Genomic DNA, 57,671 nt, shown 5'->3' with positions numbered 1-57,671 from the left:
GGAGGGGCTCGGCCTGGAGGTCGTGGGGAGCTGAGCGCCGCGCGGGCGGCGGGAGTGCGGCTCAGAATTCGGTCAGCACCCGCATCACGTCGTCCGCGGCCTCCGGTGCGAGGTCGCGCATCTCCTGCCGCACCTGATCCTTCAGCTCCTGCCGGAGGGCGAACGTCTCGTCGCGGGCGTCGGCCCCGGCCTCCTCGACGCGGAGGCAGAGCAGGGCGATCGAGCCGAGCACGTCCGAGAGCGACCCGGCCATCGGCACCGCCCGCTCGATCGGAACACCGGGCAGCTGGAAGTACATCGACCGGCTATCCGCATCGTGGATGGTCGTAGATGTACGCATCCACGCCCTCGCTCATCACCGCGATCCACGCCGCGGGCCAGTCCTCGATCGGCTCGCCGGTGGTGCCGGTCCAGCGGTGGCCGGCCTGCTGCTCCCACAGCCGCGCCGGCGGGAACAGCAGGATGTCGTTCCCGCGACCGGTCAGCTCGATCCCGCTGTAGCCCCGCACGTATCTGTTCGAGATCCACTCGCCTGCGGCCCGACCTCGGCGTAGAAGCGGGCGATCTCCTCCGGCAGGGGGATCGTCGCGGTCCAGTCGGAGGCCGGGTGGGGCGCGCAGTCGCCGAAACGGCGCAGGATCGCGAGGGTGTCCATCGCGGAGACCCTACCGAGGGGCGGCGTGCTCAGCCGAGCTGGGCCAGGGCGAAGGGCAGCACGGCTCCCGCCCCGGCACGGCGCAGCGTCCGGCCCGCCACCGTCATCGTCCAGCGGGAGTCGATCTCGTCGTCCACCAGCAGTACGGGGGCGCCGCGGAGGGCGTCCAGCCGCTCCTGCAGTTCGGGTCCGACGCTGAAGCGGTCCCAGAGGGCGGCGACGCGGAAGGCGCTGTTGCCGCCGCTGCGGAGCGGCCCGGCCTCGGGGTCCAGCGTGAGGGTGCCGAGGTCTTCGAGCCGTCCCACCCGGGCGATGCCCTCGGCGAGGCCTCGCACCAAGCGCGGGCGGGTGGCGCTGGGCACCGCGACCACCGCGGCGGGGCGCAGCGCCCAGTCCCAGGCGCTCAGCACCTCCACCACGCGGCCGGCGATCGCGGGGGAGAGCTCGGTGTCGATCCGGTGGCCCTCCTCGTCGTGGGCCAGCAGCTCCCGCAGCGGCTGCGCCCAGCCCAGGTCGGAGATGCGGGCCAGCACCCGCCCCTCCTCGACCTGCTCGGCCGGGGGGATGTTTCCCTTCGGGGCGCCGTCCGGGCCGCCGACCCGCAACCGGTCCAGGCCCTGCGGCCAGCGCTTGCGGGGCGCGACCGGCACGCCGACGCGGTCCAGAAGCTGGGCCACCTCGTCCTGGCCGCCCGCCTCGGCCGTGGTCCGGTCGGGCGTGCCGGGCTCCGGGTACCAGGGGCCGGCGCAGACGTCGCAGCGGCCGCAGGGCACCGCGGAGGGGTCGTCGAGCTGCCGGGCCAGGAACACCATCCGGCACTGCTCGGGCCGCTCGGCGACCACGTCGGGCCCGGTGCCGTGCTCTCCCAGGCGCTCGTAGGCCAGCATCGCGTCCTGCTCCTCGCGGCGGGCGCGGGCCACCCGGCCGTAGCGCTCGGCGTCGTAATGCCAAGGAGCGCCGGTGGCGACCCAGCCGCCCTTGATCGCCTCCACCGCGCCGTCCACCGCGAGCACCTTCAGCAGCAGCTCCAGCGAGCTGCGCCGCACATCGACCCGCGCCTCCAGCGCCGTGGTGGACAGCGGACCGCTCGCCCCGGACAGCGCCGCGAGGATCTGGTCGGCGGACTCCTGCGAGGGCATCGAGCTGGTCGCGAAGTACTCCCAGATCGCACGGTCCTCGCGGCCCGGCAGCAGCAGCACCTCGGCGCTGTCGGTGGCGCGGCCCGCGCGGCCCACCTGCTGGTAATAGGCGACGGGGGACGAGGGCGCCCCCAGGTGGATCACGAAGCCCAGGTCCGGCTTGTCGAAGCCCATGCCCAGGGCGCTGGTCGCCGCCAGGGCCTTCACCCGGTTGTGCTGCAGGGCCGCCTCCAGCTCGGCGCGGTCCTCGGCGTCGGTGCGGCCGGTGTACGCCTTCACCGGGCGGTCGGGCCGGTCCAGCAGCTCGGCGAGGTCCTCCGCGGCGGAGACGGTGAGGGTGTAGATGATGCCGGAGCCGGGCAGCTCGTCCAGGTGGGCGGCCAGGTACTCCAGGCGGGCGCGGTCGTCCGGCAGGTCCAGGGAGCCCAGCCGCAGCGAGTCCCGGGTGAGCTCCCCGCGCAGGGTCAGCACGCCCTCTCCGGTGCCCTCCCCGGTCGAGGTGTCGAGCTGTGCGGCGACGTCCTCCACCACCCGCGAGTTCGCGGTCGCGGTGGTGGCGAGCACCGGCACCTGCGGGCCGAGCCGCGCCACCAGGTCCCGCAGCCGGCGGTAGTCGGGGCGGAAGTCGTGCCCCCAGTCGGAGATGCAATGCGCCTCGTCGATCACCAGCAGGCCGCAGCGTTCGATCAGCCGCGGCAGCTGCTCGTCGCGGAAGCCCGGGTTCACCAGGCGCTCCGGGGAGACCAGCAGCACGTCGACCGTGTCCTCGGCGAGCGCCTGCTCGATGTCGGACCAGTCCAGGGCGTTGGCGGAGCTGATCGCCTCGGCGCGCACCCCGGCGCGGCGGGCCGCGGCCACCTGGTCGCGCATCAGTGCGATCAGCGGGGAGATGATCAGCGCGGGACCGGCGCCGCGGCGTCGCTGCAGCAGTGCCGCCAGGAAGTACACGGCGGACTTGCCCCAGCCGGTGCGCTGCACCACCAGCACCCGACGCTGCTCCCGCACCAGTGCGGCGATCGCCTCGAACTGGCCGGGGTGGAAGTCGGCCGCGGGGTTCCCGGTGAGCTGCTGCAGGATCTCCCGCGCCTCGGCGTACAGCGGATCATCGCGCCCGTCGTCGGGGGCGGCGGCATCGGCGGGGCGGGGCTGCGAGGTCATGGGGCCAGTCTCGCAAGCCGCCCCGACAGACGGGCGGAGCGAACCGGGTGGGGGACCACCACGGCCGAGGACGCCTGGGGAGGGCCGGCGCCGTCACAGACGCCGGGGCAGCCCTCAGATGTCGAAGGTCTCCTCGCGGTTGCGCTCGGCCTCCTCGGCCTCGGCGGCCTGGCGACGCAGCCGCTCCACCGTCGACTCGTCGTCGCGCATCGGGTCGTCCTTGGTGGCCAGCGCCCGACGCATCCGCTCCTCCAGCTCCTGGGCCTCCCGGATCGCCGGGTTGTCGGAGGGGGTCTCCCGGTCGTGCGGGTCGTGGGAGCCGTAATCGATGTGAGGATCCACGGACATGGGGATCACCTTCTCTGTGGCGCGGCGTCGTGCTCGGTGGCCGGCCATTCTAGTCCGACCCGGCGCGCCCGTCCCCGGTCGGACGCGCCTACGATCGGGGCATGGCCGCCCGCTCCTCCCGCTCCCGCCGCTCCGCCCCCGCCCGCTCCGCGCTCCCCGAGGGAACCGCCCTGGTGGAGACGCTGCTCGGAGCCTGGAGGGCACCGGCCCGGATCGACGTGGACGGGGTGGCGCTGCTGCGCTCCCGCGGCGTCACCCGGCGCGCCCACAGCGCCGTGCCCCTGGACCCGCCGAGCGACCCCGAGGACCTGGACGCCCTGATCGACCGGGTCCACGCCCTCACCGCCGCCGACGGCCGCGCCCTGTGGCGGATCTTCGAGCTGCCGGGCCTGCCGCCCGCCCACACCGCCCTCGATCAGGCTCTGGACGCGCGCGGCCTGGTCACCGAGGCGCCCTGCGAGATCCTCGGCCGCGACCTCGCCTCCCCGCCCCGCGGGGACGCCGCCGTGCGGTTCGAGGTCGGCCTGCCGCCCGCGGACTGGTCCGAGGCCCACTGGCGCCTCGCCCCGCGCGCCGGCGAGGAGGCGCGGACGACCCTGCACGACATCATGGCCGGCACCCCCGCGATCTACGCCACCCTGCCGCGGCCCGGCACCGACGGCGCCCGCCCGGAGGACGTCGTCGCCGTCGGCCGCGCCGCCCTGGTGCCCGTCCGCAAGACCCTGGTCACCGTGGTCGACGCCCTCGCCGTTGACCCGGACCACCGCCGCCAGGGCCACGGCCGCACCGTGCTGGACGCCCTGCTCGGCGCCGCCCACCAGCAGGACGCCCGCGCCGCGCTGCTCGAGGTCGAGAGCGACAACGCCGCCGCCCGCGCCCTCTACCGCCGCGCCGGATTCACCCGCCTCGGCGGCTGCCACTACCGCGTGGGCGCCTGACCCCTGCCGCCTCCGGGTCCTCAGGGTGAGGACGCGATCAGTCCCTCCATGTCCTCCCGGAGCCGCCGCGCCCGCTCCCGGTCATAGCTGATCCGCGCCGAGCGCGTCGCCGTCAGCGTCCCGACGTTCGCCTGCACGTACGCCCCCGCGTATCCCACGAAATCCGGATCGACCGCCAGTCGTGCCAGCGAGACCCCCGAGAAGTCGACGTCGGAGACCACCCCGCCCAGCCGCCGTGACAGGCCGGTGGTGATCGGCGAGCCCGCGATGGCCTGCACCGGCCGCGGCAGGTCCCGCACGAAGCCCGTGCCCGGCACCAGGCCCGGGTCGTAGGCGATCACCTCCACCGAGCTGCCCTGCGCGCGCAGCCGCCGGTCCCGCTCGTAGGAGTCCATCACCAGGCACAGTTTCGAGCTCGCGTAGCGCACCCCGGCGCCGAGGGACGGGTGCCCGTCCCGGCCGGCCCGGGCGAGCGGGGCCGCGGCGGGCTCGACCGTGCGGCCCACCATCCGCCCGTCGGTGGAGTCCCGGTCATGGGTGCCGCTGGCGGTCAGCACGATCCGGCCGCGCGGCGCCATCACCGGCAGCAGCAGCGAGACCAGCAGGTGGTTGGCCAGCACATTCGTGGTGAAAGTGGTCTCGAAGCCCTCGGGGCCGTAGGTCAGCGGCCCGTCGTGGCGCCCGCCCGCGTTGGCCAGCAGGGCGTCCAGGGGCGCCAGCGTGCCGTCCTCGACCATCGCCAGGACCCGCCCCGCGGCCTTCCGCGTCGAGGCCAGGGAGGACAGGTCCACCTCGATCCGGGTGACGTCCACGTCGTGGCGCGACCGCAGCTCCTCGGCGACCGTCCGCATCCGCTCGGGGCTGCGTCCCAGCAGCACGAGGTCCGCGCCGCGCGCGGCCAGCTCCTCGACGGCGACGCGGCCGATCCCCGAGTGGCCTCCGGTGATGAGCACGGTGGGCATGGCGGCCTCCTGGTCGCGGGTCCGGTCGGGCGGCCCACGCTACGCCGCCCATCGTGAGCCGCGGCACCGTGGCGACGTCCAGGCTCCGCCGCGACCCCGCCTAGGATGGGGCCATGCCTTCGATCGGACGAGACGACGTCGCACGCCTCGCCGACCTCGCACGGATCCAGCTGACCGATGAGGAGGTCGATCGCCTCTCCGGCGAGTTCGACGCCATCATGGACGCTGTCGCCTCCGTCTCCGAGGTCGCCACCGCGGACGTGCCCGCCACCAGCCACCCCATCCCCATGACCAACGTGTTCCGGGAGGACACGGTCACCGACACCCTCACGCAGGAGCAGGCGCTCGCCGCCGCCCCGCACCCCGAGGACGGCCGCTTCGGGGTCCCGCAGATCCTGGGGGAGGAGTGATCCCATGAGCATCGACATCACCGCCTCCGCGGCCGCCCAGGCCGCGGCCCTGCGGGCCGGGGAGATCACCTCCGCCGAGCTGACCGCCGCCCACCTGGACCGCATCGACGCCGTCGACGGCGACCTCAACGCCTTCCTGCACGTCTCCCGGGACGAGGCCCTGGCCACCGCCGCCGACGTCGACGCCCGTCGCGCCGCCGGCGAGGAGCTGCACCCCCTGGCCGGCGTGCCCATCGCCGTCAAGGACGTCGTGGTCACCGAGGGCATGCCCACCACGGCCGCCTCCACAATCCTCGAGGGCTGGATCCCGCCGTACGACGCCACCCTGGTCACGAAGCTGCGTGCGGCCGGCCTGCCGATCCTCGGCAAGACCAACATGGACGAGTTCGCGATGGGCTCCTCCACCGAGTCCAGCGCCTTCGGCCCCACCCGCAACCCCTGGGACCGCGACCGCATCCCCGGCGGCTCCGGCGGCGGCAGCGCCGCGGCCGTGGGCGCCTTCGAGGCCCCGCTGGCCATCGGCACCGACACCGGCGGCTCCATCCGCCAGCCCGCCTCCGTGACCGGCACCGTCGGGGTGAAGCCCACCTACGGCTCCGTCTCCCGCTACGGCCTGATCGCGATGGCCAGCTCCCTGGACCAGGCAGGGCCCGTCACCCGCAGCGTCGAGGACGCCGCCCTGCTGCACGAGCTGATCGGTGGGCACGACCCGCGCGACTCCACCTCCCTGACCGACCCGGTGGCCGCCTACGCCGCCGCGGCCGGCCGGAAGGACGTCAAGGGCCTGCGCATCGGCGTCATCGAGCAGCTCGAGGGCGAGGCCTTCGCCCCCGAGGTCACCGCGCGCTTCACCGAGTCCCTGTCCCTGCTGGAGCAGGCCGGCGCCGAGATCGTCCGGGTCTCCTGCCCGAACTTCGCCTACGCGCTGGGCGCCTACTACCTGATCATGCCCTCGGAGGCCTCCAGCAACCTCGCCAAGTTCGACGGCATGCGCTTCGGCCTGCGCGTCGTGCCGGAGGAGAGCCCCACCGCCGAGGCCGTCATGAAGGCCACCCGCGGCGCCGGCTTCGGCGCCGAGGTCAAGCGGCGCATCCTGCTGGGCACCTACGCCCTCTCCGCCGGCTACTACGACGCCTACTACGGCAGCGCCCAGAAGGTCCGCACCCTGGTGCAGCAGGACTTCGCCGCCGCCTTCGAGCAGGCCGACGTGCTGGCCTCCCCGACCTCCCCGACCGTGGCCTTCCGCCTCGGCGAGAAGGTCGACGACCCGCTGGCGATGTACGCCAACGACATCGCCACCATCCCCGCGAACCTGGCCGGGTTGCCCGGGATCTCCCTTCCCTCGGGCCTGGCGGAGGACGGCCTGCCGGCCGGCATCCAGTTCCTCGCCCCCGCCCGCGGGGACGAGCGGCTGTACCGCGTGGGCGGCGCCCTGGAGGCGCTGCTCGAGGACACCTGGGGTGGCCCCCTACTGGCGAAGGCCCCCGAGCTGACGGGAGAGAGCCGATGAGCACCGACACCCTGATCGACTACGACGAGGCCGTGGAGCGCTACGACCCGGTGCTCGGCATCGAGGTCCACGTGGAGCTCGGCACCGCCACCAAGATGTTCGACGGCGCGCCCAACATCTTCGCCGCCGAGCCGAACACGGCCATCACCCCGGTCTCCCTCGGTCTGCCCGGCACCCTGCCGGTGGTCAACGAGAAGGCCGTGGAGTACGCGATCCGGATCGGCCTGGCGCTGAACTGCTCCATCGCCGAGTCCTGCCGCTTCGCCCGCAAGCAGTACTTCTACCCGGACCTCACGAAGAACTTCCAGACCTCCCAGTACGACGAGCCGATCGCCTTCGACGGCTGGGTGGACGTGGAGCTCGAGGACGGCGAGGTCGTGCGCGTCGAGATCGAGCGCGCCCACATGGAGGAGGACGCCGGCAAGAACACCCACGTCGGCGGCGCCACCGGGCGTATCCAGGGCGCCACCCACTCGCAGGTGGACTACAACCGCGCCGGCGTGCCGCTGGTCGAGATCGTCACCCGCCCCATCGAGGGCACCGGCGCGCGGGCCCCCGAGGTCGCCGCGGCCTACGTGCGGACCCTGCGCGACATCTTCCGCACCCTGGACGTCTCCGAGGCGCGGATGGAGCGCGGGAACGTCCGCGCCGACGTCAACGTCTCCCTGCGCCCCACCGCGGACTCGCCGCTGGGCACCCGCACGGAGACCAAGAACGTCAACTCCTTCCGCTCGATCGACCGCACCGTGCACTACGAGATCTCCCGCCAGGCCGGGATCCTCGACGAGGGCGGCACGATCATCCAGGAGACCCGGCACTTCCACGAGGACACCGGCTCGACCTCCTCGGGCCGCGTGAAGTCCGACGCGGAGGACTACCGCTACTTCCCCGAGCCCGACCTGGTGCCCGTGGCGCCGAGCCGCGAGTGGGTCGAGGAGATCCGCGCCGGCCTGCCCGAGCTGCCCGCCGCCCGTCGGCGCCGGCTGCTGGGGGAGTGGGGCTTCTCCGAGCTGGAGATGCGCGACGTCATCAACGCCGGCGCGCTGGATCCCATCGAGCAGACCGTCGTGGCCGGCGCCTCCGCCCAGGCCGCCCGCAAGTGGTGGATGGGCGAGCTGGCCCGCACCGCCCGCGAGCAGGAGGTGGAGCTGGACGCCCTGGCGGTCACCCCCGCCCAGGTCGCGGAGCTGCAGGGCCTCATCGACGCGAAGAAGATCAACGACAAGATCGCCCGCCAGGTGCTCGGCAAGGTGCTGGCGGGCGAGGGCGACCCGGCCGCGATCGTCGAGGCCGAGGGCCTGGCCGTGGTCTCGGACGACTCGGTGCTCACCGGCGCCGTCGACCAGGCCATCGCCGACAACCCCGACGTGGTCGAGAAGATCCGCGGCGGCAAGGTGCAGGCCATCGGCGCGCTGATCGGCCCGATCATGAAGGCCACCCGCGGCCAGGCCGACGCCGGCCGCGCGCGCGAGCTGATCATGGAGCGGCTCGGCGTCGACGGCTGAGCAGCCGAGGGCGGACCCCTCGCTCCCGCGTCACCCTGGACGCCCCGACCCCGCCGGGTCGGGGCGTCCTGCATGTCCGGACCCGACCTCGAGCGCATCAATGCTGGTCATGGAGGCACGCCACCAAGAAGTGAACGAGGTCACGTCAAATGTGAATGACCTGTGAAGATGGCCGCCGCGGATTCGGCGCGGCGATGCGCGCCGGATCCGCGGAACCTCCCCGCTGACCAGTGACGTCGCAGGTCAGTGGCCTGCGGCGTGACCGGCTCGTGACCTGAGCGGTCTCCGTACGGTGGTGGGGCCCGGCCGCCCCCGGGATTTTTCGTGCCCCGGGGGATCGACGGCGGAGAGCGCCCCTCGCCTCCCCGTCGGACCGGCCGGCCCTCCCGTCCCCGACCCAGGAGCGCCCGCCCGTGAACGGAATCGACGCCGCCATCGAGAGCATCCTCGGCCCGCTGGCCTCACGGCTCAGCGCCGTGGTCTTCTTCGAGATCCCGATCTTCGGAGGGGTCCCGGTCATCGTGCTGTGGCTGATGGCCGCCGCCGTCTTCCTCACCGTCTGGCTGCGCTTCCAGCCGATCACCGGCATCAAGCACTCCTTCCAGGTGATCCGCGGCAAGTACTCCTCCAAGACCGACCCCGGGCAGGTCTCCAGCTTCCAGGCGCTGGCCACCGAGCTCTCCGGCACCGTGGGCCTCGGCAACATCGCCGGCGTGGCGGTCGCGATCAGCATCGGCGGCCCCGGCGCCGCCGTCTGGATCGCCGTGTTCGGTCTGCTGGCGATGAGCCTGAAGATGTCCGAGGCGACCCTCGGCGTCATGTACCGCAAGGTCGACGAGGACGGCACCACCCACGGCGGCCCCATGTACTACCTGCGCGACGGCCTCGCCCAGATCGGCTGGAAGCGCACCGGCGCCGTGCTCGGCGTGCTGTACGCGATCTTCGCCCTGATCGGCGTGTTCGGCGCCGGCAACGTCTTCCAGGCCAACCAGGTCGCCGCCATCGTCGGCGACTTCTCCGGCGAGGGCAGCTTCCTCGCCCAGAACGGCTGGGTGGTCGGCGTGGCCCTGGCCGTGCTCACCGCCGTCGTCGTCCTCGGCGGCGTCACCTCCATCGCCCGCTGGACCTCCAAGATCACCCCCGCCATGGCCGTGCTGTACGTGCTCTCGGCACTCGCGATCATCCTGGTGAACATCCAGCAGCTGCCCGCCGCGATCTCCGCGATCATCTCCGGCGCCATCACCCCCTCCGGTGTGGCAGGCGGCGTGATCGGCGTGGCCATCGTCGGCATCCAGCGCGCCCTGTTCTCCAACGGCGGCGGCATCGGCACCGCCGGCATGTCCCACTCGGCCTCCAAGACCAAGGAGCCCGCCACCGAGGGCTTCACCGCCATGTGGGAGCCGCTGATCGACTCCGTGGTGGTCTGCTCGCTGACCGCCATCGCCATCACCATCACCGGCGTCTACGAGGGCGCCGGGGCCGACGCCGAGGGCGTCGCCCTGACCGCCTCCGCCTTCGCGACCGTCAGCTCCTGGTTCCCCTACCTGCTGCTGGTGGTCGTGATCCTGTTCGGCTTCTCCACCCTGCTGGCCTACCAGTACTACTGCGAGCTCTCGGCGACCTACCTGTTCGGAAACCGCCGCGGCGTGCGCATCACCTTCCGCGTGATCTGGGTGCTGGCCATCGTGATCGGCTCCGCGATGTCCCTGGACGCCGTGGTCGCCTTCTCCGACTCGATGTTCTTCCTGATGGCGGTGCCGAACCTGCTGGGCATCTACTTCCTGGCCCGCGTGCTGCGCCTGGAGATCCTGCGCCACAAGCGCCGCGTGGACACCGGGGCGCTCACCGCGGTGGAGGGCGACCTCGCCGTGGGCATGGGCAGCCACGACCCCACCGAGGAGCAGGTGGCCGCGGCCGCCGAGATGACCCGCACCGAGGAGATGCGCCTGAAGGCGCTGCACAAGAAGCTCAGCGAGGACCCGGACTTCCCGGTGCGTGCCGCCCACCACGACGACGCCCTCGCCTCCCCGATGGGCGCCCCCGAGAACCCCTTCTGGAAGCAGGACCCCGACCCCGACACGGAGCCGGCGGGCAGCTCCCGCAGCTGATCGCGCTGAGCCCGGACACGAACCCGCTCCCCAGCGACAGGACCCTGCGCAGGCGTAGGCAGGTGCCGCGGGGGAGCGGGTTCGTGCACGCCCCGACGGGTCGACGGCTCAGTCGGGCAGCGGCAGGTAGCTCACCAGCCGCAGCTCGGGCACGTCCTGGGGGAGCAGGTTCACCTGTTCCACCTCGATGGGGCCGCGGGTGGGGTGGTGGAAGCAGCGGCGGCGGGAGGCGAAGCGCTCGATGGTGTGCTCCTCCCAGGCCGCCGCGAACTCGGGGCTGGTCCCGCGCAGGTGCCGGAGCAGCCGCACGTGCTGCGGGCCGGTGATGCGCCCGCCCACCTCGGCGCGGTACTCGGCGAGGAACTGGCGGCTGGTGCGCTCCCAGTCCGGCAGCAACTCCCGCACCCGTGGGTCGGTGAAGATCAGCACCAGCAGGTTCCGCTCCGCCGGGGCGGCGTCCAGCACCCCGGGGAAAAGCTCCGCGTAGGCGTCGTTCCAGGCGGCCAGGTCCCAGTGCGGGGTGAGGGCGAAGGCGGGGGCCGGGTCCAGGGCGTCCAGCAGGTGCTGCACGTGCGCGGGCACCGGGGCGGGCTCGTCCAGCTCGGGGCGCGGGGCGGGGGAGAAGCCGGCCAGGCCCAGCACGTAGTCGTGCTCCGCCTCGGTGAGCCGCAGCCGCAGCGCGATCGCGTCGATCACCTGCCGGGAGGGGTTGATGTCCCGACCCTGCTCCAGCCAGGTGTACCAGGTCAGGGACACCCCGGAGAGGAAGGCCACCTCCTCGCGTCGCAGCCCCGTGGTGCGCCCGCGGCCCACCGGCGGCAGGTCGTGGTCGGCACGCACGGCGGCGGTGCGCTTGGTGCGCAGGAAGGTGCCCAGCTCCTGGCGGGCTGCGTCGGAGCGGGCGGCATCGGACATGGTCGCGAAACTATCACTGTCACTACTAGTGCTCGTGGCGTCTTGGTGCGGGCCGCGCGCGCGTGGCCTAATGGTCATATGCCAGCTCTCCGCTCCCGAACCTCCACCCACGGCCGCAACATGACCGGCGCCCGCGCCCTCTGGCGCGCCACCGGCATGGAGACCTCCGACTTCGGCAAGCCGATCGTCGCGATCGCCAACTCGTACACCCAGTTCGTGCCCGGCCACGTGCACCTCAAGAACATGGGCGACCTGGTGGCGGGGGCCGTGAAGGAGGCCGGCGGCGTCGCCAAGGAGTTCAACACCATCGCCGTGGACGACGGCATCGCGATGGGCCACGGCGGCATGCTCTACTCCCTGCCCAGCCGGGACGTCATCGCCGACAGCGTCGAGTACATGGCCAACGCCCACTGCGCCGACGCCCTGGTGTGCATCTCCAACTGCGACAAGATCACCCCCGGCATGCTGATCGCCGCGATGCGGCTGAACATCCCCGTCGTCTTCGTCTCCGGCGGCCCGATGGAGTCCGGCGAGCCCGTCGAGGGCGTCGTCGAGCACCGGCTGGACCTGGTGGACGCCATCGCGCTGTCCGCCGACGACAACGTCACCGACGCGCAGCTCGCCGAGATCGAGGACAACGCCTGCCCCACCTGCGGCTCCTGCTCCGGCATGTTCACCGCGAACTCGATGAACTGCCTCACCGAGGCCCTCGGCCTCTCCCTGCCCGGCAACGGCACCACGCTCGCCACCCACGCCTTCCGCAAGGAGCTGTTCCTGCGCGCCGGCCGCACCGTGGTGGAGCTGTGCAAGCGCCGGTACGGCGAGGACGACGACTCGGTGCTGCCCCGCAACATCGCCACCAAGGCCGCCTTCACCAACGCGATGAGCCTGGACGTGGCGATGGGCGGCTCCACCAACACGGTGCTGCACATCCTCGCCGCCGCCATCGAGGGCGAGATCGACTTCGGCCTGGACGACATCGACCGGCTCTCCCGCTCCGTGCCCTGCCTGTCCAAGGTCGCCCCCAACGGCACCGCCCACATCGAGGACGTCCACCGCGCCGGCGGCATCCCCGCCATCCTCGGCGAGCTGGACCGGGCCGGGCTGCTGGACCACACCGTCCACTCCGTGCACTCCCCGGACCTCACCACCTGGCTGGACGCCTGGGACATCCGCAGCGGCAAGACCAGCCAGGAGGCCGAGGCCTTCTTCCACGCCGCCCCGGGCGGGGTCCGCACCACCCAGGCCTTCTCCCAGACCACCATGTGGAAGGAGCTGGACCGCGACGCCGAGGGCGGCGTGATCCGCGCCGTCCCGCACGCCTTCACCAAGGACGGCGGCCTCTGCGTCCTCAAGGGCAACCTCGCCACCGACGGCGCCGTCATCAAGACCGCCGGCATCACCGAGGACCTCTTCCACTTCGAAGGCACCGCCGTGGTCTGCGACTCCCAGGAGGAGGCGGTGCAGAAGATCCTCGACAAGACCGTCAAGGCCGGGGACATCGTCGTGATCCGCTACGAGGGCCCCCAGGGCGGCCCCGGCATGCAGGAGATGCTCTACCCCACCTCCTTCCTCAAGGGGCGGGGCCTCGGCAAGGACTGCGCGCTGATCACCGACGGCCGCTTCTCCGGCGGCACCAGCGGCGTCTCCATCGGCCACATCTCCCCGGAGGCCGCCGAGGGCGGGCTGATCGGCCTGGTCGAGGACGGCGACCGCATCGTGCTGGACGTCGACAAGCGCCTGCTGCAGCTCGAGGTGCCCGAGGAGGAGATCGCCCGCCGCCGCGAGGCCAAGGGCCCGCTGCCGTGGCGCCCGGAGTCCCGCGACCGGCAGGTCACCCAGGCGCTCAAGGTCTACGCGCACCTGGTGCGCTCGGCCACCTACGGCGCCACCCGCCGCCCGCTGGACTGACGCCAGCTCCGACGCAGAGCGCCCGCCCCGGAACGATCCGGGGCGGGCGCTCCGCTGTGAGAGGACCGGGCGCGGGTCTCAGGCGCCGGTGACGGAGCGGAAGCGGTCCACGACCACCTCGGCCACCAGCGGGTGATCGCCCAGCGGCTCCGCGATGAGGTCCGCGCCGGCATGGGCGAGCATGTCGCCGAAGTAGCCGGGGGCCAGCAGGTAGCTGGCGACGGCGACCCGCTCGGCGCCGCGCTCCCGCAGGGCGGCGACGGAGCTCGGCACGTCGGGCTGGGCGGCGGAGACGAAGGCGACGGTGACCTCCCGGCCGAGCTCCGCGGCGAGCAGAGAGCCCATCTCGTGGCCCATCGCCTGCCCGGCGGCGTCGCGGGTGCCGGCCACGGCCATCACCACGGCGTCCTCCGCGGTGGCGCCCGCTTCGGTGAGGCGCTCGGCCATCACGGTGGCGAGACGAGGATCGGGGCCGAGCGGCCCGGCGGACTCGGCGCGGTGCCCGGCCACGGCCTCGGCGATGTCCTCGCCGACGTGCATCCCGGTGGACAGCAGCAGCGGCACCACCACGGCCTGCAGGTGCTCCTCGGGGCCGGTGCGGGCCAGGTCGCCCACGGGGTCCGCCCACTCCCGCACCACCTGGGACACCTCGGGGGCCTGCACGTCCACGTAGGCCTCGCGCACCTCCACCTGCGGCAGCAGGATCCGCACCCGCATCAGCAGGTCGCGCACCACGTCCCGGCCCGCCCGGCCGCGGGTGCCGTGGGCGCAGCCGATCAGCACCGGCCCGGCCACCTCGGGCCGCTCCTCCTGCTGGGTGGCGGGGTAACGGTTCGAGGGCAGCGCCTCCCGGCCCGAGCCGCGCGGATGCGGCGCAGCCTCCGGGTCCTCGGGCTCCAGGAAGCCGTCGGTGGTGGTCTGCCCGGCGACGATGACCGCGGGATGGCCGATGCCGGCCTCGGCGACGACCTCCTCGATGGTGGACAGGGTGCCGCGGACGACCCGCTGGCCCGGCAGGGTCGCCTCCTGCACGACGGCCATCGGCAGCTCCGGGTCGATGCCGTTCAGCAGGGCGCGGGAGACGATGCGCGGCAGCCAGCCCACGCCCATCATCAGCACGGTGGTGGTGCCCGGGTCGGCGAGGGCCGCGAGGTCCGCGGGCCCGAGGTCACCGTGGGCGTTGACCACGTGGGTGGCGACGACGACGCCGCGGTGGGTGACGGGCACGTCCCCGGCGGCGGGCCCGGCCAGCGCCGAGGTCACGCCCGGCACCACCTGCACGGGGATCCCGGCGGCGCGGCAGGCCAGCACCTCCTCGCCGCCGCGGCCCAGCAGGAAGGGGTCCCCGCCCTTCAGCCGGGCCACGCGGTGGCCGGCGCGGGCCTGCTCCACGAGCACCTGCTCGATCTCGCCCTGGCGCATGGAGGGCTTCCCGGGGGACTTGCCGACGCCGATCACCTCGACGTCCTCGTCCAGCAGCTCCACCAGGCCGACGGGGCCCAGCCGGTCCACGACCACCACGTCGGCCTGCCGCAGCAGGCTCAGGCCCCGCACGGTGATGAGGTCCAGCGCGCCGGGGCCGCCGCCGATCAGCGCGACGCTGCCGGGCTCCAGGCGCGCCCCGCCGAGGGCGCCGAGCTGCTCCGTGGTGGGCAGCGAGGACGTGGGGGCGGGGGAGGACGTGTCGGAGGGGGAGTTCTCGGGCATGCTCTGCTCCTGGGGACGACGAGGGCGGGGGCGGACGGCGCGACGGGGAGCGCCCCGCCCCGATCATGACGGGTGCGGGGCGCTCGTCCGGGCTCAGGTCCGATCCGTGGCGTGTTCGTGACGGGCGACGAGGCGGCGCCACCGGGGCGACGTTCTCCCCGGCGACGGGAACGTCACACGGCGATGGCCCGGGCGAGCTCGGGCTCAGGCGGGCTCGGGCACCCCGGCCGCGCGCGGCTGGGGCGAGACCAGCACGCGGCCCTCGCGCACCTCGGCCTCGTGCACGGCCAGGGGGAAGTCCTCCTTGCCGGCCGCGTCCAGGACCGCGCCGGTGTCCAGGTCCCACACCTGCTTGTACATCGGCGAGGTGAGGGTGGGGATCGTGCGCACGGTGCCGTCCTCGTCGGTGACGTCGTGACTGCCCACGATGCCGCGGGAGATCACGTTGGCCCCGCAGTACGGGTCCAGCTGCTGCACGGCCCGCACGCTCGCATCGGCCAGGCGGAACACCGCCACCGGGCGCTCGCCCACCAGGGCGCCGGCGCCGCGCTCCGGCATCAGCTGCTCCAGGGAACAGACGTCGATCAGGCCGTCGCTCATGGGGGTCTCCTCGGGGGTGCCGGCGGTGTCCGGGGTGCTCTGCGGGGCGGTCGGGGAGGTGCTCATCGGTCCTGCCCGCCCTGCATCGTGGGGACGGGCTCGCCCATCGGGTTCACCGCGGCCAGCGCCAGGCGGCGGGCCTCGCGCGGGTCGTTCTCGGCGATCTCGTCGTCCTCGGTGGCGGGGCGCATCTGCCCGCGCTCGGGGGCGAAGGCCAGCGCCGGGTCGGGGGCCTCGGGGGCGTTGATGAAGGTGACGAAGCGGCCAAGGCGCGCCGGGTCCTCCAGCACCTCGGCCCATTCGTCCACGTAGGTCTCCACGTGGCGGGCCATCGCCGCCTCCAGCTCCTCGCCGATGCCGAGGGTGTCGTCCACGATCACGCGGCGCAGCTCCTCGATGCCGCCGGGACGCTCCTCCAGCCAGCGCGCCGAGCGCTGCAGCCGGTCGGCCTCCTGGATGTACAGCATCAGGTAGCGGTCGATGCACTTGACCAGGGCGTCGGAGTCCAGGTCCTCGACCAGCAGCTGGGCGTGCGCGGGCTGGGCGCCGCCGTTGCCGCCGACGTACAGGTTCCAGCCGCGGTTGGTGGCGATCACGCCGACGTCCTTGCCGCGGGCCTCGGCGCACTCGCGGGCGCAGCCGGAGACGCCCACCTTGATCTTGTGCGGGGAGCGCAGGCCGCGGTAGCGCTTCTCCAGCGCCACGGCCATGCCGGTGGAGTCCTGCACGCCGAAGCGGCACCAGGTGGATCCCACGCAGGACTTCACCATCCGCAAGGACTTGCCGTAGGCGTGGCCGGACTCGAAGCCGGCGTCCACGAGGCGCCGCCAGATCTCGGGCAGCTGGTCCAGCCGCGCCCCGAACATGCCGATCCGCTGGGCTCCGTTGAGCTTCACGTACAGTCCGAAGTCCTTGGCGACCTGCGCGAACACGAGCAGCTGCTCGGGGGTGACCTCCCCGGCGGGCATCCGCGGGATCACCGAGTAGGTGCCGTTGCGCTGGATGTTTGCCATCACGTGGTCGTTGGTGTCCTGCAGGGAGCCGAGCTGCTCGCCGACGGGGCTGTGCAGCTGCCCGGAGGTGGAGCCCAGGGTGGACAGGATCGAGGCGACCGTCGGGCGGCACACCGCGCAGCCGCGGCCGGCGCCGAAGGCGGAGACGACCTCGGAGAAGGTGGTCTGCCCGCCCTCCTTGATCGCCTGGTACAGCTCGGCGCGGGAGAGCTCGAAGTGCTCGCACAGGGCGTGGGAGACGGCGATGCCCTCCTCCTCGAGCTGCTGGTGCAGCAGCGAGGTCAGGGTCGGCACGCAGGAGCCGCAGACGGTGCCGGCGCTGGTGCAGGTCTTGATCTCGCCGACGGTGCGGCACTCGTGCTCGGAGACGGCCTCGCGGATGGTGCCGGCGGAGACGTTGTTGCAGGAGCAGACGACGGCGTCGTCGGGCAGGGCGGTGTCCGAGAGGGCCGCGCCGCCCTCGGGGGCGATCACGGCGGAGGGGTCGGCGCCGAGCTCGCGGCCCACCAGCGGCCGCAGCCGCGAGTACAGCGCGATGTCGCCGACGAAGACGCCGCCCAGCAGCGTGGTCGCGTCGTCGCTCATCACCAGCTTGATGTAGCGGCGGTGCACCGGGTCCACGGAGGAGACCTCGAGCGCCCCGGGGCTGACGGCGTTCACGTCGCCGAAGGCGGCGGCGTCGACGCCGACGCTCTTGAGCTTGGTGCCGTCCTCGCCGCGGTGGTGGGTGCGCTCCCCGCCCAGCAGCCGGTCCACCACCACGTCGGCCATGTCGTTGCCGGGCGCGATGAGTCCCGCGCAGACGCCCTGGTAGGAGGCGCACTCGCCGACGGCCCAGATGTCGGGGTCGGAGGTCTGGCAGGTCTCGCCGACCACCACGCCGCCGCGCTCGCCGATGGCGAGGCCGGCCTCGCGGGCCAGGCGGTCGCGGGGGCGGATGCCGGTGGAGAAGATGACCACGTCGGCGTCGATCTCGCTGCCGTCGGAGAGTTCGGCGACGCCCACTGCGCCGTCCTCGGCGGGCCGGAAGGCGCTGGCGCCGACGCCGGTGCGCACGGACATGCCGAGGTCGCCGGCGAGCAGGCGCAGCATCTCGCCGCCGCCCTGGTCGAGCTGCACGGCCATCAGCCGGTCGGCGAACTCGACGACGGTGGCCTCGGCGCCGAGCTTCTGCAGCGCCGCGGCGGCCTCCAGCCCGAGCACGCCACCCCCGACGACGACGCCGCGTGGCGCGCGGCCGAGCTGCTCGGCGCGGCCCGCGGTCCAGGTGGCCAGGGCCTCCATGTCGCCCACGGTGCGGTAGGAGAAGATGCCGGGCAGTTCCTTGCCCTCGGCGCGGGGCGCCCAGGCCCAGGAGCCGGTGGCCAGCACCAGCCGGTCGTAGCCGATCACGCGGCCGGAGTCGGTGGTGACGGTGTGCTCAGGGCGGTCCAGGGTGGCGACGTGGTCGCCGGTGACCAGGGTGATGCGGGGGTCGTCCCAGACGGCGGTGTCCAGTGACAGCAGCTCGGCGTCGCGGCCGGAGAACCAGTTGGTGAGGTGGACCCGGTCGTAGGGCCGCTCGGGCTCCTCACCGATCACGGTGAGGGTCCATTCGCCCTCGGGGTCCTGGGCGCGGAGCCGGGCGGCGACGCGGTGGCCGGTCATGCCGCCGCCGACGACGACCACGTGGGCGCCGGTCAGCGGGGCGCCCGCGGGCACCGGGGTCAGGGGGGAGGAGCCGGGGTCGGACATCGTCGATCACGCATCCTGTCGGGAGTCAAAGGGGTGACTCCGCCACTCTAGGAGCGGATTCTCGGAAGTAAGGGGACCTTCGGCCGATGTCGCAGGTCAGCGAGGTGCGGGGATCGGTGGCGCGGCGGGGAGGAGACGTTCAGGCCTTCGCGGGGACCGGCCCGTCGGCGTCCTCGGCCCGGACCGTGTCCTCGAGCGGGACCTCCACATGGGTGCGGCCCCCCTGTCGGCGGTGGCGCACCACGGCCACGGCCAGCAGGCCCAGCAGCGTGGCGCTGACGACGGCCTGCACCACCAGGGTGAGGGTGGAGCCGGCGCCGAGGGCGCTGAGGGCGGGGGAGATGTTCAGGGTGATGATGAGCCCGCCCACGGCGATGCCGAGGATCCGCGCGGGCAGCCGCCCGGCCAGCCGCGCCGCGATCGGGGCGGCCAGCACCCCACCCAGCATCAGCGCGGCGATCAGCAGGATGGGGAAGCCGCCCAGGCCCAGCCCCAGCAGGAAGCCGACGCTCGCGCAGACGGTCACCACGAACTCGGAGGCGCTCACGGAGCCGATCACGGTGCGCGGGGCGGTGCGTCCGGTGGAGAGCAGGGTGGAGGTGACCACGGGTCCCCAGCCTCCCCCGCCGGTGGCGGAGACGAATCCGCCCACCAGGCCCAGCGGCCCCAGCACCCGGCTGCGCGGGGCGGGGGTGGTGCCCTCGGGGGCCCCGATGCGTCGGGTGAGGAAGCGGATCAGCACCACGGTGCCGAGGGTGACCAGCAGCAACGACATCACGGGGCGCGCCGCGGAGGTGGACAGCGCCGAGAGCACGGTCGCGCCGGTCAGCGCTCCGATGCCGCCAGGGATCGCCAGGCGCGGCACGAAGCGCCGGTCCACGTTCCCGGCCCGCCAGTGGCTGGCCCCGGAGGCCAGCGTGGTGCCCAGCTGCGCGAAGTTCACCGAGGCGCTGACCACGGCGGGCGCGGCCCCGGTGGCCAGCAGCAGGCTGGCGCTGGTGATGCCGTAGCCCATCCCGAGGGCCCCGTCGACCATCTGCGCGAGGAAGCCGGTGATGCCGGCGAGGATCGCATCCATGCCCGGGGGCTCCTTCAGCGTGAGGGGACGAGGGGGCCGCCGGGCGGCCGGGGATCAGGCGCGCAGGCGCGCCCCGACCATGCCGGCCGCCAGGGTGGTGGCGTCCTGCGGGTCGACCAGGATGAAGGAGCCGCCCTCGCGGGTGGCCTCGTAGTCCTCCAGCGGCAGCGCCTGCGAGAGCAGCAGGTCCACGCGCACCAGGTCGTTCAGCTCGCCGGTCTCGGCGGGCACGCGCTCCAGGCTGGCGATGTCGAGCTTCTCGTGGATCTCGCCGATACGGGCCTGCACGGTGCGGGTGCCGTGCTTGAGCAGCACCCTGGCGCCCGGGCGCAGCGGCATCTCGGCCAGCCAGCACAGCACCGCGGAGCTGCGGTCGGTGGGTTCGGGTCCGGGGGCGGCGCACAGCAGGTCCCCGCGGGAGACGTCCAGCTCGTCGGCCAGGCGCAGGGTGACGGACAGGCCCGCCTCGGCGGTCTGGACGGAGCGGTCGGCGCGGTCGATGCCCTCGACGGTGGTGGTGCGGCCCGAGGGGGAGACCTGGACCTCGTCGCCCACGGAGATCTCGCCGGAGGTGATCAGGCCCGCGTAGCCGCGGTAGTCCACCTGGGCGGGGTCCACGGCGCCCTGCTGGGGTCGGATGACCAGCTGGACAGGCATCCGGAAGGGGCCGGAGCGGAGGTCCTGCCCGGGAGGCAGGGTCTCCAGTAGCTGCAGCAGGGTGGGGCCCGCGTACCAGGGGGTGTCGCCCGAGGGCTCCACCACGTTGTCGCCGTTCAGGGCGGACAGCGGCACCACGTGCACGTCGCGCAGGCCGAGGGCCCCGGCGATGGTGCCGATCTCGGCGCGCACGTCGGTGTAGACCTTCTCGGGGTCCTCGACCAGGTCGATCTTGTTCAGCGCGACCACCAGGTGCGGCACCCGCAGCAGGGACATCACCGCGAGATGGCGGCGGGTCTGCTCGACCACGCCGTTGCGGGCGTCCACCAGCACCACGACCACGTCGGCCGTGGAGGCGCCGGTGACGGTGTTGCGGGTGTACTGCACGTGGCCGGGGGTGTCGGCCAGCACGTAGGAGCGGTCGGCGGTGGCGAAGTAGCGGTAGGCCACGTCGATCGTGATGCCCTGCTCCCGCTCGGCCCGCAGGCCGTCGGTGAGCAGCGCCAGGTCCGCGAGTTCGCCCTTCCAGCCGCGTTGCTTGCTGGCTGCTTCGACGGCGGCCAGCTGGTCGGCCAGCACCGACTTGGTGTCGTGCAGCAGCCGCCCGATCAGGGTGGACTTGCCGTCGTCGACGCCGCCGGCGGTGGCCAGGCGCAGCAGGGTGGGGGAGCCCTCCGTGAGCGCGGTGATGTCCGCCAATTCAGGGAGACCCGCGTCGGTCGTCATCGTGGGCTCGGGCGTGGTGTCGAGCGTGCTCATCAGAAGTACCCCTCCTTCTTGCGGTCCTCCATGGCGGCCTCGGAGAGGCGGTCGTCGGCGCGGGTGGCGCCGCGCTCGGTGACGGTGGTCGCGGCGACCTCGGCGACGACGTCCTCGGCGCTGTGCGCCTCGGAGAGCACGGCCCCGGTGCAGGACATGTCGCCCACGGTGCGGTAGCGCACCAGGCGGGTCTCGGGCACCTCGCCCTCGCGCAGGGCGCCCCACTCGCCGGGGGAGAGCCACATGCCGTCCCGCTCGAAGACGGGGCGCTCGTGCGCGTAGTACAGGGACGGCAGCTCGATGCCCTCGCGGGCGATGTAGCGCCACACGTCCAGCTCGGTCCAGTTCGACAGCGGGAACACCCGCAGGTTCTCCCCGGCGCGGTGGCGCGTGTTGTACAGGTGCCACAGCTCGGGGCGCTGGTTCTTGGGGTCCCACTGGCCGAAGGCGTTGCGCAGGGAGAACACGCGCTCCTTGGCGCGGGCCTTGTCCTCGTCACGGCGGCCGCCGCCGAAGACCGCGTCGAAGCGGTGCTCCTCGATGGCGTCCAGCAGCGGCATGGTCTGCAGCGGATTGCGGGTCCCGTCGGGGCGCTCCTGCAGACGGCCGTCGGCCAGGTACTCCTCGACGGACGCGACGACCAGGTCCAGGCCGTGGCGCTCGACGGTGCGGTCGCGGAACTCGAGTACCTCGGGGAAGTTGTGGCCGGTGTCCACGTGCATCACGGGGAAGGGCACCGGGGCGGGCCACAGGGCCTTGGCGGCCAGGTGCAGCATCACCACGGAGTCCTTGCCGCCGGAGAACAGCATCACCGGGCGCTCCAGCTCGGCCACCACCTCACGGATGATGTGGATGGCCTCGGCCTCCAGGGCGTCGAGCAGGGTGGGGCCCTCCTCCGCCGGCGGGGCGGGGCGGGTCTCGGGGGCGAGCGCGGTCATCGGTCCTCCTGGTCGCGGTCGTCACGGGGGGTGGTGCTGAGCAGGTTCAGCGCTGTCACAGCAGGTCCTGCCGACGCCGCCGAGGAGCCGGTGGACCCGGCCTCGGTGCCGCCGTCGCCCGGGTGCAGGCCGCACTCGGTCTTCTGGGTGCCCGACCAGCGGCCGGCCCGGGGGTCCTCCCCGGGAGCCACGGCGCGGGTGCAGGGCAGGCAGCCGATCGAGGGGTAGCCCTGGTGCAGCAGCGGGTTCTCCGGCAGCGCGTGATCGGCCGAGTAGCCCATCAGCCGCTCGAAGGACCAGGTGGCCAGCGGGTTGATCTTCACCAGGTCGAAGGACTCGTCGTAGGTGACCAGCGGGGTGTTCGCCCGGGTGGGGCCCTCCTCGCGGCGCACGCCGGTGACCCAGGCGTCGTAGCCGGTGAGGACCTTCTTCAGCGGCTCCACCTTGCGCATCCCGCAGCAGGAGGCGGGGTCGCGGTCGTGCAGCTTCGCGCCGAACTCGGCGTCCTGCTGGGCGACGGTGCGCTCGGGCAGCACGTCCACGATGGTCACGTCGAGCTCCCGCTCCACCCGGTCGCGGGTGGCGAGGGTCTCGGGGAAGTGGTAGCCGGTCTCCAGGAACAGCACGTCCACGCCGGGACGCTGCTCGGCGACCACGTGCGGCAGCACGGCGTCGGCCATGGAGCAGGCCACGGCGAGGTCGGCGCCGAACTGCTCGGCGGCCCAGGCGGAGACGGCGGCGGCCAGCTGCTGCGGGTCGAGCTCCTGCTCGAGCGCCGCGAAGCGGGCGTTGGCCTCCTCCGCCAGGGCGCGCAGCCGGGCGGTGCGCTCGGCGGCGGGCAGCTCGGAGGTGGCGGTGGATCGGTGGATGCGGGTCTCCTGGGAGACGGTGGTCATCGCAGCTCCTCGTCCTCGGCGCGATGGGACCAGGCGGCGAAGCTCTCGCCGCTGGTGCGGTGCTGTATGTACTGTCGCACGACGCGCTCCACGTAGTCCGCGAGCTCGCTCGCGGGCACCTTGTGCTGGCGCAGCGTACGGCCGAGCTGGGCCCCCTCCACCCCGGTGGAGGAGAGGGACCCGCCCAGGTGCACCTGGAAGCCGGGCACCTGCTCGCCCTCCTCGGTGGTGACGATCTGGCCCTTGAGACCGATGTCGGCGGTCTGGATGCGGGCGCAGGAGTTGGGGCAGCCGTTCACGTGCAGGGTCAGCGAGCCGCCGATCTCGGGCTCGACGTCCTCGAGGCGGTCCTCGAGCTCGTCGATGGCGGCGGCCGCGGTGTCCTTGGTGTCCACGATCGCGAGCTTGCAGAACTCGATGCCGGTGCAGGCGATCGTGGAGCGGCGGAACAGGCTGGGCCGGGTGCTGAGCCCCAGCTCGTCCAGACCGGCCACCAGCTCCTCGACCTTCTCCTTCGGCACGTCGAGCACCACCAGCTTCTGGAAGGAGGTCAGGCGCACCGCGTCGGCCCCGACCTGCTCGACGAGGTCGGCGAGGCGGGTGAGGGTGTCCCCGCCGACGCGGCCCACGGTGGGGGTCGCGCCGACGTAGGCGCGGCCGTCCTTCTGCTCGAAGACGCCGACGTGGTCGCCGCTGCGGGTGGGCTCACCGGGGGCGGGGCCGTCGGCCAGGGCGTAGCCGAGGTACTCGGTCTCCAGCACCTGGCGGAACTTCTCGGTGCCCCAGTCGGCCAACAGGAACTTCAGGCGTGCCTTGTTGCGCAGGCGGCGGAAGCCGTAGTCGCGGAAGATGCGGCACACGCCGTACCAGACGTCGGCGGCCTGCTCGGCGGTGACGAAGGCGCCCAGGCGCTCGCCGAGGCGGGGCGCGGTGGAGAGCGCGCCGCCCACCCAGAGGTCGTAGCCGGGGCCCAGCTCGGGGTGCTCGACGCCCACCAGGGCGATGTCGTTGATCTCGTGGACGACGTCCTGGCTGGGGTGGCCCGTGATGGCGGTCTTGAACTTGCGGGGCAGGTTCGCCAGCTCCGGGTCGCCGATGTAGAGGCGCTTGATCTCCTGGATCACCGGGGTGGGGTCGATGATCTCGTCGGCGGCGATGCCGGCGACGGGGCTGCCGAGGAAGCCGCGCGGGGTGTCGCCGCAGGCGGTGGTGGTCTCCAGACCGACGGTGTCCAGACGGCGCCAGATCTCCGGCACCGCCTCGACCTCGATCCAGTGGTACTGGATGTTCTGGCGGTCGGTGATGTCGGCCTCGCCGCGGGCGAAGTCGGTGGAGATGCCGCCGAGCACGCGCAGGGCGGCCGGGGTGAGGGCCTGGCCGTCGGAGCGCACCCGCAGCATGAAGTAGCGGTCCTCGAGCTCGTGCGGCTCGAGCTGGGCGGTGCGGCCGCCGTCGATGCCGGGCTTGCGCTGGGTGTACAGGCCCCACCAGCGGAAGCGGCCGTGCAGGTCATCACCGGTGATGGCGTCGAAGCCCTCGCGGGCGTAGACGCCCTCGATGCGCTCGCGGACATTCAGGCCGTTGTCCTCGGCCTTGAACTCCTCGTTGTGGTTCAGCGGGGTCGTCCCGTCGATCTTCCACTGCCCCTGCGGCTTGGACGAGCGTGAGGGGCGGACGCGGGCGGGGGCGCCGGCGGAGGAGGCCGACGGACGCGCGGCGGTGTCGGTGCGATCCATGCCGTTCATAATGCTCGCCGATGGCCGCCGAAACAAACGCTTGGGTGTCGTATGACAACATGTGTCGCCGTCCTCGTGCCTGGGGCGTGATGAGCGTCGCGGGGCGGGGGAGCGGGGAATAGCCGGGACGGGCACAGCGGACATCTCGGGTGCGTCTCGGCATCCGGACCCCTGGGGTGTTCGACCCCGGAGCGGCTATGGTGTGGATCATGCAGACGAACCTTCTCGTAATCCTCGAGCGCGGCTGACGCCCGTTCGTCGATACGAGACGTCTCCGCGCCCCTCCAGAGCCCCAGGCCGAGGGGCTTTTCCGTGTCCGGGAGGGCGCGGACCAGGGGAGCGACCCCGGGCACGGCCGCCCATCCAGGTCGGGACCATGAAGGAGCGACGATGACCCCCCAGCAGATGACCGGTGCGCAGGCACTGGTCGAGTCCCTCGAACATGCCGGGGCCGAGGTGGTCTTCGGCCTGCCCGGCGGGGCGATCCTGCCCACCTACGATCCGCTGATGGACGCCAAGAAGCTCCGCCACGTGCTCGTCCGCCACGAGCAGGGCGCCGGCCACGCGGCCAGCGGCTACGCCCACGCCACCGGCAGGGTCGGCGTGTGCATGGCGACCTCCGGCCCGGGCGCCACCAACCTCATCACCGCGATCGCGGACGCCCAGATGGACTCGATCCCGATGGTCGTGATCACCGGGCAGGTCGGCTCCAGCTTCATCGGCACCGACGCCTTCCAGGAGGCCGACATCGTCGGCATGACCATGCCGGTCACCAAGCACAACTTCCTGGTCAAGGACGCCGCGGAGATCCCCCGCACCATCAAGCAGGCCTTCCACATCGCCTCCACCGGCCGCCCGGGCGTGGTGCTGGTGGACGTCACCAAGGACGCCCAGCAGGCCACGATGGACTTCGTCTGGCCCGAGACCCTGGAGCTGCCCGGCTACCGGCCGGACGCCCGCCCCCACCTCAAGCAGATCCGCGAGGCGGCCTCCCTGCTGCTGCAGGCCAAGCGCCCCGTGTTCCTGCTGGGCGGCGGCGTTCTGCGAGGCAGCGCCTCGGCCGAGGTCACCGAGCTGGTGGACCTCACCGGCGCGCCCTTCGTGACCACCCTGATGGGGCGCGGCGCCCTGCCGGACTCCCACCCCAGCCACCTCGGCATGCCCGGCATGCACGGCACCGTGGCCGCGGTCTCCGCCCTGCAGCGCAGCGACCTCATCGTCGCCATCGGCGCCCGCTTCGACGACCGCGTCACCGGGCGCCTGGACTCCTTCGCCCCCGGCGCGAAGATCGTCCACGCCGACATCGACGCCGCCGAGATCTCCAAGAACCGCGAGGCGGACGTGCCGATCGTCGGGCAGGCGGCGGACGTCGCCCGCTCGCTGATCGCCGAGCTGCGCACGCGCCTGGAGCAGGACGACCCGCGCGACTATTCCGCCTGGTGGTCCACCCTGTCGATGCTGCGGGACACCTACCCGCTGGGCTGGACGGCCACCGCCGACGGCTTCACCGCCCCGCAGCACGTGATCTCCCGGATCGGCGAGATCTCCGGCCCCGACTCGATCTTCGTGGCGGGCGTGGGCCAGCACCAGATGTGGTCCAGCCAGTTCATCCGCTACGAGCGGCCGCTGAGCTGGATCAACTCCGGGGGCCTGGGCACCATGGGCTACTCGGTGCCCGCGGCGATGGGCGCCAAGGTGGGCCGGCCCGACCTGCCGGTGTGGGCGATCGACGGCGACGGCTGCTTCCAGATGACCAATCAGGAGCTGGCCACCTGCGTCATCAACGACATCCCGATCAAGGCCGCGATCATCAACAACTCGAGCCTCGGCATGGTGCGGCAGTGGCAGAACCTCTTCTACGAGAAGCGGTATTCCCACACCGACCTGAACACCGGTCACGGCACCCGGCGGATCCCGGACTTCGTGAAGCTGGCCGATGCCTACGGTGCGGTGGGCCTGCGCTGCGAGCGCGACGAGGACATCGACGCCACCATCCAGCAGGCGATGGAGATCAACGACCGGCCCGTGGTCGTCGACTTCACCGTCAGCGCCGACGCGATGGTGTGGCCGATGGTGCCCGCCGGCGTCTCCAACGACGAGATCCAGATCGCCCAGGGCATGAGCCCGGAGTGGGAGAGGGACATCTGATGAGCACTGCACAGGGATCCAAGCCCGCGGCCGCCGCGATGCCGGCCAACACCCAGACCCTCTCGGTGCTGGTGGAGAACAAGCCCGGCGTGCTCACCCGTGTCTCCGCGCTGTTCGCCCGCCGCGGCTACAACATCGCCTCCCTCGCGGTGGGGCCGACCGAGCACCCGGAGATCTCCCGCATCACCGTCGTGGTGAACGTCGACCAGCACTCCTTGGAGCAGATCACCAAGCAGCTCAACAAGCTGGTCAACGTGCTGAAGATCGTCCAGCTCGACCAGCGCCAGACGGTGCAGCGCGAGCTGATCCTGATCAAGGTGGGCGCCGACAACGCCTCCCGCACCTCGGTGCTGGAGATCGTGCAGATGTTCCGCGCCAAGGTGGTCGACGCGGCCGCCGACGCGGTGACCATCGAGGCCACCGGCACCCAGGACAAGCTGACCGCGCTGCTGGGGATGCTCGAGGAGTTCGGCATCCGCGAGATCGTGAAGTCCGGCGAGGTCGCCATCAGCCGCGGCGGCAAGGCCATCACGGACCGCTCGATTCTCGGGTAACTCGGGTAGGCGACTGGTCAGCCGTCGGCGTCTCGGCAGGAAAGACGTCCTCTCACAACGTAAGACGCGGGGCGATAGGATCGACCCATCGCCCGCACCCCGGAACGAAGGAGCCACCCGTGGCAGAGATGTACTACGACGACAACGCCGACCTGTCCCTGATCCAGGGCAAGAAGGTCGCCATCATCGGCTTCGGCTCGCAGGGCCACGCCCACGCGCTGAACCTCCGCGACAGCGGCGTCGACGTCCGCGTGGGCCTCCGCGAGGGCTCGAAGTCCCAGGCCAAGGCCGAGGAGGAGGGCCTGACCACCGGCACCGTGGCCGAGGTCTCCGAGTGGGCCGACCTGATCATGATCCTCACCCCGGACCAGGACCAGCGGAAGGTCTACGCCGAGTCGATCGAGCCGCACCTGTCCGAGGGCAAGGCCATCGCCTTCGCGCACGGCTTCAACATCCGCTTCGGCTACATCGAGAACCCCGCGGGCGTCGACGTGCTGCTGATCGCCCCCAAGGCCCCCGGCCACACCGTGCGCCGCGAGTACGTGGCCGGCCGCGGCATCCCGGACATCGTCGCCGTCGAGCAGGATGCCACCGGCAACGCCTGGGAGCTGGCCCTGTCCTACGCCAAGGGCATCGGCGGCACCCGCGCCGGGGTCATCAAGACCACCTTCACCGAGGAGACCGAGACCGACCTGTTCGGCGAGCAGGCCGTGCTGTGCGGCGGCATGAGCCACCTGGTGCAGGCCGGCTTCGAGACCCTGCAGGACGCCGGCTACCAGCCGGAGATCGCCTACTTCGAGGTGCTCCACGAGATGAAGCTGATCGTGGACCTCATGTGGGAGGGCGGCATCGCCAAGCAGCGCTGGTCGATCTCCGACACCGCCGAGTTCGGCGACTACGTCTCCGGCCCCCGCGTCATCACCGACGACACCAAGGCCGCGATGAAGGACATCCTCGCCGACATCCAGTCCGGCGCCTTCGCCAAGCGCTTCATCGACGACCAGGACAACGGCGCGACCGAGTTCAAGCAGCTCCGCGAGAAGGAGGCCTCCCACCCCATCGAGGTCGTGGGCAAGGACCTGCGCAAGATGTTCTCGTGGTCCTCGCAGTCCGTGGACTCCGACTACACCGAGGGCAGCGCCGCGCGCTGACCCCGCCTAACACCGCAAAGGGCGGGCGTCCGATCCACGGATCGGGCGCCCGCCCTTCGATTCCAGCTTCGGCTGACTTGACTACCCGAAGAGCCAGTCGAGATGCACTGCCCAGCCTGATCTATCCACCTTCTTGGTGGGCCGTCGTGCGACCGGCTACACCTCGATGGCGGTCGCAGCGACCTGTTGCGCCACCGGCGTCCAGAGATCCACGTCGACTTCTGGCGACTCGATACTGACCACAAGGGAGTAGTCCACCCCGCGGTCGCTCTGATCCATCTGGGGACGGTTTTTCCACCACCCTAGGACCGGGTATACGGCGACAGCTTCCTTGCTCGCGAGATCGACTGCCGAGCCGGTCCAGATGTCGGTATGGATCGATCCGGCTGATCTCTGCTGGCCACTGCCGAACAACCACCCCTTCTCGGTTGCCAGTGACAGCGGCTTCCGCCCGTCTACCCGCGCCTGCTTATTGATGCGCTTACGGAACGAGTCGACACTCTCCTCCGGGCGCCTAGTCGCGAATCGGAGCCCATGCGATGGATACGCGTAGCGCCCGGACCAGCCGCGGCTCGACGGGTTGGGCTCCACGAAATAGGACAGCGTGACACGCAACTTCACCTGAGTCTCGCCGAGCTCGGTGAGCTGCTCGATCGGCCACGGCATCTCGTGCAGATTCATCTCACGCGCTTTCCCATTGCTCGACTGCCCGTCGCGTTCGTAAGGGTGGATGCTCGACTCAGCGACCAGCGTAAGTGCGTTCATCGCGCTGCGAGTCGCACGTTTGAGACTCGGCACGCCCATCCCGTAACGGCGTAGTAGGTTGACGGCATCCGCCTTATTCCGAGCGTCGTCCACTCGGGATCGCATGGCCTCGGTCCACTCTGCCGAGTGCACGATCAATGCACGTACCGTCTCCGGCCGCATTTGCGGATAGGTTGCGTATATGTCGGCAGCGATCGACGCGACCTGAGCAGTGGCCGCTGATGTGTCTCGAGTGGTGGTGAAGTAGCCCTCGCCGGGTCGTTGGAGTCTCGTCGTAAGAATCGCGAGATTCCCCGGGCTGTCAACGCCTGTTCCATCTGGGGTGCGAGCAAGATTGCCACCCGCTGCCACGACATCGGGCTTGAAAGGCCATCGCTTCTGTTCGAATGAAACGGAGGTACGGCTAGACGGCGACAGTTCGCCCCGGGGAGCCATCGGCACGTAGCCCTTGAAAGCTTCGAGCGCGTGGTCCATTGCGTCATGCTCTGCGTAAGCGCCAACGGTAAGGGCATTCCATGACTGTGCGGGGTCTTCAACTGCTTCAGCATCGCTGCGGTCAAGATGGTCGTCCTCCGCACGGATGTCGCGAATATTCCCGGCCGAAACGATGAACAGACGCGGTCGGCGAGTTTCACCCCGGTCCAGATAAGTGAAGTTTGGCGTCGTATCGTCGATCGCGCGCCCATAGGTGAGCGCGTCGACCGTCGCTGACCAGGCCGTCGGACGGCCCGATTCTTGCTTCGGACCGGCGGCAGAGGCACCGTCGGTAGCCCCTCCCGACCCGGCAGTTGCTGTTACGGCGAGCATGAAGACTCGTCTTCGATCGGCGGCGGAGATCTCAGGCTGGTCTACCGCCCGTGCGGTGATTGCTCCATACACATCGGGCTCATTGTGTCCGGCGTCGGGGAGAAGCTTGACCGATTCGAGGCGGTGCTGTAGCCGCACGTTGTGTGGGTCTAGGATCGCCGCTTGGAGATCCCCATAGAGCGCAAGACCTGCCATCTCGGTGCCGTGAGCATGTACCGCAACATCCCTTCGCCATGTCAGGTCTGCTGCATGCAGGTCTTCATGCGACAGGGAGTCGTTGAGCAACAGGTGGTCTGCTTGGACACCGCGATCCAAGATGCACACTACCGGCGATCCGTTAGCGGCTGGGGATGCCCTATGTAGAAGGTCCTGCACCCATTCCTTCTGCTCGAAAGCGTAGAGCTCGGGCAGGAAGCTCGAGACCTCGTGCGGGCGCCTGAGCTCGGCAATATCATCCACTGCGCGGAACGTTAATGCGAGCTGCGCCGCAGTTGCCTGCAGAAGAATCACTGTTCGGTCACCAAATCCGAGGTAGTGATCACTCGTCTTCAAGTCGCGTTGGCGAGCGTACTCACTGAGCCGTAGGCGTTCGTTCCCATCTGATTTACGAAGCCAGACCTCCCACCAGCAGAGCTTGTTTTCGTCACTCGGGAACTGATCGTCGGGGTCTGTCCAGAGTTCACGTATCGTCGCGCGGCGTATCGAAGCAATCCCTTCGATAAGCGTGGCGTTCTCCGGCTTGCCTATTCCTTTGGTCGCCGTATCGACATACTTCTCGAGTTTGCTGAGAAAATACTCCTTCTTGCCCTCTGGGATAAATACAGTTGCTTCGAGCATATTGCCGTCGGGGTGCGCGACTTCTCGAACGGCAATGAGCTCAGGCTGTATGCCTTTTCGTTGGGAGTCCAGACTCTCGATTGCGAGTTCAAGCCCGGGGAAAGACGCGAACGTGATAAATGTGCCCTTTGGCTCTAAAGTCTCGTCACTGGGTAGCTCGTAGGCTATCTTGAACTCTGAGGTCAACCTTTTGCCGTGGGACTCGCGGTCACCTCCGAAGGTGGGCTTGTCGCTGCTGCCGCCTTGTCCTGCGAGTGTGAACGGCTCGGTCGAGGGTGGCGTTGGCACGACAATGTGCGGGCGGTCTCGTTCGGCCATGCTTACGAACGAGTGTCTTCGGACGAACGGCCTTGGCGGGGACGCTCCTCAAGAGCAATGATGAGGTCGTCTGTGCGTACTCGGGTGCGGTTGCTCAGTACGGTCCGCTTCGCCGCGTTCTCTGCCGCTGTTGAGATCTCGGCGTGGCTCAGCCCTAGGGCAGCAGGGAAGATCCGCGGCCAGCTGAGGTTGCTGACCTGGAAGGACGATAATTGATTTTTGATCACAGATTTCACGGATGTGTCGTCCGGAAGTGCGAAGTTCATCATGGTGTCGAAGCGACGGAACAGCGCATTATCTAGCAGTTCCGGATAATTTGTAGCCGCGATGATGATGCTTTCAGAGGTGTCTTCCTCGAGGAACTGGAGGAATGAGTTCAGAACTCGACGGATCTCTCCCACATCGTTCTGCACCGCCCGGTCTCCACCGAGCGCATCGACTTCGTCGAAGAGATAGACTCCGCGAGTCTCCGCGAGCGCATCGAACACGAGGCGCAATTTTGCTGCGGTCTCACCCATGAACTTCGTTAGAACCGTGTCAAGTCGGATCGAAAACAACGGCAGCCCGAGTTCACCCGCGATGACTCTGGCAGTCGAGGTCTTGCCGGTCCCCGGAGGTCCGATGAGAAGCACCCTGCGCGCTGGGGTCAGGCCGTGCTTCGCTAGCGCGTCACGCTGGCGCTGTTCCAGAAGGACGTGCTGCAGTCGCTCGGCAAGCTTGTCAGCAAGCACGAGATCCCCGAGGCGCGAGTCAGGGTATGACACGTTGAGAAGAGCGCCGAGCTCGCCCCTGGGCTTTGTTAACGGCAAGATCGACGCGACCTGAGCCTTGTTGTCGGCGCTCTCACGCAAGTCGTTAACAAGGTCCCGAAGCTCTTGCGCGAACTTTTCCTGCCCGGTCCGCGCGGCCTTGGCTGCAACCTGCATTGCAACGGCGTAGAACTGAGGGTCATCGCCGTCCGCGTGGCTCTTCACAAGAGCTTTCATCTGGTCCTTGGTCGCCATGCGGGGCCTCCTCTCAGTGAGCGAGCTGCGTCCGACAGGTGCACGCGGACAGGTTCATCCTAGCCGGGGGCCGACTGGGTCAAGGCGTGGAGGTGCGTCGGGTTCACCGGGGCTCATGCTTGCGTCTCATCTTGCTTCCCCAGCAGGTGCTGGCAGGCGCCGGGATCAGCGTGTCCACGAACAGGGTGTGTGCCCGGCCGTGGGGTGTAATCAACGCCCGCATCGTGAGCACAGAGCCCGCATGGCGGACACGGTCGTATCCTTGAGCGGGGCTCGGTGAGCCCTCGTCTGATCGCCCTGTGAACAGCGCTCCTGTGGAGGTAGCCCCCGTGACCCGTCCTGTCGTCCTGCTGGCCGAAGAGCTCTCGCCCGCCACCGTCGAGGTGCTGGGATCCGGCGTCGAGGTCCGCCAGGTGGACGGCACCGACCGTGCCGCCCTGCTCGCCGCGGTGGCCGAGGCCGACGCACTGCTGGTGCGCTCCGCCACCCAGGTGGACGCCGAGGTGTTCGCCGCCGGGAACCTCAAGGTCGTCGCCCGCGCCGGCGTGGGTCTGGACAACGTCGACGTGCAGGCCGCCACCGTGGCCGGCGCGATGGTGATCAACGCCCCCACCTCGAACATCGTCTCCGCCGCCGAGCTGGCCGTGGCCCTGATCCTGGCCTCGCTGCGCAACCTCGGTCGCGCCGACACCTCCGTGAAGGCCGGCCGCTGGGAGCGCAAGCAGCTCACCGGCGTGGAGCTGCTGGGCAAGACCGTCGGCATCGTCGGCTTCGGCCGCATCGGCCAGCTCGTCGCCGAGCGCCTCGCCCCCTTCGGCGTGCACCTGCTGGCCTACGACCCCTACGTCAACCACACCCGCGCCGCCGAGCTCGGCGCCCGGGTGGTCGAGCTGGACGAGCTGATGCGCGAGTCCGACGTGGTCACCGTGCACATGCCCAAGACCCCCGAGACCACCGGCATCATCGGCGCCGAGGAGTTCGCGGTCGCCAAGCCCTCCCTGCACGTCGTCAACGCCGCGCGCGGTGGTCTCATCGACGAGGAGGCGCTCTACCAGGCGCTGGTCAGCAAGCAGATCGCCGGCGCCGCCCTGGACGTGTACACCTCGGAGCCGCCCGCGTCCTCCGAGACCGCCGCGAAGCTGCTGGAGCTGGACTCCGTCACCCTCACCCCGCACCTGGGCGCCTCCACCGCCGAGGCGCAGGAGAAGGCCGGCGTGGCCGTCGCCCAGTCCGTGCGCCTGGCCCTGGCCGGTGAGCTGGTCCCCGACGCGGTCAATGTCGCCGGCGGCGCCATCGACGACCTGGTGCGCCCCGGCATCGGCCTCGCCGACCGGCTCGGCCAGCTCTTCACCGCCCTGGCGGGGGAGGCCCCGCAGCTGCTGGACATCCTGGTGCGCGGCGAGATCGCCACCCGCGACGTCACCGCCGTGAAGCTCTCCGCCCTGCGCGGCCTGTTCCGCGGCACCGTCGCCGAGCAGGTCAGCTACGTCAACGCCCCCGTCCTCGCCGACGAGCGCGGCATCCGCGTGCAGCTCGAGACCGACGAGACCCGCGAGCGCTTCCGCAACGTCATCTCCCTGCGCGGCACCCTGCGCGACGGCACCGTCGTCTCCGTCTCCGGCACCCTCAGCGGCGTCGACAAGGAGCACAAGCTCGTCGAGGTCAACGGCCACTCGCTCGACCTGGCCCTGGCCGACCACCTGCTGGTGATCCGCTACCAGGACGGCCCCGGCCTGATCGGCCAGTACGGCGCCCGCCTCGGCGCGGCCGGCGTGAACATCGCCGGCATGCAGGTCTCCCGCGCCGGCAACACCCCCGGCGCCGAGGCCCTCGTGGTCCTCATCCTCGACGAGGCCGCTCCCCGCGAGCTCTCCGAGGAGATCGGCGAGGCCATCGGCGCCCACGCCATCCACCCCGTCGACCTCGTCTACTGAGCGACCCCACCCACCCCGTGAGCGCCCCCGCGGCGCCCCAGCCCATCGCAGCGACCCGCCCGGCCCGGCCGGGAGAACCGGAGCACCCCATGAGCACCACCCCCGATCCCTTGAACCTCGCCGTCATCGAGGGCGACGGCATCGGCCACGAGGTCGTCCCGCAGGGCCTGCGGGTGCTCCGCGCCGCCTTGGAGCCCGAGGGCATCGAGGTCACCACCACCGACTACGACCTCGGCGCGGGCCGCTGGCACCGCACGGGGGAGACCCTTACCGAGGAGGACGCCGCGCGCCTGGCCGAGCACGACGCGATCCTGCTCGGCGCCGTCGGCGACCCCGACGTGCCCTCGGGCGTGCTCGAGCGCGGCCTGCTGCTGAAGCTCCGCTTCGGCTTCGACCACTTCGTGAACCTGCGCCCCACCCGCCTGCTGCCGGGCGTGCCGACCCCGCTGGCCGACCCCGGCGACGTCGACTTCCTGGTGGTGCGCGAGGGCACCGAGGGCCCCTACGTCGGCAACGGCGGCTCGATGCGCACCGGTACCGAGCTGGAGGTCGCCACCGAGGTCTCCCTCAACACCGCCGTCGGCGTCGAGCGCGTCGTCCGCTTCGCCTTCGAGCAGGCCCAGGCCCGCCGCGGCCACCTCACCCTGGTGCACAAGCACAACGTGCTGGTCCACGCCGGGCACCTGTGGCGCCGCATCGTCGAGCAGGTCGGCGCCGAGTACCCGGACGTCGATGTGGCCTACGCCCACGTCGACGCGATGATGATCTACCTGGTGCAGGACCCCTCCCGCTTCGACGTGATCGTCACCGACAACCTCTTCGGCGACATCGTCACCGACCTCGCGGGGGCCATCGGCGGCGGCATCGGCCTCGCCGCCAGCGGCAACATCAACCCCACCGGCGCCTTCCCCTCGATGTTCGAGCCCGTGCACGGCTCCGCCCCCGACATCGCCGGGAAGGACCTCGCCGACCCCACCGCCACCGTGCTCTCCGTGGCCCTGCTGCTGGACCACCTCGGCCACACCGCCGCCGCCCAGCGGGTGCGGGACGCCGTCGACGCCGACCTCGCCGCCCGCGGGGAGCTCGGCCAGCGCGGCACCGTCGCCATCGGCGACGCCCTGGTGGCCGCCGTCGCCGCCCGCTGACCCGTAGGCTTCCCCCAGAACCCCTCCCCAGGAGACCGACATGAGCGCGCTGAGCTTCACCCCCGCCACCACCGACCGTCGCGTGAGCGACGAGGACCGGGCCGCGATCCTCGCCGCCCCGGGCTTCGGCCAGCACTTCACCGACTTCATGGCGTTCGCCCGCTGGCACGCCGGGACCGGCTGGGGCGAGGACGCGCTGATCCCCTACGGCCCGATCACCCTCTCGCCGGCCTCCGCGGTGCTGCACTACGCCCAGGAGATCTTCGAGGGCCTCAAGGCGTTCCGCCACGCCGACGGCTCCATCTGGACCTTCCGGCCCGAGCGCAACGCCGCCCGCCTGCAGCGCTCCGCCCGCCGCCTGGCCCTGCCCGAGCTGCCCACCGAGGACTTCCTGGCCTCCCTGCGCGCCGTCGCCGCCGCCGATGAGCCCTGGGTGCCCGAGCCCACCGGCGAGGCGTCCCTCTACCTGCGGCCCTTCATGTTCGCCAACGAGGACTTCCTCGGGGTCCGGGCCGCGAAGACCGTGGACTACTACGTGATCGCCTCCCCGGCCGGCGCCTACTTCCCGCGCGGCGTGCAGCCCCTGGTCGTGTGGATCACCGACGAGTTCGCGCGCGCCGGCACCGGCGGCACCGGCGCCGCCAAGTGCGGCGGCAACTACGCCTCCTCCCTGCAGGGCAAGGCCGAGGCCGCCGAGCACGGCGCCGACGAGGTCATGTTCCTGGACTCCGAGACGCACACCTGCATCGACGAGCTCTCCGGGATGAACGTCTTCGCCGTCACCTCCGACGGCCGTCTGCTCACCCCCTCGTTGACCGGCTCGATCCTCGAGGGCGTCACCCGCGAGTCGATCCTGCAGCTCGCCGCCGACCGCGGCCTCGAGCCCGTCGAGCAGCGCCTGGTCGCCAGCGAGGTCGTCGAGCAGATCGCGGAGGGCACCATCACCGAGATGTTCGCCGCCGGCACCGCCGCGGTGATCACGCCCATCGGCGAGCTGCGCGCCCGCGGCGGCAGCTGGACCATCGGCGACGGAGGCTCCGGGGCCACCACCCTCTCCCTGCGCCAGGAACTCACCGACATCCAGTACGGGCGGATCCCGGACCGCCACGGCTGGCTCACCCGATTGGCCTGATCACCCCATGAGCACCCCGCGCGAGGCCGCCGCCGTCCCCGCCAGCACCCCGATCCCCGGCTTCCACCTCTACGACACCACGCTGCGCGACGGCTCCCAGCAGGAGGGCCTGACCCTCTCCGTGGCCGACAAGCTGGCCGTGGCCCGGCTGCTGGACGAGCTGGGCGTCACCTACATCGAGGGCGGCTGGCCCGGGGCCGTGCCCCGCGACACCGAGTTCTTCGCCCGCGCCCAGCGGGAGCTGAGCCTCGGGACCGCGCGCCTGGCCGCCTTCGGCGCCACCCGGAAGGCCGGGGTGGCCGTCGCCGAGGACGAGCAGGTCCGCGCCCTGCTGGACTCCGGCGCCCCCACCGTCACCCTGGTCGCCAAGTCGGACCTGCGCCACGTCGTCGGTGCCCTGCGCACCACCGCCGAGGAGAACCTGGCGATGGTCCGCGACACCGTGGAGCACCTGCGCGCCCACGGCCGCGAGGTCTTCGTGGACGCCGAGCATTTCTTCGACGGCTTCCTCGACGACCCCGAGCACTCCGCGGCCGTCGTCGCCGAGGCCTTCGCCGCCGGCGCCGAGGTGGTGATCCTCTGCGACACCAACGGCGGGATGCTCCCGCATCAGGTCGCCGAGATCGTCGCCGACCTCCGGGCGCGCCTGGACGCCGCCGGGCACGCCGGGGCGCGGCTCGGCGCCCACACCCACAACGACTCCGGCTGTGCCGTCGCCAACGCGCTGACCGCGGTGCGCGCCGGCATCGACCACGTGCAGGGCTGCGTGAACGGCTACGGCGAGCGCACCGGCAACGCCGACCTGGTGACGATGCTCGCCGACCTGCAGCTGAAGATGGGCATGGACCTGGTGCCCGCCGAGACGCTGGGGGAGGCCACCCGCATCGCCCACGCCATCGGCGAGATCGTGAACATGCCGGTCACCACCCGTGCGCCCTACGTCGGCACCAGCGCCTTCGCCCACAAGGCGGGACTACACGCCAGCGCCATCCGGGTGGACCCCGACCTGTACCAGCAGATCGATCCGCGCCGGGTGGGCAACGACATGCGGATGATCATCTCCGACATGGCCGGCCGTGCCTCCATGGAGCTGAAGGGACGCGAGCTCGGCTTCGACCTGACGGGGGAGAAGAACCTGCTCAGCCGCCTCGCCGGCACCGTCAAGCAGCGGGAGGCCGCCGGGTACTCCTACGAGGCCGCCGACGCCTCCTTCGAGCTGCTGCTGCTGGACGAGATGGGCCGCCTGCCGCGCTTCTTCGAGGTCGAGTCCTGGCGGGCCACCTCCCACCAGCTGCGCGACGGCACCCTGGAGACCGAGGCCACCGTCAAGCTGCACGGCGACGGCGACGGCCTCTCGCGCGCGGTCGCCATCGCCGAGGGCAACGGCCCCGTCAACGCCCTGGACACCGCCCTGCGCGGCGCCCTGCGCGAACGCTTCCCGCTGATCGACGAGCTGGAGCTGCGCGACTTCAAGGTGCGCATCCTCGACGCCCACCACGGCACCGACGCCACCACCCGGGTGCTCGTGCGCACCGCCGGTGCCGGCCAGGAGTTCCAGACCGTCGGCGTGGGACCGAACATCATCGAGGCCTCCTGGGAGGCCATCGTCGACGCCTACACCTACGGCCTCTACAAAGCTGCGGCCTGACCCCGCGCCCCACCCGGCATCCCCTGAGCTAGGAGCGAGACATGCAGACCTTCATCCTCTCGGCGATCGGCGAGGACCGCCCCGGCCTGGTCTCCTCCCTGGCCACCGCCGTCGACGAGCACGGCGGCCACTGGGTGGACAGCCAGCTCGCGCTGCTGGCCGGACAGTTCGCGGGCGTCGTGGTAGTGGAGATCCCCGCCGAGCGCGCCGACGCCTTCCTTGACGCCCTGCCGGCGCTCGCCCGGGAGGTGGGCCTGCAGGTCGAGGCCCGTCCCGCCGAGAGCACCGGGGACGCGAGCGACGACGCGGCGCCCCGCACCGGCAGCGGCACCGCTTGGTCCCTGCACCTGCTGGGCCAGGACCGCCCCGGCATGGTCCGCGAGGTCGCCACCGCGCTCACCACCCGCGGCGCCACCATCGAGACCCTGCACTCGCGCCGCCGCGAGGCACCCGAGGGCGGCGGCATGCTCTTCGAGGCGGAGGCCGCGCTGCGTCTGGACGCCGCCGACGAGCCCGCCGTGCGCGAGGCCCTCGAGGCCATCGCCGCCGACCTGATGGTGGAGATCGAGCTCGAGGACGTCTGAGCGTCGCCCCAGGCGTCGCGGCGCCTGAATCCCGTGCCTGACACGCCGGGGGAGCGGCCCTGGCGACCCCGGCGCGCCCGCACGGGGCCGTCCGAAGCGGGTCTTTCGTCCCGTGGTGCGGATCACCGCGGATCCGAGACTGAGGGGGCCAACGGGCTTCCCACCAGGCAAAATAACGCAAGGCGCGGGGGCCGGAAATCCCGACCCGGAGGACGTCGATGTCCGCATCCCCCTCTCCCCGCTCCGCCGCAGCCGCCCCCGCCGGCTCGCAGGTCGCCCCCGGCGCCTACCGTGCGCTGATCCTCGCCACCCTCGGCTTCGCCCTGAACTTCTGGGCCTGGGCACTGCTCAGCCCCCTCGGCCCGATCTTCGTCGAGCGCGGGCTCGCCGCCGACGCCGCCCTCATCGTCGCCATCCCCGTGCTGGTCGGCTCCCTGGGCCGGATCCCGATCGGCGCCCTCACGGACCGCTACGGCGGCCGCCTGATGCTGCCCCTGATCTCCGTGATCACCGTGATCCCGGTGCTGTTCCTGGGGGTCGTCGGCCAGTACACCTACGCCACCCTGATCGTGGGCGGCTTCTTCCTCGGGATCTCCGGGACCACTTTCGCCATCGGCATCCCCTACGTGAACTCCTGGTTCCCACCCGCCAAGCGCGGCATGGCCACCGGCATCTACGGCGCCGGCATGGGCGGCACCGCCATCAGCGCCTTCACCACCGTGCCGCTGGTGAACAACGTCGGCAACCTCGCCCCCTTCATCGCCACCTCCATCGCGCTGCTCGCCTTCGCGGTCGTCGGCTGGCTGCTGATGCCCACCTCGCCGAGCTGGAAGCCGTCGACGCGCAACGTCGTCGAGCAGTCCGTGGCCACGATGAAGCTCACCATCACCTGGCAGGCCTGCTACCTCTACGCCCTCGCCTTCGGCGGCTACGTCGCCTTCTCGGTGTTCCTGCCGACAATGCTGCAGACCTGGTACGGGCTCGAGCCGGCCGACGCCTCCTTCCGCATGGCCGGCTTCGTGATCGTCGCGGTGCTGATGCGCCCCACCGGCGGCGTGCTCTCCGACCGGCTCGGCCCCACCACCACGCTGCTGATCGCCTACGCCCTGGTCTCCCTCGGCGCGATCGTGCTGATCTTCCACCCCGCCCTGATGCCCGTCGGCACCCTGTCCTTCCTGATCATGGCGATCGGGCTGGGGCTCGGCACCGGGGCCGTGTTCGCCCTGGTCGCCGCCACCAGCGACCCCTCCGTGGTGGGCTCCGTGACCGGCTTCGTCGGCGCCGCCGGCGGCCTGGGCGGATTCGTGCCGCCGCTGGTGATGTCCGCCGTGCACAACGCCACCGGCAGCTACTCCCTCGGCATCGTGCTGCTGCTGCTGGCCACCCTCGGCGCGATCGGCGTGACCCTGGCGGTCGCCCGCGGCGCCCGCCGCGCCGCCGCCTGACCCCCGCGCGCACCCACCCCGCCTCTCCCGCCCCCGTCGAAGGAGACCCTCGATGACGACCTCCGAGCAGCACACCGAGCAGCCCGACTCACAGCCGACCCCGGGCCCGGACGACCCGCTGATGGACGCCCTGATCGGGGCCCGGAAGATGTTCTCCCGCGCCGAGAGGATCAGCGAGGACGGCCGCGAGACCCACCGGGTGGGCGGCCGCAGCGGCGACTCCTTCTACCGGGAGCGCTGGAGCCACGACAAGGTGGTCCGCTCCACCCACGGCGTGAACTGCACCGGCTCCTGCTCCTGGAAGGTCTACGTCAAGGACGGCGTGATCACCTGGGAGTCGCAGGAGACCGACTACCCCTCCACCGGCCCCGACAAACCCGAGTACGAGCCCCGCGGCTGCCCCCGCGGTGCCTCCTTCTCCTGGTACACCTACTCGCCCACCCGGGTGCGCTACCCCTACGTGCGCTCCGCCCTGCTGCAGATGTTCCGCGAGGAGAAGGCCGCCGCCCCCGGGCACGACCCCGTCGAGGCCTGGAAGGCGATCATCTCCGACCCCGTCAAGGCCCGTCGCTACAAGTCCGTGCGCGGCAAGGGCGGCCTGGTCCGCGCCGACTGGGACGAGGTCATCGAGATGGTGGCCGCCGCCTACGTGCACACCGTCAAGGAGTACGGCCCCGACCGCGCCACCGGCTTCTCGCCGATCCCCGCCATGAGCCAGGTGTCCTTCTCCTCCGGGGCACGATTCCACCAGCTCATCGGCGGCTCCATGCTGTCCTTCTACGACTGGTACGCGGACCTGCCGCCGGCCAGCCCGCAGGTCTTCGGCGACCAGACCGACGTGCCCGAGTCGGGGGACTGGTGGGACGCGAGCTACCTGATCATGTGGGGCTCGAACGTGCCGATGACCCGCACCCCTGACGCCCACTGGATGGCCGAGGCGCGCTACCGCGGCCAGAAGGTCATCTCGGTGGCGCCCGACTACGCGGAGAGCGTGAAGTTCGCCGACGAATGGCTCGCCCCGCACCCCGGCACCGACGCGGCGCTGGCGATGGCGATGGGGCACACCATCCTGCGCGAGTTCTACGTGGACCGCCCCACCCCCGCCTTCGAGGCCTATGCGAAGCAGTACACCGACCTGCCCTTCCTGGTGCAGCTCGAGGAGCGCGAGGACGGCACCCTGGTGCCCGGCAAGTTCCTCGTCGCCGGGGAGGCGGGGGAGGAGATCACCGTCGAGGCCGGCACCGAGCACGCCGACTTCAAGCCGCTGCTGTGGGACGCCGCCACCGACACCGCCGTCTGCCCGAACGGCACCCTCGGCCACCGCTACTCCGGGGACGGTGAGGGCCGCTGGAACCTCGAGCTCGGCGACCTCGACCCGGCGCTGACCCTGCTGGGCCGCGAGCAGGAGCGGGCCGAGGTGCTGATGCCGCGCTTCGACACCGTCGGCCAGGGCGGCCGCGGCGACGTGGCCCGCGGCGTGCCCGTGCGGCGCGTGGCCGGGCGCCGGGTGACCACCGTGCTGGACCTGCTGCTGGCCGAGTACGGGGTGGGCCGCGACGGACTGCCCGGGCAGTGGGCCCGCGCCCTGGACGACGCCGAGGCGCTCTACACCCCGGCCTGGCAGGAGACCATCACCGGGGTGCCCGGCCCCGCCGCCGCCCGCATCGCCCGCGAGTTCGCCCAGAACGCCATCGACTCCGGCGGCCGCTCGATGATCATCATGGGCGCCGGCACCAACCACTGGTTCCACTCCGACACCATCTACCGCTCCTTCCTCACCCTGACCACGCTGTGCGGCACCCAGGGCGTCAACGGCGGCGGCTGGGCGCACTACGTCGGCCAGGAGAAGGTGCGGCCCATCACCGGCTGGCTGCACCTGGCCAACGCCCTGGACTGGACCCGCCCGCCGCGGCAGATGACCCAGACCACCTACTGGTACATGCACACCGACCAGTGGCGCTACGACCGCTTCGGCGCCGACACCCTCGCCGCCACCACGGGGGCCGGTCGCTTCGCCGGCACCACCACGGCCGACGCGGTCGCCCTCTCGCAGCGGCTCGGCTGGCAGCCCTTCTACCCGCAGTTCGACGTGAACTCCCTGGAGGTCGCCGACCGCGCCGCCGCCGCGGGGGAGGAGACCATCCCCCACCTGGTGAAGGAACTGAAGGACGGCACGATCCGCTTCGCCGCGGAGGACCCTGACGCGCCCGAGAACTACCCGCGCATCTGGTCGATCTGGCGCGCCAACACGCTCGGGTCCTCCGCCAAGGGCGACCAGTACTTCTTCCGCCACCTGCTGGGCGTGGACAGCGCCGCCACCGAGGAGGAGACCCCCGAGGCCTTCCGCCCCCGCGACGTGCGCTGGCGGGACGAGGCGCCGATCGGCAAGGTCGACCTGGTCCTCACCCTGGACTTCCGCATGACCAGCCACACCCTGCACTCCGACGTGGTGCTGCCCGCCGCCACCTGGTACGAGAAGCACGACCTGTCCACCACGGACATGCACCCCTTCATCCACTCCTTCAACCCCGCCATCTCCAACCCTTGGGAGTCCCGCACCGACTGGGAGACCTGGGCGTCGATCGCCGAGCGGTTCAGCCAGCTCGCCGAGACCCACCTCGGCACCCGGAAGGACGTCGTCGCCTTCCCGCTGCAGCACGACACCCCCGGGGAACTCGCCACCCCGCACGGCCGGGTGAAGGACTGGAAGTACGGCGAGTGCGAGCCGATCCCCGGCAAGACCATGCCGACCCTGGTGGAGGTGGAGCGCGACTACACCGCGATCCACGCCAAGTTCACCTCCATCGGCCCGCTGCTGGAGACGCTCGGCATGACCACCAAGGGCATCACCTACGACGTGACGCCCTACGTCGAGGAGCTGGGACGGCTCAACGGCACCCACCGCCGCGGCCCCGCCGCCGGCCGCCCCAAGATGGAGACCGACCTGCAGGCCTGCGAGTTCATCCTCGGCTTGTCCGGCACCACCAACGGGCACATGGCCACCGAGGGCTTCAAGACCCTCGAGAAGCGCACCGGTGTGCACCTGCACGACCTGGCCGGCGAGAACGAGGGCAAGCGGATCCACTTCGCCGACACCAAGGCCGCCCCCGTGCCCGTGATCACCAGCCCCGAATGGTCCGGCTCCGAGACCGGCGGCCGCCGCTACAGCCCCTTCACCATCAACGTGGAGCGCAAGAAGCCCTGGCACACCCTCACCGGCCGCCAGCACTTCTACCTCGACCACGACTGGATGCTGGAGATGGGGGAGGCGCTGCCCGTGTTCCGGCCCCCGCTGGACATGACCGCCCTGTTCGGCGAGCAGGAGCTCGGCACCCTCGACGACGGCGGCACCTCCATCTCGGTGCGCTACCTGACCCCCCACAACAAGTGGGCCATCCACTCGATGTACATGGAGAACTTCTTCATGATGAACCTGTCCCGCGGCGGGCAGACCATCTGGATGAGCGTCGAGGACGCCCAGGCCGTCGGCATCGAGGACAACGACTGGATCGAGGCCACCAACCGCAACGGCGTCGTCGCCGCCCGCGCCGTGGTCTCCCACCGCATGCCCCGCGGCACCGCCTTCATGCACCACGCGCAGGACCGCACCGTGAACGTGCCGCTCACCGAGCGGGACGGCCGCCGCGGCGGCATCCACAACTCGCTGACCCGGATCATGCTCAAGCCGTCCCACCTGATCGGCGGCTACGGGCAGCTCTCCTACGCCTTCAACTACTACGGCCCCACCGGGAACCAGCGGGACGAGGTGACCCGTATCCGCAAGCGCACCACCCCCGTCGAGTACTGACCGGAGGGCCGGGCACCGCCGCCCGGCCCCTCCCTCTCCCCGCTCCCGCCCCAGGAAGGACCCCCTCTCATGCGCGTCATGGCTCAGATGTCCATGGTGATGAACCTCGACAAGTGCATCGGCTGCCACACCTGCTCGGTGACCTGCAAACAGGCCTGGACCAACCGCTCGGGCACCGAGTACATCTGGTTCAACAACGTCGAGACCCGGCCCGGCCAGGGCTACCCCCGCGGCTACGAGGACCAGTCGACGTGGAAGGGCGGCTGGGAGCTCGGCCGCAACGGCCGCCTCAAGCTCAAGGCCGGCGGCCGCCTCACCAAGCTGATGCAGCTGTTCTCCAACCCGCGCCTGCCCGGCATCGAGGACTACTACGAGCCCTGGACCTACGAGTACGACCAGCTGCTCTCCGCCCCCGCCCAGCAGCAGAACATCCCCACCGCACCCCCCAAGTCGCTGATCACGGGCGAGCGCGTGCAGATCCAGTGGTCGGGCAACTGGGACGACGACCTCGGCGGCACCTACCAGCACAAGGACAAGGACCCGATGCTGAAGGGCATCGAGGACAAGGTGCAGTTCGAGTTCGACCAGACCTTCATGTTCTACCTGCCGCGCATCTGCGAGCACTGCCTGAACCCCACCTGCGTGGCATCCTGCCCCTCCGGCGCGATCTACAAGCGCGAGGAAGACGGCATCGTGCTGGTGGACCAGGACGGCTGCCGCGGCTGGCGCATGTGCATCACCGGCTGCCCCTACAAGAAGATCTACTTCAACCACCGCACCGGCAAGGCCGAGAAGTGCACCTTCTGCTACCCCCGCATCGAGCAGGGTGAGCCGACCGTCTGCGCCGAGACCTGCGTGGGCCGCCTGCGCTACATCGGCCTGGTGCTCTACGACGCCGACCGGGTCACCGAGGCCGCCTCCACCACCGACGAGCAGGACCTCTACGCCGCCCAGCGCGACATCATCCTGGACCCGCACGACCCCGAGGTGATCGCCGGGGCCCGCGCCGCCGGGATCCCGCACGACTGGATCCGCGCCGCCCAGAAGTCCCCGACCTACCGCCTGATCAAGGACTACGAGGTCGCGCTGCCGCTGCACCCCGAGTACCGGACGATGCCGATGGTCTGGTACATCCCGCCGCTGTCGCCCGTGGTCGACGTGGTGCGCGACACCGGCTACGACGCGGAGGACGCCGAGAACCTCTTCGCCGCGATCGACGCCCTGCGCATCCCCATCGAGTACCTCGCCAACCTCTTCACCGCCGGGAACGTGCCCGCCGTCGAGCGGGTGCTGTACCGGATGGCCGCGATGCGCTCCTACATGCGCGACGTGAACCTCGGCGGCGAGCCCCGCGAGGGCATCGCCCACGCCGTGGGCATGGACGGCGAGTCGATGGAGGAGATGTACCGGCTGCTCGCGATCGCGAAGTACGAGGACCGCTACGTGATCCCCGTCGGCCACCACGAATCCGCCCACGACCTCGAGAGCACCGGCACCGACTGCCCGCTGAACGCCCCCGGTGGTCCAGGCATGAGCATGGCCCCGCCCGAGGAGTCGATGGGCATGGCCGGTCCCGGCTACGGCACCAGTCGCCGCGCCACCGATCCGCCGAGCGGTGTCACCGTGAACCTGCTGAACTGGGACGGCCGGGGACGACCCTCCGGCATGTTCCCCGCCCCGCAGCCCGGGGGCGCCTGATGGGCGCCCTGGCCCGCCTGCTGGGGCGACGCGAGGATATTGCGGGCTCGGCTCCCCGCCCGACGACCGCGGCCCGTTCAGGCGGTTCCGGCGCGCGCGGGGACCTGCTGCACGCGAGCGGCCTGGAGACCGGCGAGCTGCGCGCCGCCTGGATGGCCGTCTCCTGGCTGCTGAGCTACCCGGACGAGCAGATCCGCGGCCAGTGGGACACCGTGGCCGCGCTCGCCGAGCGGGTGCCCGGCGCCGCGGGCGAGGGGCTGCGCGGGGCGCTGGCCGCCGTCCGCGCCGAGGAGCCGCTGGCCCTGCAGGAGCGCTACGTCGACACCTTCGACACCCGCCGCCGCGGCTGCCTGCACCTGACCTACTTCAGCAACGGCGACACCCGTCGCCGCGGCATGGCCCTGCTGCGCATCAAGCAGGACCTGCGCAGCGCCGGGCTCACCGTCGACGAGCACGAGCTGCCCGACCACCTGCCCCTGGTGCTCGAGTTCGCTGCCGCTCACGACCCCGAACGGGGCGCGAAGATCCTGCGCGCCAACCGTCCTGGCGTGGAGCTGCTCCGGCTGCACCTGGCCGACATCGCCTCGCCCTGGCACGGGGCGCTGCTGGCCCTGTGCGCCACCCTGCCGCCGCTGGACGCCGACGACCGCGCTGCCGTGATGCGCCTGGCCGAGCAGGGCCCCGAGGAGGAGACCGTCGGCCTGGACGGCTACGCCGCCGAGGGGCTCGAGGGCGACGCGCACGACCTGAGCGGCCGCACCTGGGCCGCCACGAGCTGCGGGGACGGCGCCGCCGCCCCCGGACCCGTCCCGCTGGACCTGATGAGAGGACGCCCCTCATGAACCCCGACTCCGTGGCGGCCATCCTGCTGTGGATCGTCGTCCCCTACATGGTGCTGGCCGTGTTCGTGCTGGGCCACGTGTGGCGCTTCCGCACCGACCGCTTCGGCTGGACCACCCGCTCCAGCCAGATCTACGAGTCCAGGCTGCTGGCCATCGGCTCCCCGATGTTCCATTTCGGGATCATCGGCATCTTCGTCGGGCACGTGGTGGGCCTGGGCATCCCCAAGTCCTGGACCACGGCGATCGGCATCTCCGACCACGTCTACCACCTGATGGCCGTCACGATCGGCCTGGCCGCCGCGGTGGCCTGCGTGGGCGGGCTGCTGATCCTGCTGTACCGGCGCCGCACCAACGCCCGTGTCTTCGGCGCCACCACCGGCGGGGACAAGCTGATGTACCTGCTGCTGTCGCTGACGATCCTGTTCGGCGTGCTGGCCACCCTGGTCCATTCGACCATCGGCCACTACGACTACCGCGAGGGCGTCTCGATCTGGTTCCGCAACTTCTGGACCCTGCGGCCCTCCACCGAGCTGATGGCCGCCGCGCCCATCTTCTTCCAGCTGCACATCCTCAGCGCCCTCGCGCTGTTCGCGGCCTGGCCCTTCACCAGACTGGTGCACGTGTTCGCCGCGCCCGTGGGATACCTGACCCGGCCCTACATCGTCTACCGCTCCAAGGACCCCCGCCGCGAGGCCGAGCGCCGCGGCTGGGAGAAGGTGAAGTTCTGATGACCGTCCCGACCCGCACCGCCCCCGCCCGCGCCACCGCCGGGCCCTCCGGCACGGCCCCGGCGAAGCCGCCGGTGACCGCCCAGGCCGACTACGCCACCGCCCTGCTGCCCTGGATCCGTCAGGTGCAGACCGCCCTCGGCATCGAGGACGAGGCGCTGGACGTGGACCGCCTGCACGCCATGACCGGCGTCGTGGCCCACGAGGTGCAGCGGTCGATGGCGCCGATCTCCTCCTACCTCGTGGGGCTCGCCGTCGCCCGCGGCGCCGAGCTGGACGAGGCCTGCGCGGCCCTGGAGCGGGCCACCACCGAGCGCTGAGCCGGACCGAGCTGGCCAGCGGTCAGTACCCACCGATCTCCCCGACCCGGGTGATCGCGAGCACCGGCTCCCCGGCCTCGTCGGTGGCCTCCAGGTCCAGCTCCGCCTCGATCGCCCAGTCGTGGTTGCCCTCCGGGTCCTCCAGCACCTGCCGGATCCGCCAGAGCTTGGACTCCTCGGTGATCTGCAGGTGCCGGGGGGAGCGGGCCGAGCCGTCGATGCCGACGTGGTCGTAGGTGTCGTAGTAGGCGTCCATCGCCTCGGCCCAGCGGGCCCGGTCCCAGCCGGAGGCGGCGTCCAGCTCCGCCAGGCGCTCCTCCCGCTCGAAGGCGAAGTGCTCCACCCGCTGCCACATCGCGGCCCGCACCATCGTGCGCAGCACCTTGGTCTGGGCCGAGAGCCCGCGCGGGGAGGTGGGCCGCACGTCAGCGCCGTCCTCCTCGTCCTCGGGGTGGGAGAGGGCCTCCCACTCGTCCAGCAGGGAGGAGTCGATGCCGCGCACCAGCACCCCCAGCCACTCGACGAGGTCCTCGATCTTCTCGGTGCGCAGGTCCTGCGGCAGGGTGCGGCGCACCGCCTGGTAGGCGTCGGAGAGGTAGCGCAGCACGATGCCCTCGGAGCGCTGCAGGCCGTAGCGCTGCACGAACTCGCTGAAGGTCTGACCCGTCTCGTACATCTCGCGGACGATCGACTTGGGGGAGAGGGCGCCGCTGCGCATCCACGGGTGGGAGCGCCGGTAGATCTCCAGCGCCGCCTCCAGCTCCTCCGCGAGGGGCTTCGGCCAGGTGACCTCGTCCAGCCGCGCCATCCGCTCGGTGTACTCGACGCCGTCGGCCTTCAGTTCCGCCAGCAACTCCCCGCGGGCCGCGTTCTGCTGGGCCAGCAGGATCTGGAAGGGGTCCTCCAGGATCGCCTCGACGATGGAGACGGTGTCCAGGGTGAGGGTCTCGGACTCCTCGTCCAGCGAGTCGATCATCGCGATCGCGAAGGGGGCCAGCGGCTGGTTCATCGTGAAGTCGAGCTGCAGGTCCTCGACCAGCACGATGCGGCGGCCCAGGTGGTCGGGCTCGTCCCGGATCTCCACGATCTCCGCGTCGCGCAGGCCGCGCAGGATCTCCAGCGCCTCCTTGACCAGGGTGAGCTTCTGGCGGCGGGTCTGCTGGCTGTTCATGATCAGGTGCCGCCCTGCGGCGATCGCGTCCCCGGGGCGGGAGATCAGCGCGAGCACCATCGCGGGGGTGATCCGCAGGTGCGGGCGCAGCGGCTCGGGGGCGTTCTCCACCAGCTTGGTGAGGTTCTCCTCGGACCAGGAGATGGCGCCGTCGGGAACCTTGGGCTTGGGCTCCTTCTTGCGCTTCTTCGCGCTGTTGGGGGTGGCGCCGGACTCCTCGCGGGCCTTCTGCTTGGCCCGCTGGCGCTCGAACTCGACGGTCCACGGCGGCGCCTGCACCACCACGTGCCCCACGGTGTCGTAGCCGGCGCGGCCGGCGCGGCCCGCGATCTGCTGGAACTCGCGGGCGTTCAGCAGGCGGCTGCGGCGGCCGTCGTACTTGGCCAGGCCCGTCAGCAGCACGGTGCGGATCGGCACGTTGATACCGACCCCGAGGGTGTCGGTGCCGGAGATGATCTTCAGCAGCCCGGACTGGGCCAGGCGCTCGACCAGGCGGCGGTACTTGGGCAGCATCCCGGCGTGGTGCACGCCCACGCCCTCGCGCACCAGGCGGGAGAGCACCTGGCCGAAGCCCTTGGCGAACCGGAAGTCGCCGATGATGTCGCGGACCTGCTGCTTCTCCTCGGGGGTGAGGATCTTCTGCCCGGCCAGGGCCTGCGCCTGCTCCAGCGCGTCCTTCTGGGTGAAGTTCACGATGTACACGGGGGCGTCGCGGTCGCTGAGGATCGTGGTGATCGTGTCCGGCAGCGGCTCCAGCGACCAGCGGAAGTCCAACGGCACCGGGCGCGGGGCGTCGGTGATCACGGTGACCTCGCGGCCGCTGCGTTCGGCGAGGTCCGCGGTGAGCTCGGTGACATCGCCGAGGGTGGCGCTCATCAGCACGAACTGGGTGTGGGGCAGCTCGATCAGCGGCACCTGCCAGGCCCAGCCGCGCTGCGAGTCCCCGTAGTAGTGGAACTCGTCCATCACCGCCAGGCCGACCTCGGAGGTGGGGCCGTCGCGCAGGGAATGGTTGGCGAGGATCTCCGCGGTGCACACGATGATCGGGGCGTCGTGGTTGACCGCCGAGTCGCCCGTCATCATCCCGACCATCTCGGCGCCGAACTGCGCGACCAGGTCGAAGAACTTCTCGGAGACCAGCGCCTTGATGGGCGCCGTGTAGTAGGCGCGCTGGCCGCGGGCGACGGCCGCGAAGATCGCCGCGTAGGCGATGGTGGTCTTGCCGGAACCGGTGGGGGTCGCCGCGATCACGTGGTCCCCGGCGGCGATCGCCAGCAGCGCCTCCTCCTGGTGCGGGTACAGTACGCGGCCCATCGACTCCTGGGCGGCGACGAAACCGTCGACGATGGCGTCCTGACCGTCGTCGGGCAGGTCGGGCGGCAGGAACGGCGTCAGGGTGGGCATGGGCTCCAGTCTGCCAGGGCGACGGGGCAGCGAGGCTTCCACGGAGGTCGCACCGGGCGGCGACGCTCGGCGGAGCACCGGCCCATCGAGCGGTCCTCCGACCGGCACACGGCGCTCAGGTGCCGGGACGAGTCCCCGCGGCGGCGCCGCGACGCCGCAGCCACTCTCGGTGGGCGTCGATCGCGGAGCGGGTGGGGCGGAGCGGCTGCACCCGTCCCCACCCCCCGCTCCACACGGCGGGGTCGCGGCGATCCCCGCGCTGCAGGGCGTAGCGCGCCGAGGTGAACCAGACGGTGACGGTGCGTCCGTCGGTGAGCTCCAGCTCCGTCGCGCCCAGGTGGCGCCATCCCTGACGGGACCGGACCAGCGCGATGCCCGCCCATGGGTACCAGCGGCGCCGCCGGTACGAGCGCACCTGGACGCCCTCGGTCGTGATGACCATGCCCAGGCCGATCGCCCGGAGCGCGCAGGCGGCGAACAGGACGCCGACCGCGGTCCAGAGGACGGCCGGCACCACGAGGAGGAGCGGGAGACCGTCGGCGCCACCGGCCGAAAGCATCCCGCCCAGCAGGAGGACCACCGGGAGCGAGAAGAACGTCAGGGCGAGCACCGCGACGACGCCGAGCAGGAGCTTGTAGGGCAGCACCCAGGCGACGGTGTCGAGGACCTGTCCCGGGCCGTCTCCGTCGCCGACGGCGGGATCGGGCGCTCCGCTCATGACGGCCGCGTCCGGGTCCCCGTCGCGACACCGTCGAGGACCGAGAGGATCCGCTGCCGGAGCTCCTCAGCGCCCGCGGCCAGCTCCCGCTGCCGCCGCACGTACTCGGCCTTGCCGGCCGGGGTCTCGATCGGCACCACGCCGTAGCCCAGCGGCCGCACATCGTAGGGGCTGGCCTCCATGTCCAGCACCCGGGTGGCGCGGGCGTGCTCGAAGCAGTCCAGCACCAGGGCCGAGTCCACCAGCGGCGTCAGCTTCATCGCCCACTTGTACAGATCCATGCCCACGTGCAGACAGGCGGGGTTGTCCAGCTCCGCCTGGCGCTCGCGGGTGGGCTCGTGGGCGTTGCGGGGCGCGGCCGCGGGGGTGAAGAAGCGGAAGGCGTCCAGGTGGGAGCACACCAGCTGTTCCCGCTCCACCACGGCGTCGGTGGCCTCCTGGCCGAGCCGCAGCGGCAGGTCCTCGTGGCGCTGCTCCCCGGGGCGCAGCCGGTGCACCATCGCCCATTCGTGCAGGCCGAAGCAGCCGAATTCGGGGCGCCGCGCCGTCAGCGAGGAGGAGGCCAGCAGGCGGTGCATGAAGCCCAGTGCATCGGCCCGCTCGCGGCGGTAGCGCTCGGCGTCCGCGCGTCGCCAGGTGATCCCTTCCGTCGAAGGACCGTCCTCGTACCAGGAGCGACGGCCGTGCTCGTCCACGTCGGCGATCCGCGGCCGGCCGTCGTCGCAGCGGTCGGCGGCCGCGTCGTAGGCGGTGCCCCAGCCCGGATGCCAGCGTCGCAGCCGGGCCGCGGAGAACGGGTAATAGGTGAACAGGAAGTCCTCCACCGGGTGCTTCTCGCCCCGGCGTCGCCGCTCCCGGTGGCCCGCCGTGAGGGCGTCGGCCCGGGCCTCGTGCTCCGCCCTCGCCGCGGCGGCCCGCTCCGCCGACCAGGCCTCCGCGGGATACCCGAGCTCCGTGGAGGAGGCGTCCCTTCCCGGCGCCGTACCGGCGGGGAGCGAGGCCGGCGGCGTGGTGTCCTGCGTGGTCACGGGCTGTCCTCCCCTCGGGGATCGGGCGGGGTCGATGGGCGCATCCATCGTAGGCGGCGCTCCCGTGGCCGGTCGGGACGCCGTCGTGGGGAGCCGTCCCCATCGCCACCGGCGGCCCGGCTCCGCAGGATGGATTCCATCACCCCGGCGCACCCCGCACCGGCCCGATCGACGAAGGAGCCGTTCCCATGACCCCCACCGACCTCCGCACCCCCGTCCGTGGCATCGCCCCGCTCGCCGCGATCGGTGTCCTCGCGCTCGGTCTCGCCGGCTGCGGCGGCAAGGCCGTCGCCCCCGAGGAGGTCGAGGAGCAGATCAGCACCCGCCTCGCCGAACAGTACGGCGAGGCCCCCGACGACGTCAGCTGCCCCGAGGAGCTGCCCGCCGAGGTCGACGCGCAGATCACCTGCCTGCTCACCGAGGGCGAGGACACCCTGGACGTCACCGTGACCGTGACCGGCGTCGAGGAGGAGAACGTGAGCTTCGACGTGGAGGTGGCCGACGAGGTCAACTGACCCGTCCCCTCCGCTGTCCCCGTGGTCCCGCCCGAGTCCCCTCGGGCGGGGCCACACACGTCCGGGACACAGGCATCTGACCAGCGGAGATGGTGACTGCTGCCCTTCGCGCCCGGGCCCGGTCGCCCGCGGGATCGTGTCATCGCACAGAGTGTGAGGGGCAGGCCCCAGGCTCGACCGTTCCCCGCCCCAGGAGATCCCCCGTGAGCCGCACCACCCGCCGCACCCTCGCCCCCGCCGCTCTCGGGCTCCTCGCCGTCGGCCTGGTGGGCTGCGACGTCTCCGGCACCGAGGACGTCGCCCAGGCCGACATCGAGTCCCAGATCGGCACCGAGTACACCTCGGCGATGGGGGAGGCGCCCGAGTCCGTCTCCTGACCCGGCGACCTCCCCGCCGAGGAGGGCTGACACCCGACGCGACACGCGCGGGACGCTCCCCCGGGGGAGGAAGGACCTCGGTCCTTCCTCCCCCGGGGTTTCTGCTGGTCGCGGCTCCGGATTCCACCTTTTCGCCGTCCCCATTCCGGAACACCCCTTTTCATTCGCTGTGACGGGGATCATGATGTGCCGGGGAAAGCACGGTACGGAGGTGTCCATGAACCAGGAATCCGACGCCGGATCGGCGGCATTCGAGGAGCGCGAGCAGATCGTCGCCGCAGGGGAGGCGGTGGACCGCGAGCACAAGCCGATGATGTCCACGGCGCAGATCCTGCTGATGAACTTCGGATTCTTCGGGATCCAGTACTCCTTCGGGATGCAGCAGACGGCCGTGAACCCGGTCTACCAGTACCTCGGTGCCGATCCGGACTCGCTGCCGCTGCTGAACCTGGCCGGGCCCATCACCGGCCTGCTGATCCAGCCGATGATCGGCGCCCTCTCGGACCGCACCTGGTCCGACCGCTGGGGCCGCCGCAAGCCGTACTTCATCATCGGCGCGATCGGCTGCGCGATCTGCCTGTTCCTGTTCCCCTTCGTCACCGCCGTGTGGATGGCCGTGCTGCTGCTGTGGCTGCTGGACGCCTCCAACAACACCGCGATGGAGCCCTACCGCGCCTTCATCGCCGACAAGCTGCCCAACAACCAGCTCGCCAAGGGCTTCCTGGCGCAGTCATTCTTCACCGGCCTCGGCATCACCCTGGCGAACTTCTCGCTCTCGTTCTTCCGGCTGATCCTGGACGGCGCCACCGAGGCCGGCATCCCCTATTGGGTGTTCGGCGCCTTCATGGTCGGCTCCGTCTGCGCGATCGCCAGCGTGCTGGTGTCCGTGCTGACCACCGACGAGCTGCCACCCACCCCCGAGGAGAAGGCGGAGCTGGAACGGCTGAGGGCCGAGGGCGGCGGCCTCGGCGCCGTCGGGCGGTTCCTCAAGAACATCGGCGTGGCCATCATCGAGATGCCCGTCGGGCTGCGGAAGCTTGCGCTGGTCTACCTCTTCCAGTGGTACGCGATGAACGTGTACTGGCAGTACGTGGCCATCGCGATCGGCTCTGGCGCCTTCGGGCTCGACACCACGCAGGCCGACTACGCCCAAACCACCGCCTACGACAACGCGGTCGCGCTCGCCGGACGACTCAACGGCACCTACAACATCGTCACCTTCCTGGTGGCCTTCGCGCTCGCGGCCCTCGCCCGGCGCCACGGCGCCAAGTGGGTGCACGCGGTCAGCCTGTGGTGCGCCACGGTGGGCCTGCTGATCCTGCCGCACCTGACCAGCGAGATCCCGATGTACGCCACGATGATCGGCCTCGGCATCGCCTGGGCCTCCATCATGGGCGTCCCGTACATCATGGCGGTGCGGATGATCCCCCGCGAGAAGTACGGCGTGTACATGGGCATCATCAACATGATGATCGTGGTGCCCCAGCTGCTGCAGACCCTCTCCTTCGGCTGGATCTACCAGCACCTGCTCGGGGACGACCCCGAGAACGCCGTGATGCTCGCCGGCATCCTGCTGGGCCTCGGCGGCATCGCGATGCTCTGGATCCGCGAGCCGCGCCCCGAGCTCGACCCCAAGCCGATCGCCGCCTGAGCGGGACGAGGAGACCACCATGACCGACCCCACCTCGACGCAGACCTCGACCCCCGCCCCCACCACGCACCTGCCCGACTACGCGCGGGTCGTGGTGGGCCTCGGCCAGGACGAACGCTCCCGCCACGTCGTGGACCGCGCCGCCCAGATCACCCGCGCCGCCGACGGCATGCTGTTCGTGGTGGTGGCCTTCGACCCGCTGCCCCGCCGCGACCAGGCGCGCCTGGCCAGCGACGTGCCCGACTCCCGGTTCTGGCAGGTCGCCACCCTGGAGGCCGCCGAGGCCCTGCTGGAGGAGACCCTGGCCCGGCTCGAGGACACCGGCGTGCGCACCCAGGGTGTGCTCGTGGAGTACGAGCCCGCCCACGCCCTCGAGCTGGTGGCCCTGGAGAACCAGGCCGGGCTGGTGGTGGTCGGCAACTCCGGCGTCTCCACCATGCTCGGCCGCATGTTCGGCTCCCCGGCCGTGCAGGTGCTGCGCCGCGCCAGCTGCGACGTGCTCGTCGTCGCCGGCTGATCACGCACGCCGGGGATCGTGCCCGGCCGACGCCTCGTCACCGGGACCGCCCCCGGGCGTGCTGCGGCGCACGCCCGGGGCGGCCCTGCGTCGCGCCTAGACTGGACCCCATGCGCATCGCCCGATTCACCACCGGTGAGGACCCGATGTACGGCATCGTCCAGGAGAAGGACGGCCGCGACATGGTCTACGGCATCACCGGCGATCCCCTGTACACCGAGATCCGACCCACCGGCACCATCGTGCCGCTGGAGGACGTGCGCCTGCTCGCGCCCGTCATCCCCCGCTCGAAGGTGGTGTGCGTCGGCCGCAACTACGCCGCCCACGCCGCGGAGCTGGGCAACGAGCTGCCCGAGCAGGCCCTGTTCTTCCTCAAGCCCAACACCGCGGTGATCGGCCCCGAGGACCCCATCGTGCTGCCCTCCTACAGCACCGAGGTCAGTCTCGAGGCGGAGCTGGCCGTGGTGATGAAGTCGATGGCCAAGGACCTCGAGCCCGAGCAGGTGCCCGCCGCGATCCTCGGCTACACCTGCGCCAACGACCTCACCGCCCGCGACGCCCAGCGCTCCGAGAGCCAGTGGTTCCGCGCCAAGGCCTTCGACACCTCCTGCCCGCTGGGCCCCTGGATCGAGACCGACCTGGACCCCGCCGCGCTCGCCGTCTCCTCCTGGGTGGACGACGAGGTCGCGCAGGACGGCACCACCGCCGACATGGCCCGCCCCGTCGCCGAGCTGATCGCCGAGATCTCCCGCGTGGTGACCCTGCTGCCCGGCGACGTGATCCTCACCGGCACCCCCGCCGGGGTGCGCGCCGTGGCCGAGGGCTCCCGCGTCGACGTGAGCATCGAGGGTATCGGCACCCTGTCCAACCCCGTCGTGCGCCGCTGAGCCCCGCGATCCCGCACCGTTCCGCCTCCCCGAAGGAGATCCCCCGCGTGACCACCGCCCCCGCTCCCGCCGCGACCACCGAGGCCACCGGCGCCGACGTGCGCGTGCGCTTCTGCCCCAGCCCCACCGGCACCCCCCACGTGGGCATGGTGCGCACGGCCCTGTACAACTGGGCCCACGCGCGCCACCACGGCGGGAAGCTGATCTTCCGCATCGAGGACACGGACCGGGCGCGGGACAGCGAGGAGTCCTACCAGCAGCTCCTCGAGGCCATGCGATGGCTCGGCATCGACTGGGACGAGGGCGTCGAGGTCGGCGGCCCCCACGGCCCCTACCGCCAGTCCCAGCGCGGCGAGATCTACCAGGACGTCATCGCGAAGCTCGCCGAGGCGGGTCTGATCTACGAGTCCTTCTCCACCGCCGAGGAGATCGCCGCGCGCCACCGCGCCGCCGGCCGCGACCCTCAGCTCGGCTACGACGGCCACGACCGCGAGCTGACTGCCGAGCAGAAGGATGCCCTGCGCGCCGAGGGCCGCGAGCCGGTGTGGCGCCTGCGCATGCCCGAGGACGACATCGTCTTCGAGGACATGGTGCGCGGCGAGATCACCTTCAAAGCCGGTTCCACCCCCGACTTCGTGGTGGTCCGCGCCAACGGACAGCCGCTGTACACCCTGGTGAACCCGGTGGACGACGCCCTGATGGGCATCACCCACGTGCTGCGCGGCGAGGACCTGCTCTCCTCCACGCCCCGCCAGATCGCCCTGTACCGGGCGCTGATCGAGGTGGGCGTCGCCGAGACCATCCCGCGCTTCGGCCACCTGCCCTACGTGATGGGGGAGGGGAACAAGAAGCTCTCCAAGCGCGACCCCGAGTCGAACCTGTTCCGCTACCGCGAACAGGGCTTCCTGCCCGAGGGCATGGTCAACTACCTGGCCCTGCTGGGCTGGGGCTACAGCGCCGACCAGGACGTCTTCACCCGCGAGCAGATGGTGGAGCGCTTCGACGCCTCCCAGGTGAACCCGAACCCCGCCCGGGTGGACTTCAAGAAGGCCACCGCCATCAACGCCGACCACATGCGGATGCTGCCCGAGGCCGAGTTCACCGCCCGGATGGTGCCCTACCTGCAGGCCGACGGCGTGGTCTCCGATCCGGTCACCGAGGCCGAGCAGGCCCCGCTGGTCGCCGCCACCCCGCTGGTGCAGCCGCGGATGAACCTGCTGGCCGAGGCGCCCGACATGCTGCGCTTCCTGTTCGTGGCCGACGCCGACCTCGAGGTGCAGGAGGACGCGCTGAGGAAGATCGGTGACGACCCCGCCGCCGTGCTGGCCCGCGCCGTCACCGAGGTGGAGGCCGTGCCCGAGGACTCCTTCGACGCCGCCACCCTCGAGGCCGCCCTGCGCGCCGCCATCGTCGAGGACATGGGCATCAAGCCGCGCCTCGCCTTCGGCCCGCTGCGCAGCGCGATCTCCGGCCGCCGCATCTCCCCGCCGCTGTTCGAGTCGATGGAGCTGCTGGGCAAGCCCTCCAGCCTGGCCCGCCTGCGCGCCCTGCAGGAGCGTCTGGCCGCCTGATCGCCGCCCCCGACGCCCCGGAGCCCGCGACGGCTCCGGGGCGTCGGTGCATCCGGGGCCGTCGGGCTGCCGCGCCGAGGGCGGGGGAGCCGGGCCGGGGACGGGTGCGCAGGCCAGGGTGCGCATGCTCACAGCGTCCAGGCCCCTCCTGACTTTGCCCCGGCGCCCGGGAACCGCTAGAGTCTTACCTCGGTACGGCGCCGGGATCGGCATCGGGAAGACCCCCTGAAACTTCGGGGAATCAGCCCGGGAATGACCTCGGAAACGTGCTCTCACCATGGGGTATG

47 protein-coding genes and 1 tRNA gene (2 of these 48 running past the window's edge) are annotated in these 57,671 nt (G+C 71.5%); 28 read left to right on the top strand and 20 right to left on the bottom strand.

Going from position 1 to position 57,671, the window contains the following annotated elements:
• Positions 1 to 34, top strand: the 3' portion of a protein-coding gene (locus OM98_RS12225) for a dihydrodipicolinate synthase family protein (protein WP_010534918.1). It extends 911 nt beyond the left edge of the window; only the last 34 of its 945 coding nucleotides appear in the window; the start codon falls outside the window, past its left edge; it ends in the stop codon at positions 32 to 34.
• Positions 35 to 61: 27 nt separating this feature from the next.
• On the opposite strand, the gene OM98_RS12220 is transcribed toward OM98_RS12225, so the two are convergent.
• The 5 genes from OM98_RS12220 to OM98_RS12205 all read right to left on the bottom strand — a co-directional run bounded on the left by OM98_RS12220 (position 62) and on the right by OM98_RS12205 (position 3,300).
• Positions 62 to 298: a hypothetical protein gene (locus OM98_RS12220; RefSeq protein ID WP_010534917.1), complete on the bottom strand. Its 237-nt coding sequence runs from the start codon at positions 296 to 298 to the stop codon at positions 62 to 64.
• Between the two features lie 7 nt (positions 299 to 305).
• Positions 306 to 509, bottom strand: coding sequence for a hypothetical protein (locus OM98_RS14875; protein WP_010534916.1), 204 nt, complete (start codon positions 507 to 509; stop codon positions 306 to 308).
• Positions 482 to 655, bottom strand: coding sequence for a hypothetical protein (locus tag OM98_RS15930; protein ID WP_175285982.1), 174 nt, complete (start codon positions 653 to 655; stop codon positions 482 to 484). The genes OM98_RS14875 and OM98_RS15930 overlap by 28 nt, the downstream gene beginning before the upstream one ends.
• A gap of 29 nt (positions 656 to 684) precedes the next feature.
• Positions 685 to 2,952, bottom strand: coding sequence for a RecQ family ATP-dependent DNA helicase (locus OM98_RS12210; RefSeq protein ID WP_010534915.1), 2,268 nt, complete (start codon positions 2,950 to 2,952; stop codon positions 685 to 687).
• Positions 2,953 to 3,066: 114 nt separating this feature from the next.
• Complete coding sequence (locus tag OM98_RS12205; protein ID WP_010534914.1) at positions 3,067 to 3,300, bottom strand: hypothetical protein; 234 nt, start codon at positions 3,298 to 3,300, stop codon at positions 3,067 to 3,069.
• A 101-nt stretch (positions 3,301 to 3,401) separates the two neighbouring features.
• On the opposite strand from OM98_RS12205, the gene OM98_RS12200 reads away from it, so the two are divergent.
• The gene (locus tag OM98_RS12200) at positions 3,402 to 4,238 is read left to right on the top strand and encodes a GNAT family N-acetyltransferase (protein WP_010534913.1); all 837 of its coding nucleotides are present in this window, start codon (positions 3,402 to 3,404) and stop codon (positions 4,236 to 4,238) included.
• Positions 4,239 to 4,258: 20 nt separating this feature from the next.
• On the opposite strand, the gene OM98_RS12195 is transcribed toward OM98_RS12200, so the two are convergent.
• Complete coding sequence (locus tag OM98_RS12195) at positions 4,259 to 5,200, bottom strand: SDR family NAD(P)-dependent oxidoreductase (protein WP_010534912.1); 942 nt, start codon at positions 5,198 to 5,200, stop codon at positions 4,259 to 4,261.
• 113 nt (positions 5,201 to 5,313) lie between these two features.
• Between OM98_RS12195 and gatC the strand changes: the two genes are divergently transcribed.
• The 4 genes from gatC (at position 5,314) to OM98_RS12175 (ending at position 10,733) form a co-directional block, all read left to right on the top strand.
• Positions 5,314 to 5,610 carry an Asp-tRNA(Asn)/Glu-tRNA(Gln) amidotransferase subunit GatC gene (gatC, locus tag OM98_RS12190; protein ID WP_010534911.1) on the top strand — a complete coding sequence of 99 codons (297 nt, stop codon included), beginning with the start codon at positions 5,314 to 5,316 and terminating at the stop codon, positions 5,608 to 5,610.
• Positions 5,611 to 5,614: 4 nt separating this feature from the next.
• Positions 5,615 to 7,120, top strand: coding sequence for an Asp-tRNA(Asn)/Glu-tRNA(Gln) amidotransferase subunit GatA (gene gatA, locus OM98_RS12185; RefSeq protein ID WP_010534910.1), 1,506 nt, complete (start codon positions 5,615 to 5,617; stop codon positions 7,118 to 7,120).
• Positions 7,117 to 8,625, top strand: a complete 1,509-nt coding sequence (gene gatB / locus OM98_RS12180) for an Asp-tRNA(Asn)/Glu-tRNA(Gln) amidotransferase subunit GatB (RefSeq protein ID WP_010534909.1) — start codon at positions 7,117 to 7,119, stop codon at positions 8,623 to 8,625. Before gatA ends, gatB begins: the two co-directional genes overlap by 4 nt.
• Positions 8,626 to 9,038: 413 nt before the next feature.
• Positions 9,039 to 10,733: an alanine/glycine:cation symporter family protein gene (locus OM98_RS12175; protein ID WP_010534908.1), complete on the top strand. Its 1,695-nt coding sequence runs from the start codon at positions 9,039 to 9,041 to the stop codon at positions 10,731 to 10,733.
• Positions 10,734 to 10,841: 108 nt separating this feature from the next.
• Here OM98_RS12175 and OM98_RS12170 read toward each other — a convergent pair whose 3' ends face one another.
• Entirely contained in the window at positions 10,842 to 11,648 is an 807-nt protein-coding gene (locus tag OM98_RS12170; protein WP_010534907.1) for a helix-turn-helix transcriptional regulator, read from the bottom strand.
• Positions 11,649 to 11,726: 78 nt separating this feature from the next.
• Here OM98_RS12170 and ilvD point away from each other — a divergent pair, with 78 nt between their 5' ends.
• Positions 11,727 to 13,559, top strand: coding sequence for a dihydroxy-acid dehydratase (ilvD, locus tag OM98_RS12165; protein WP_010534906.1), 1,833 nt, complete (start codon positions 11,727 to 11,729; stop codon positions 13,557 to 13,559).
• A gap of 78 nt (positions 13,560 to 13,637) precedes the next feature.
• Here ilvD and cobA read toward each other — a convergent pair whose 3' ends face one another.
• The 8 genes from cobA to OM98_RS12125 form a co-directional block, all read right to left on the bottom strand.
• A complete protein-coding gene (cobA, locus tag OM98_RS12160) occupies positions 13,638 to 15,266 on the bottom strand; it encodes a uroporphyrinogen-III C-methyltransferase (RefSeq protein ID WP_010534905.1) in 1,629 nt (542 codons plus the stop codon).
• Between the two features lie 204 nt (positions 15,267 to 15,470).
• Positions 15,471 to 15,932 carry a nitrite reductase (NAD(P)H) small subunit gene (locus OM98_RS12155; RefSeq protein ID WP_010534904.1) on the bottom strand — a complete coding sequence of 154 codons (462 nt, stop codon included), beginning with the start codon at positions 15,930 to 15,932 and terminating at the stop codon, positions 15,471 to 15,473.
• Positions 15,929 to 18,613: a nitrite reductase large subunit NirB gene (gene nirB / locus OM98_RS12150; protein ID WP_010534903.1), complete on the bottom strand. Its 2,685-nt coding sequence runs from the start codon at positions 18,611 to 18,613 to the stop codon at positions 15,929 to 15,931. Before nirB ends, OM98_RS12155 begins: the two co-directional genes overlap by 4 nt.
• A 139-nt stretch (positions 18,614 to 18,752) precedes the next feature.
• Entirely contained in the window at positions 18,753 to 19,691 is a 939-nt protein-coding gene (locus OM98_RS12145) for a sulfite exporter TauE/SafE family protein (RefSeq protein WP_010534902.1), read from the bottom strand.
• A gap of 54 nt (positions 19,692 to 19,745) precedes the next feature.
• On the bottom strand, positions 19,746 to 21,107 hold the full coding sequence (locus tag OM98_RS12140) for a sulfate adenylyltransferase subunit 1 (protein WP_010534901.1): 1,362 nt from the start codon (positions 21,105 to 21,107) through the stop codon (positions 19,746 to 19,748).
• The gene (gene cysD, locus OM98_RS12135; RefSeq protein ID WP_010534900.1) at positions 21,107 to 22,045 is read right to left on the bottom strand and encodes a sulfate adenylyltransferase subunit CysD; all 939 of its coding nucleotides are present in this window, start codon (positions 22,043 to 22,045) and stop codon (positions 21,107 to 21,109) included. The genes OM98_RS12140 and cysD overlap by 1 nt, the downstream gene beginning before the upstream one ends.
• Positions 22,042 to 22,941, bottom strand: coding sequence for a phosphoadenylyl-sulfate reductase (locus tag OM98_RS12130; RefSeq protein ID WP_010534899.1), 900 nt, complete (start codon positions 22,939 to 22,941; stop codon positions 22,042 to 22,044). The genes cysD and OM98_RS12130 overlap by 4 nt, the downstream gene beginning before the upstream one ends.
• The gene (locus tag OM98_RS12125; RefSeq protein ID WP_010534898.1) at positions 22,938 to 24,677 is read right to left on the bottom strand and encodes a nitrite/sulfite reductase; all 1,740 of its coding nucleotides are present in this window, start codon (positions 24,675 to 24,677) and stop codon (positions 22,938 to 22,940) included. Before OM98_RS12125 ends, OM98_RS12130 begins: the two co-directional genes overlap by 4 nt.
• Before the next feature lie 390 nt (positions 24,678 to 25,067).
• Between OM98_RS12125 and OM98_RS12120 the strand changes: the two genes are divergently transcribed.
• The 3 genes from OM98_RS12120 (at position 25,068) to ilvC (ending at position 28,530) form a co-directional block, all read left to right on the top strand.
• Positions 25,068 to 26,825, top strand: coding sequence for an acetolactate synthase large subunit (locus OM98_RS12120; protein ID WP_010534897.1), 1,758 nt, complete (start codon positions 25,068 to 25,070; stop codon positions 26,823 to 26,825).
• Positions 26,825 to 27,379, top strand: a complete 555-nt coding sequence (gene ilvN / locus OM98_RS12115) for an acetolactate synthase small subunit (RefSeq protein WP_010534896.1) — start codon at positions 26,825 to 26,827, stop codon at positions 27,377 to 27,379. The genes OM98_RS12120 and ilvN overlap by 1 nt, the downstream gene beginning before the upstream one ends.
• Positions 27,380 to 27,498: 119 nt before the next feature.
• Complete coding sequence (ilvC, locus tag OM98_RS12110) at positions 27,499 to 28,530, top strand: ketol-acid reductoisomerase (protein ID WP_010534895.1); 1,032 nt, start codon at positions 27,499 to 27,501, stop codon at positions 28,528 to 28,530.
• A gap of 156 nt (positions 28,531 to 28,686) precedes the next feature.
• Here the strand turns inward: ilvC and OM98_RS12105 are convergent, their stop codons facing one another.
• Positions 28,687 to 31,257: a S8 family peptidase gene (locus OM98_RS12105; protein WP_033195171.1), complete on the bottom strand. Its 2,571-nt coding sequence runs from the start codon at positions 31,255 to 31,257 to the stop codon at positions 28,687 to 28,689.
• Between the two features lie 2 nt (positions 31,258 to 31,259).
• Positions 31,260 to 32,261: an AAA family ATPase gene (locus OM98_RS12100; RefSeq protein WP_010534893.1), complete on the bottom strand. Its 1,002-nt coding sequence runs from the start codon at positions 32,259 to 32,261 to the stop codon at positions 31,260 to 31,262.
• A gap of 329 nt (positions 32,262 to 32,590) precedes the next feature.
• Between OM98_RS12100 and serA the strand changes: the two genes are divergently transcribed.
• From serA to OM98_RS12045, 11 genes are all read left to right on the top strand, one after another.
• Positions 32,591 to 34,195, top strand: a complete 1,605-nt coding sequence (gene serA, locus OM98_RS12095) for a phosphoglycerate dehydrogenase (RefSeq protein ID WP_010534892.1) — start codon at positions 32,591 to 32,593, stop codon at positions 34,193 to 34,195.
• 89 nt (positions 34,196 to 34,284) lie between these two features.
• Positions 34,285 to 35,340: a 3-isopropylmalate dehydrogenase gene (locus tag OM98_RS12090; protein ID WP_029362842.1), complete on the top strand. Its 1,056-nt coding sequence runs from the start codon at positions 34,285 to 34,287 to the stop codon at positions 35,338 to 35,340.
• A 40-nt stretch (positions 35,341 to 35,380) separates the two neighbouring features.
• On the top strand, positions 35,381 to 36,472 hold the full coding sequence (locus tag OM98_RS12085) for a branched-chain amino acid aminotransferase (RefSeq protein WP_010534890.1): 1,092 nt from the start codon (positions 35,381 to 35,383) through the stop codon (positions 36,470 to 36,472).
• 7 nt (positions 36,473 to 36,479) lie between these two features.
• Positions 36,480 to 38,120 carry a citramalate synthase gene (gene cimA / locus OM98_RS12080; RefSeq protein WP_010534889.1) on the top strand — a complete coding sequence of 547 codons (1,641 nt, stop codon included), beginning with the start codon at positions 36,480 to 36,482 and terminating at the stop codon, positions 38,118 to 38,120.
• 41 nt (positions 38,121 to 38,161) lie between these two features.
• Entirely contained in the window at positions 38,162 to 38,704 is a 543-nt protein-coding gene (locus tag OM98_RS12075; RefSeq protein ID WP_010534888.1) for a glycine cleavage system transcriptional repressor, read from the top strand.
• 218 nt (positions 38,705 to 38,922) lie between these two features.
• Positions 38,923 to 40,149 (top strand): MFS transporter, encoded by a 1,227-nt coding sequence (locus tag OM98_RS12070; protein WP_010534887.1) that lies wholly within the window; start codon positions 38,923 to 38,925, stop codon positions 40,147 to 40,149.
• Between the two features lie 52 nt (positions 40,150 to 40,201).
• Positions 40,202 to 43,957 carry a nitrate reductase subunit alpha gene (locus OM98_RS12065; protein WP_010534886.1) on the top strand — a complete coding sequence of 1,252 codons (3,756 nt, stop codon included), beginning with the start codon at positions 40,202 to 40,204 and terminating at the stop codon, positions 43,955 to 43,957.
• Positions 43,958 to 44,026: 69 nt separating this feature from the next.
• Complete coding sequence (gene narH / locus OM98_RS12060; protein ID WP_010534885.1) at positions 44,027 to 45,655, top strand: nitrate reductase subunit beta; 1,629 nt, start codon at positions 44,027 to 44,029, stop codon at positions 45,653 to 45,655.
• Complete coding sequence (gene narJ, locus OM98_RS12055) at positions 45,655 to 46,497, top strand: nitrate reductase molybdenum cofactor assembly chaperone (RefSeq protein WP_010534884.1); 843 nt, start codon at positions 45,655 to 45,657, stop codon at positions 46,495 to 46,497. The genes narH and narJ overlap by 1 nt, the downstream gene beginning before the upstream one ends.
• Entirely contained in the window at positions 46,494 to 47,225 is a 732-nt protein-coding gene (gene narI / locus OM98_RS12050) for a respiratory nitrate reductase subunit gamma (RefSeq protein WP_010534883.1), read from the top strand. The genes narJ and narI overlap by 4 nt, the downstream gene beginning before the upstream one ends.
• Positions 47,225 to 47,545, top strand: coding sequence for a DUF6457 domain-containing protein (locus OM98_RS12045; RefSeq protein WP_010534882.1), 321 nt, complete (start codon positions 47,225 to 47,227; stop codon positions 47,543 to 47,545). The genes narI and OM98_RS12045 overlap by 1 nt, the downstream gene beginning before the upstream one ends.
• Positions 47,546 to 47,567: 22 nt before the next feature.
• Here OM98_RS12045 and OM98_RS12040 read toward each other — a convergent pair whose 3' ends face one another.
• The 3 genes from OM98_RS12040 to OM98_RS12030 form a co-directional block, all read right to left on the bottom strand.
• Complete coding sequence (locus OM98_RS12040; protein WP_010534881.1) at positions 47,568 to 50,120, bottom strand: DEAD/DEAH box helicase; 2,553 nt, start codon at positions 50,118 to 50,120, stop codon at positions 47,568 to 47,570.
• A 115-nt stretch (positions 50,121 to 50,235) separates the two neighbouring features.
• Positions 50,236 to 50,838, bottom strand: a complete 603-nt coding sequence (locus OM98_RS12035) for a PH domain-containing protein (RefSeq protein ID WP_010534880.1) — start codon at positions 50,836 to 50,838, stop codon at positions 50,236 to 50,238.
• Complete coding sequence (locus tag OM98_RS12030; RefSeq protein WP_010534879.1) at positions 50,835 to 51,866, bottom strand: hypothetical protein; 1,032 nt, start codon at positions 51,864 to 51,866, stop codon at positions 50,835 to 50,837. The genes OM98_RS12035 and OM98_RS12030 overlap by 4 nt, the downstream gene beginning before the upstream one ends.
• Positions 51,867 to 52,054: 188 nt before the next feature.
• Here OM98_RS12030 and OM98_RS12025 point away from each other — a divergent pair, with 188 nt between their 5' ends.
• The 7 genes from OM98_RS12025 to OM98_RS12000 all read left to right on the top strand — a co-directional run.
• Positions 52,055 to 52,381 (top strand): DUF4333 domain-containing protein, encoded by a 327-nt coding sequence (locus tag OM98_RS12025; RefSeq protein WP_010534878.1) that lies wholly within the window; start codon positions 52,055 to 52,057, stop codon positions 52,379 to 52,381.
• A 203-nt stretch (positions 52,382 to 52,584) separates the two neighbouring features.
• Positions 52,585 to 52,758 carry a hypothetical protein gene (locus OM98_RS15925; RefSeq protein ID WP_175285981.1) on the top strand — a complete coding sequence of 58 codons (174 nt, stop codon included), beginning with the start codon at positions 52,585 to 52,587 and terminating at the stop codon, positions 52,756 to 52,758.
• Between the two features lie 217 nt (positions 52,759 to 52,975).
• The gene (locus tag OM98_RS12020) at positions 52,976 to 54,409 is read left to right on the top strand and encodes an MFS transporter (RefSeq protein WP_010534877.1); all 1,434 of its coding nucleotides are present in this window, start codon (positions 52,976 to 52,978) and stop codon (positions 54,407 to 54,409) included.
• A 19-nt stretch (positions 54,410 to 54,428) separates the two neighbouring features.
• The gene (locus tag OM98_RS12015) at positions 54,429 to 54,926 is read left to right on the top strand and encodes a universal stress protein (protein WP_010534876.1); all 498 of its coding nucleotides are present in this window, start codon (positions 54,429 to 54,431) and stop codon (positions 54,924 to 54,926) included.
• 110 nt (positions 54,927 to 55,036) lie between these two features.
• A complete protein-coding gene (locus OM98_RS12010; RefSeq protein WP_010534875.1) occupies positions 55,037 to 55,813 on the top strand; it encodes a fumarylacetoacetate hydrolase family protein in 777 nt (258 codons plus the stop codon).
• A 47-nt stretch (positions 55,814 to 55,860) separates the two neighbouring features.
• On the top strand, positions 55,861 to 57,384 hold the full coding sequence (gene gltX / locus OM98_RS12005) for a glutamate--tRNA ligase (RefSeq protein ID WP_010534874.1): 1,524 nt from the start codon (positions 55,861 to 55,863) through the stop codon (positions 57,382 to 57,384).
• Between the two features lie 278 nt (positions 57,385 to 57,662).
• Positions 57,663 to 57,671, top strand: a tRNA-Gln gene (locus OM98_RS12000) (it continues 63 nt past the right edge of the window).

This window comes from Brachybacterium squillarum M-6-3 (assembly GCF_000225825.1).
GTDB classification, from domain to species: Bacteria; Actinomycetota; Actinomycetes; order Actinomycetales; family Dermabacteraceae; genus Brachybacterium; species Brachybacterium squillarum.
This window is presented reverse-complemented; position numbering and strand designations above follow the sequence as displayed.

Coding starts and splice junctions, on each gene's coding strand:
- OM98_RS12125 (WP_010534898.1), bottom strand. CDS start 24,677: ATGGATCGCACCGACACCGCCGCGCGTCCGTCGGCCTCCTCCGCCGGC.
- OM98_RS15930 (WP_175285982.1), bottom strand. CDS start 655: ATGGACACCCTCGCGATCCTGCGCCGTTTCGGCGACTGCGCGCCCCAC.
- gatA (WP_010534910.1), top strand. CDS start 5,615: ATGAGCATCGACATCACCGCCTCCGCGGCCGCCCAGGCCGCGGCCCTG.
- OM98_RS12025 (WP_010534878.1), top strand. CDS start 52,055: ATGACCCCCACCGACCTCCGCACCCCCGTCCGTGGCATCGCCCCGCTC.
- OM98_RS12075 (WP_010534888.1), top strand. CDS start 38,162: ATGCAGACCTTCATCCTCTCGGCGATCGGCGAGGACCGCCCCGGCCTG.
- narI (WP_010534883.1), top strand. CDS start 46,494: ATGAACCCCGACTCCGTGGCGGCCATCCTGCTGTGGATCGTCGTCCCC.
- narJ (WP_010534884.1), top strand. CDS start 45,655: ATGGGCGCCCTGGCCCGCCTGCTGGGGCGACGCGAGGATATTGCGGGC.
- OM98_RS12040 (WP_010534881.1), bottom strand. CDS start 50,120: ATGCCCACCCTGACGCCGTTCCTGCCGCCCGACCTGCCCGACGACGGT.
- OM98_RS12195 (WP_010534912.1), bottom strand. CDS start 5,200: ATGCCCACCGTGCTCATCACCGGAGGCCACTCGGGGATCGGCCGCGTC.
- OM98_RS12130 (WP_010534899.1), bottom strand. CDS start 22,941: ATGACCACCGTCTCCCAGGAGACCCGCATCCACCGATCCACCGCCACC.
- OM98_RS12100 (WP_010534893.1), bottom strand. CDS start 32,261: ATGGCGACCAAGGACCAGATGAAAGCTCTTGTGAAGAGCCACGCGGAC.
- OM98_RS12090 (WP_029362842.1), top strand. CDS start 34,285: ATGAGCACCACCCCCGATCCCTTGAACCTCGCCGTCATCGAGGGCGAC.
- cobA (WP_010534905.1), bottom strand. CDS start 15,266: ATGCCCGAGAACTCCCCCTCCGACACGTCCTCCCCCGCCCCCACGTCC.
- OM98_RS12010 (WP_010534875.1), top strand. CDS start 55,037: ATGCGCATCGCCCGATTCACCACCGGTGAGGACCCGATGTACGGCATC.
- gatB (WP_010534909.1), top strand. CDS start 7,117: ATGAGCACCGACACCCTGATCGACTACGACGAGGCCGTGGAGCGCTAC.
- OM98_RS12220 (WP_010534917.1), bottom strand. CDS start 298: ATGTACTTCCAGCTGCCCGGTGTTCCGATCGAGCGGGCGGTGCCGATG.
- OM98_RS12210 (WP_010534915.1), bottom strand. CDS start 2,952: ATGACCTCGCAGCCCCGCCCCGCCGATGCCGCCGCCCCCGACGACGGG.
- OM98_RS12020 (WP_010534877.1), top strand. CDS start 52,976: ATGAACCAGGAATCCGACGCCGGATCGGCGGCATTCGAGGAGCGCGAG.
- cysD (WP_010534900.1), bottom strand. CDS start 22,045: ATGACCGCGCTCGCCCCCGAGACCCGCCCCGCCCCGCCGGCGGAGGAG.
- OM98_RS12170 (WP_010534907.1), bottom strand. CDS start 11,648: ATGTCCGATGCCGCCCGCTCCGACGCAGCCCGCCAGGAGCTGGGCACC.
- OM98_RS12035 (WP_010534880.1), bottom strand. CDS start 50,838: ATGAGCGGAGCGCCCGATCCCGCCGTCGGCGACGGAGACGGCCCGGGA.
- OM98_RS12200 (WP_010534913.1), top strand. CDS start 3,402: ATGGCCGCCCGCTCCTCCCGCTCCCGCCGCTCCGCCCCCGCCCGCTCC.
- narH (WP_010534885.1), top strand. CDS start 44,027: ATGCGCGTCATGGCTCAGATGTCCATGGTGATGAACCTCGACAAGTGC.
- OM98_RS12045 (WP_010534882.1), top strand. CDS start 47,225: ATGACCGTCCCGACCCGCACCGCCCCCGCCCGCGCCACCGCCGGGCCC.
- OM98_RS12015 (WP_010534876.1), top strand. CDS start 54,429: ATGACCGACCCCACCTCGACGCAGACCTCGACCCCCGCCCCCACCACG.
- OM98_RS12065 (WP_010534886.1), top strand. CDS start 40,202: ATGACGACCTCCGAGCAGCACACCGAGCAGCCCGACTCACAGCCGACC.
- OM98_RS12085 (WP_010534890.1), top strand. CDS start 35,381: ATGAGCGCGCTGAGCTTCACCCCCGCCACCACCGACCGTCGCGTGAGC.
- nirB (WP_010534903.1), bottom strand. CDS start 18,613: ATGTCCGACCCCGGCTCCTCCCCCCTGACCCCGGTGCCCGCGGGCGCC.
- ilvD (WP_010534906.1), top strand. CDS start 11,727: ATGCCAGCTCTCCGCTCCCGAACCTCCACCCACGGCCGCAACATGACC.
- OM98_RS12070 (WP_010534887.1), top strand. CDS start 38,923: ATGTCCGCATCCCCCTCTCCCCGCTCCGCCGCAGCCGCCCCCGCCGGC.
- OM98_RS12205 (WP_010534914.1), bottom strand. CDS start 3,300: ATGTCCGTGGATCCTCACATCGATTACGGCTCCCACGACCCGCACGAC.
- gatC (WP_010534911.1), top strand. CDS start 5,314: ATGCCTTCGATCGGACGAGACGACGTCGCACGCCTCGCCGACCTCGCA.
- OM98_RS12140 (WP_010534901.1), bottom strand. CDS start 21,107: ATGAGCACGCTCGACACCACGCCCGAGCCCACGATGACGACCGACGCG.
- OM98_RS12120 (WP_010534897.1), top strand. CDS start 25,068: ATGACCCCCCAGCAGATGACCGGTGCGCAGGCACTGGTCGAGTCCCTC.
- cimA (WP_010534889.1), top strand. CDS start 36,480: ATGAGCACCCCGCGCGAGGCCGCCGCCGTCCCCGCCAGCACCCCGATC.
- OM98_RS12105 (WP_033195171.1), bottom strand. CDS start 31,257: ATGGCCGAACGAGACCGCCCGCACATTGTCGTGCCAACGCCACCCTCG.
- OM98_RS12155 (WP_010534904.1), bottom strand. CDS start 15,932: ATGAGCACCTCCCCGACCGCCCCGCAGAGCACCCCGGACACCGCCGGC.
- OM98_RS12145 (WP_010534902.1), bottom strand. CDS start 19,691: ATGGATGCGATCCTCGCCGGCATCACCGGCTTCCTCGCGCAGATGGTC.
- ilvN (WP_010534896.1), top strand. CDS start 26,825: ATGAGCACTGCACAGGGATCCAAGCCCGCGGCCGCCGCGATGCCGGCC.